The sequence below is a fragment of the Nocardia nepalensis genome (genome assembly GCF_048910785.1).
Lineage (GTDB): Bacteria > Actinomycetota > Actinomycetes > Mycobacteriales > Mycobacteriaceae > Nocardia > Nocardia nepalensis.
Map to the genome: position 1 here is coordinate 344,063 of NZ_JBKBET010000036.1, position 57,671 is coordinate 401,733.

The 57,671-nt window shown below is 65.6% G+C and carries 34 protein-coding genes (2 of these 34 running past the window's edge); 20 read left to right on the plus strand and 14 right to left on the minus strand.

Translation table 11 applies throughout. The annotated features are described in order from the left end of the window. The 9 genes from ACHQ4I_RS31350 to ACHQ4I_RS31390 form a co-directional block, all read left to right on the plus strand. Window positions 1-768 carry the 3' portion of a helix-turn-helix transcriptional regulator gene (locus tag ACHQ4I_RS31350; RefSeq protein WP_420775487.1) on the plus strand. Its footprint begins 99 nt before the window's first position, so only the last 768 of its 867 coding nucleotides appear in the window; its start codon lies beyond the left edge, outside the window; its stop codon occupies window positions 766-768. Between the two features lie 67 nt (window positions 769-835). Beyond that, entirely contained in the window at window positions 836-1,690 is an 855-nt protein-coding gene (locus ACHQ4I_RS31355; protein ID WP_420775547.1) for a tryptophan 2,3-dioxygenase, read from the plus strand. A gap of 76 nt (window positions 1,691-1,766) precedes the next feature. After that, entirely contained in the window at window positions 1,767-2,624 is an 858-nt protein-coding gene (locus tag ACHQ4I_RS31360) for a PaaX family transcriptional regulator (RefSeq protein ID WP_420775488.1), read from the plus strand. A 367-nt stretch (window positions 2,625-2,991) separates the two neighbouring features. Continuing rightward, complete coding sequence (locus tag ACHQ4I_RS31365) at window positions 2,992-4,704, plus strand: flavin monoamine oxidase family protein (RefSeq protein WP_420775489.1); 1,713 nt, start codon at window positions 2,992-2,994, stop codon at window positions 4,702-4,704. Between the two features lie 111 nt (window positions 4,705-4,815). Continuing rightward, complete coding sequence (locus tag ACHQ4I_RS31370; protein ID WP_420775490.1) at window positions 4,816-4,971, plus strand: hypothetical protein; 156 nt, start codon at window positions 4,816-4,818, stop codon at window positions 4,969-4,971. A 170-nt stretch (window positions 4,972-5,141) separates the two neighbouring features. After that, entirely contained in the window at window positions 5,142-6,587 is a 1,446-nt protein-coding gene (gene gndA / locus ACHQ4I_RS31375) for an NADP-dependent phosphogluconate dehydrogenase (protein ID WP_420775491.1), read from the plus strand. Window positions 6,588-6,688: 101 nt separating this feature from the next. Further along, complete coding sequence (locus ACHQ4I_RS31380; protein ID WP_420775492.1) at window positions 6,689-7,279, plus strand: hypothetical protein; 591 nt, start codon at window positions 6,689-6,691, stop codon at window positions 7,277-7,279. 109 nt (window positions 7,280-7,388) lie between these two features. Beyond that, a complete protein-coding gene (locus ACHQ4I_RS31385) occupies window positions 7,389-9,050 on the plus strand; it encodes a WXG100 family type VII secretion target (protein WP_420775493.1) in 1,662 nt (553 codons plus the stop codon). Then, the gene (locus ACHQ4I_RS31390; protein WP_420775494.1) at window positions 9,050-32,416 is read left to right on the plus strand and encodes a GntR family transcriptional regulator; all 23,367 of its coding nucleotides are present in this window, start codon (window positions 9,050-9,052) and stop codon (window positions 32,414-32,416) included. The genes ACHQ4I_RS31385 and ACHQ4I_RS31390 overlap by 1 nt, the downstream gene beginning before the upstream one ends. A gap of 153 nt (window positions 32,417-32,569) precedes the next feature. Here the strand turns inward: ACHQ4I_RS31390 and ACHQ4I_RS31395 are convergent, their stop codons facing one another. Continuing rightward, complete coding sequence (locus ACHQ4I_RS31395) at window positions 32,570-33,469, minus strand: class I SAM-dependent methyltransferase (RefSeq protein WP_420775495.1); 900 nt, start codon at window positions 33,467-33,469, stop codon at window positions 32,570-32,572. A gap of 339 nt (window positions 33,470-33,808) precedes the next feature. Here ACHQ4I_RS31395 and ACHQ4I_RS31400 point away from each other — a divergent pair, with 339 nt between their 5' ends. Next, window positions 33,809-35,194: a hypothetical protein gene (locus ACHQ4I_RS31400; protein ID WP_420775496.1), complete on the plus strand. Its 1,386-nt coding sequence runs from the start codon at window positions 33,809-33,811 to the stop codon at window positions 35,192-35,194. A 189-nt stretch (window positions 35,195-35,383) separates the two neighbouring features. Then, window positions 35,384-35,674 (plus strand): hypothetical protein, encoded by a 291-nt coding sequence (locus ACHQ4I_RS31405; RefSeq protein ID WP_420775497.1) that lies wholly within the window; start codon window positions 35,384-35,386, stop codon window positions 35,672-35,674. Window positions 35,675-35,978: 304 nt separating this feature from the next. Here ACHQ4I_RS31405 and ACHQ4I_RS31410 read toward each other — a convergent pair whose 3' ends face one another. Next, entirely contained in the window at window positions 35,979-36,557 is a 579-nt protein-coding gene (locus ACHQ4I_RS31410) for a hypothetical protein (protein WP_420775498.1), read from the minus strand. 223 nt (window positions 36,558-36,780) lie between these two features. Further along, entirely contained in the window at window positions 36,781-37,515 is a 735-nt protein-coding gene (locus ACHQ4I_RS31415) for a MerR family transcriptional regulator (RefSeq protein ID WP_420775499.1), read from the minus strand. Between the two features lie 170 nt (window positions 37,516-37,685). Here ACHQ4I_RS31415 and ACHQ4I_RS31420 point away from each other — a divergent pair, with 170 nt between their 5' ends. After that, on the plus strand, window positions 37,686-38,039 hold the full coding sequence (locus ACHQ4I_RS31420; RefSeq protein WP_420775500.1) for a DUF1707 SHOCT-like domain-containing protein: 354 nt from the start codon (window positions 37,686-37,688) through the stop codon (window positions 38,037-38,039). A gap of 40 nt (window positions 38,040-38,079) precedes the next feature. Here the strand turns inward: ACHQ4I_RS31420 and ACHQ4I_RS31425 are convergent, their stop codons facing one another. After that, entirely contained in the window at window positions 38,080-40,518 is a 2,439-nt protein-coding gene (locus tag ACHQ4I_RS31425) for a serine/threonine-protein kinase (protein ID WP_420775501.1), read from the minus strand. A 129-nt stretch (window positions 40,519-40,647) separates the two neighbouring features. Next, a complete protein-coding gene (locus tag ACHQ4I_RS31430) occupies window positions 40,648-42,177 on the minus strand; it encodes an amino acid permease (RefSeq protein WP_420775502.1) in 1,530 nt (509 codons plus the stop codon). 198 nt (window positions 42,178-42,375) lie between these two features. On the opposite strand from ACHQ4I_RS31430, the gene ACHQ4I_RS31435 reads away from it, so the two are divergent. Next, the gene (locus tag ACHQ4I_RS31435; protein ID WP_420775503.1) at window positions 42,376-43,419 is read left to right on the plus strand and encodes an SPFH domain-containing protein; all 1,044 of its coding nucleotides are present in this window, start codon (window positions 42,376-42,378) and stop codon (window positions 43,417-43,419) included. 138 nt (window positions 43,420-43,557) lie between these two features. Here the strand turns inward: ACHQ4I_RS31435 and ACHQ4I_RS31440 are convergent, their stop codons facing one another. Together ACHQ4I_RS31440 and ACHQ4I_RS31445 are read right to left on the minus strand one after the other, a co-directional pair. After that, window positions 43,558-43,875: a hypothetical protein gene (locus ACHQ4I_RS31440; protein WP_420775504.1), complete on the minus strand. Its 318-nt coding sequence runs from the start codon at window positions 43,873-43,875 to the stop codon at window positions 43,558-43,560. Next, the gene (locus ACHQ4I_RS31445; protein WP_420775505.1) at window positions 43,850-44,047 is read right to left on the minus strand and encodes a hypothetical protein; all 198 of its coding nucleotides are present in this window, start codon (window positions 44,045-44,047) and stop codon (window positions 43,850-43,852) included. The genes ACHQ4I_RS31440 and ACHQ4I_RS31445 overlap by 26 nt, the downstream gene beginning before the upstream one ends. Before the next feature lie 274 nt (window positions 44,048-44,321). Here ACHQ4I_RS31445 and ACHQ4I_RS31450 point away from each other — a divergent pair, with 274 nt between their 5' ends. Further along, on the plus strand, window positions 44,322-44,897 hold the full coding sequence (locus ACHQ4I_RS31450) for a DUF3558 domain-containing protein (RefSeq protein WP_420775506.1): 576 nt from the start codon (window positions 44,322-44,324) through the stop codon (window positions 44,895-44,897). Window positions 44,898-44,928: 31 nt separating this feature from the next. Continuing rightward, the gene (locus tag ACHQ4I_RS31455; protein WP_420775507.1) at window positions 44,929-45,402 is read left to right on the plus strand and encodes a hypothetical protein; all 474 of its coding nucleotides are present in this window, start codon (window positions 44,929-44,931) and stop codon (window positions 45,400-45,402) included. 180 nt (window positions 45,403-45,582) lie between these two features. Here the strand turns inward: ACHQ4I_RS31455 and ACHQ4I_RS31460 are convergent, their stop codons facing one another. Together ACHQ4I_RS31460 and ACHQ4I_RS31465 are read right to left on the minus strand one after the other, a co-directional pair. After that, on the minus strand, window positions 45,583-45,792 hold the full coding sequence (locus ACHQ4I_RS31460) for a DUF397 domain-containing protein (protein ID WP_420775508.1): 210 nt from the start codon (window positions 45,790-45,792) through the stop codon (window positions 45,583-45,585). Then, window positions 45,789-46,670 carry a helix-turn-helix domain-containing protein gene (locus ACHQ4I_RS31465; RefSeq protein WP_420775509.1) on the minus strand — a complete coding sequence of 294 codons (882 nt, stop codon included), beginning with the start codon at window positions 46,668-46,670 and terminating at the stop codon, window positions 45,789-45,791. The genes ACHQ4I_RS31460 and ACHQ4I_RS31465 overlap by 4 nt, the downstream gene beginning before the upstream one ends. Window positions 46,671-47,000: 330 nt before the next feature. Between ACHQ4I_RS31465 and ACHQ4I_RS31470 the strand changes: the two genes are divergently transcribed. From ACHQ4I_RS31470 to ACHQ4I_RS31485, 4 genes are all read left to right on the plus strand, one after another. After that, window positions 47,001-47,258 carry a hypothetical protein gene (locus ACHQ4I_RS31470; protein ID WP_420775510.1) on the plus strand — a complete coding sequence of 86 codons (258 nt, stop codon included), beginning with the start codon at window positions 47,001-47,003 and terminating at the stop codon, window positions 47,256-47,258. Further along, a complete protein-coding gene (locus ACHQ4I_RS31475) occupies window positions 47,255-47,593 on the plus strand; it encodes a hypothetical protein (RefSeq protein ID WP_420775511.1) in 339 nt (112 codons plus the stop codon). Before ACHQ4I_RS31470 ends, ACHQ4I_RS31475 begins: the two co-directional genes overlap by 4 nt. 6 nt (window positions 47,594-47,599) lie before the next feature. After that, complete coding sequence (locus tag ACHQ4I_RS31480; protein ID WP_420775512.1) at window positions 47,600-47,935, plus strand: hypothetical protein; 336 nt, start codon at window positions 47,600-47,602, stop codon at window positions 47,933-47,935. A 134-nt stretch (window positions 47,936-48,069) separates the two neighbouring features. Beyond that, window positions 48,070-48,825 carry an ESX secretion-associated protein EspG gene (locus ACHQ4I_RS31485; RefSeq protein WP_420775513.1) on the plus strand — a complete coding sequence of 252 codons (756 nt, stop codon included), beginning with the start codon at window positions 48,070-48,072 and terminating at the stop codon, window positions 48,823-48,825. 50 nt (window positions 48,826-48,875) lie between these two features. On the opposite strand, the gene ACHQ4I_RS31490 is transcribed toward ACHQ4I_RS31485, so the two are convergent. Then, window positions 48,876-49,502 carry a hypothetical protein gene (locus ACHQ4I_RS31490; RefSeq protein ID WP_420775514.1) on the minus strand — a complete coding sequence of 209 codons (627 nt, stop codon included), beginning with the start codon at window positions 49,500-49,502 and terminating at the stop codon, window positions 48,876-48,878. Window positions 49,503-49,534: 32 nt separating this feature from the next. Then, window positions 49,535-50,746, minus strand: a complete 1,212-nt coding sequence (locus tag ACHQ4I_RS31495) for a hypothetical protein (protein WP_420775515.1) — start codon at window positions 50,744-50,746, stop codon at window positions 49,535-49,537. 112 nt (window positions 50,747-50,858) lie between these two features. Between ACHQ4I_RS31495 and ACHQ4I_RS31500 the strand changes: the two genes are divergently transcribed. Beyond that, window positions 50,859-51,671: a YbaB/EbfC family nucleoid-associated protein gene (locus ACHQ4I_RS31500; RefSeq protein WP_420775516.1), complete on the plus strand. Its 813-nt coding sequence runs from the start codon at window positions 50,859-50,861 to the stop codon at window positions 51,669-51,671. 146 nt (window positions 51,672-51,817) lie between these two features. Here ACHQ4I_RS31500 and ACHQ4I_RS31505 read toward each other — a convergent pair whose 3' ends face one another. The 3 genes from ACHQ4I_RS31505 to ACHQ4I_RS31515 all read right to left on the minus strand — a co-directional run. Continuing rightward, window positions 51,818-56,713 carry an NAD-glutamate dehydrogenase gene (locus ACHQ4I_RS31505; RefSeq protein WP_420775517.1) on the minus strand — a complete coding sequence of 1,632 codons (4,896 nt, stop codon included), beginning with the start codon at window positions 56,711-56,713 and terminating at the stop codon, window positions 51,818-51,820. A 157-nt stretch (window positions 56,714-56,870) separates the two neighbouring features. Continuing rightward, window positions 56,871-57,566 carry a hypothetical protein gene (locus tag ACHQ4I_RS31510; RefSeq protein ID WP_420775518.1) on the minus strand — a complete coding sequence of 232 codons (696 nt, stop codon included), beginning with the start codon at window positions 57,564-57,566 and terminating at the stop codon, window positions 56,871-56,873. A 10-nt stretch (window positions 57,567-57,576) separates the two neighbouring features. Next, a protein-coding gene (locus ACHQ4I_RS31515; protein WP_420775519.1) for a discoidin domain-containing protein crosses the window boundary here: on the minus strand, window positions 57,577-57,671 show its final stretch. Its footprint extends 982 nt past the window's final position; only the last 95 of its 1,077 coding nucleotides appear in the window; the start codon falls outside the window, past its right edge; its stop codon occupies window positions 57,577-57,579.

A 57,671-nucleotide genomic window follows, 5' to 3' on the forward strand; every position in this document is an offset into this window, starting at 1 on the left:
CGCCGTGAGGAGGTCGCGCATCTGTCCGGGGTGAGCGTCGACTATTACGTGCGCTTGGAGCAGGGGCGGGCCCGGCAGCCGTCCGGGCAGGTGCTCGATGCGCTGGCCCGGGTCCTCGGCCTCGACGAGGTGGAGCGCGAACATCTGCACCGGTTGGCCCGGCGCGCGCAGCGCCCGGCGAAGTCGGCGCCGAACGTCCGCATCCGCCCCGAGTTGCGGCGGGTGCTCGATCTCATCCCCGACGCGCCCGCGTTCATCGTCGATCACCGCCTCGACGTGGTGGCGGGCAACCCGCTCGCGGAGCTGTTGTACGGGCGCAGCCCGATGAAGGGCCTGAATATCGCCCGGCAAATCTTCCTGGACGATGACGGCCGCTCGCTCTACGCCGAATGGGAGGTCTGCACCCGCGACACCGTCGGCCACCTGCGCCTGGCCGCGGGCAAGTATCCGGACGACCCGAAGCTGTCGGCCCTGATCGGCGAACTGGCCGTGCACAGCGACCGGTTCCGCAAGCTGTGGGCCCGCGCCGACGTTCGCTCCCGCACGCACGGCCGCAAGGCCTTCGCCCATCCCTTGGTCGGCACCCTGGACCTGCACCAGGAAAACTTCGCCCTCCCGGAGGAAACCGGCACCGAACTCATCGTCCTGTCCGCCGAGCCCGCCACCGAATCCCACGACAACTTGCGCCTACTGGCGAGTCTGGGTGCGACGGATGCCCAATGTCGGGCCACGCCCGACACCGACGGGGCCCGTCGCGTAGAACAGTAATATGACATAAATCTCGCGGGCGTCACGATGATGCAATACGGTGAATCGGACAGGAGAACGGGGCCCGTTGATGACCGAACGCGACGCACGCGCACTCGAACGCGACATCGTCACCGATTTCAGCTCGCGGATGAGCTACAGCGCCTACCTCGATCTCGACACATTGCTCAGCGCACAGCATCCGGTCAGCCGACCGGAGCAGCACGATGAACTGCTGTTCATCATTCAGCACCAGACCACCGAGTTGTGGCTGAAGCTGGTGCTGCACGAATTGCGCGCCGCACGTGCGGCTTTCGGTGCCGACGATGTCGGGGTCGCGCTCAAATGTATTGCGCGGGTGAAGCACATCCAGAAGACGCTCACCGAGCAGTGGTCCGTGCTGGCGACGCTGACGCCCACCGAGTACGCGCAGTTCCGCGACTTCCTCGGGAACTCCTCGGGTTTCCAGTCCCATCAGTACCGGGCCATCGAGTTCATCCTCGGCAATAAGAACGCCGCCGTGCTCCGGGTCTTCGAATCCGATGCCGCCGCATACGACGAGCTGAAAGCGCTTTTGCGCGAACCGACCCTCTACGACGCATTCTGGCGTCACCTCGCCCGCACGGGGCTCGACGTGCCCCGCTCGACGCTGGACCGCGACGTCACCGAGCCCCACCTGCTCGACCCCGAACTGCTCGCGTTGGTGCAGTCCATTTACGAAGCCCCGGAAGAACATTGGTCCGTCTACGAGACATTCGAGGAGCTCGTGGACCTCGAGGAGAACTTCCAGCTGTGGCGGTTCCGGCATCTGCGCACGGTGCTGCGCGTCATCGGCAGGAGAGGCGGGACAGGAGGATCCAGCGGCGCCGGATTCCTGCAACGCGCACTCGAGCACACCTACTTCCCCGAACTGTTCGCCGTACGCACTTGGACCGGAAGCTGATCTGGATGGCGGTTCTCGCCTATCGAGCCGAGTCGGTGGCTCGGCACCACCCACCGACCATTTGAATCGATACGCGATGACTACGGACAGACAGCCCGCGCTCGCGGGCGCTGTGCTCGACGACATCGACGCGCGGCCCGGCAGCGCGACATCCCTGGCCCGCACGGTCCTCGGCGCGTATGTGCGCGACCTCGGCGGGTGGATCGCGATCGCTGACCTCACCGAATTGCTTGCCCTGCTGGATGTTCCCGCGCAGAGCACCCGCACCGCGATCACGCGTCTGAAGGGCAGAGGTCTACTCACCTCCGAAAACCGTTACGGGCGAGCAGGTTATGCACTGACCGACGCCGCGCTGGCGATGTTCGAGCGCGGCGACTCGCGGATCTTCGGATTTCGCCAGATGGCCGCGGGTGACGCGTGGCGACTGCTGTCATTCGGCATCCCCGAGTCCGAACGCGCCGCGCGGCACCAGCTTCGGCGACGGCTGTCGTCGATCGGGTGCGGCACCGTGTCGGCGGGTCTGTGGATCTATCCGGAGTATCTGGCGGCGGAGGCCGCCGCGATCGTGGCGGCCTTGGAACTCGACGCATACGTGACGTCGTTTCGCGCCATCGACCCCATCGTGCCGGGCACCCTGCGGGAAGCAGCCGCACGCTGGTGGGATCTGGACGATCTCGCGGCCAGGCACCGATCCTTCTACGCGCGCCACCGCGACATTCTCGACGACCTCGACGACCGAAATGCCTTCGCGCGCTTCACCCCAATACTCGACGAGTGGCGGATCATCCCCTATATCGACCCCGGATTGCCCGAGGAGATGCTGCCCGCCGACTGGCCGGGACCGGCCAGCGTGCACCTATTCGCCGAAGCACGACAGCGCTATCTCGAACCGAGTCGGCGATGGGTGCGAGCGTTGGTCGACAAGATGCGGTGAGACCGAGAAGAATCACCCCGCGGCGCGAGTCGGATTCACAAGTCCCAGGGCGGAGTTGGGCCGATAGACCCCCCAGCACCTGGAACACCGCCATCAGCAGCGCACCCATGAAGGCACCACCGATACCCGCCTGGACATGTGCCGGCACAGGGTCCCCGGCCTGGGCAGCGGATCCGCGGGCCCGCGCGATCGTCGACGGCGAGGACCTGGCCGCGGTCGAGAAAACGATCCGGTGCACCGCGCCGTTTCGGCGTGTCTGCCTCGGAGGACTTACAGTTCGGATTCTTTGGCAACGGGGAACGGTGGTCGGGAAAGGAGTGCGGTGCCGGAGAGCAGAGTTTCTCGGCGTAGCGTGTTGACTTCCGCGATGGCTGCGGGTGCCTGTATCTCCGGGGCGGTCGGGGTGACGGCGTGTGGGGCCATCGCTGCCGATCGCGGCCGCGACGGCAGCGAAGCTCTCGCCCGGGAACTGCTGGGTGTCGACGACAAGGGTGAGGATCTGCAGCTGACCTATCTGCGGACCCTCATCGACACCGGACTGGGCCGGGCGGACACGCCCAAGCGGGTCATCGTCGTCGGAGCGGGAGCCGCGGGACTGTGTGCCGCGAAGCTGCTCGTCGAGGCCGGGCATCGGGTCACGGTGTTGGAGGCCAACGCGAGTCGCACCGGCGGCCGGATCAAGACGCTGCGCGGCGTGTTCTCCGATCCCGCACTGTACGCCGAGGCCGGAGCCATGCGTCTGTCCAGCGCGCACCCGATGGTGCTGGCGCTGGCCGACAAACTCGGCCTGCGGCGCCGACCGTTCTATGGATCGGATGTGCTGCCGGAAACCCCGCGGTCACCTATCGCCGCTCCGGTGACCTATCACTCGTTCACCGGCCAGCGATGGGGCGAACCGTCCGAGGGTCGGTACTCGCCCGCGCCGCCGGCGGGCCGCAGCTTGATCAGGGTGAACGGCCGCACCGTCACCCGTGCGGAGTACGCGGCGAACCCGGGTGCGGTGCACGACGGTTTCGGAGCCGGCCTGGCCGCGACCAGCCACGCGGCCCTCGATGCCGCGCTCGGCCGAGTCGCGGTGCCGACCGATCAGCCGATCGAGCGGCAGATCGACGGCTGGGCCGAGGTGCTGCACACCTACCGCGATCATTCGCTGCGCCGCTATCTCGAGGAGCAACGCTGGCCGCGGTCGTATCTCGACGCGGTCGGCACCCTGGAGAATCTGACGGCCCGGCTGCAGCACAGCGTCATTTTCCCGTTCGTGGACCACAACCTGGTCCCGCACGATGCGACCTCATGGGAGTTGGTGGGCGGCATGGCTGCACTGACCGACGCCCTGACCCGATCGCTCGGATCGGCCGTCCGGTTGGGGGCCCGGATGACCCGGCTGGAACAGACCGATCATGGCGTTCGGGTCTGGACAACCGCCGAGACCGGCGACGAACATTCCGACGGTCGTCCGGTCGATCCGATCGAATCCTTCGACGCCGACTACGCGATCGTGGCCATCCCGCTGAGCGCCGCCAGGTTCTGCACATTCGATCCGCTGTTGTCCTATGGCAAGCGTCGCGCTATCGCCGAATTCCATCAGGACGCCGCGACGAAGATCTTCGTGGAGTTCAGGTCTCGCTTCTGGGAACAAGGGCCGGGCGGGTTCCGTGGCGGTAGTTGCCTGACCGACTCGCCCAATCGGTCGGTCTATTTCCCGTCTCATGTCGAGGGCTCCGACGGCGGCGTGGTGCTGGCCTCCTACACCTGGTCCGACGACGCGATGCGCTGGGACTCGCTCACCGACGGCGAACGTATCGACTTCGCCCTCGCGGGCATGCGCGAGCTGTTCGGCAGCCGTGTCGACGCCGAGTTCACCGGCGTGGGGATCTCGCAGAGCTGGCTGCGCGGCCGCTACGCGATGGGCGAGGCGGCCTTTCCCACGCCTGGCCAACTGCACGACCATCACGCTGCCGTCCGGTCGGTCGAGGGCCGGGTGCATTTCGCGGGCGACCACACCAGCCTCAACACCGCATGGGTCGCAGGCGCCGTCGAGAGCGGCGTCCGCGCCGCACTCGAAGTACACCGGCGTTGACCCATTGGTACGAGCCCGAGGTCAGATCGTGACGACTGGTGCCTGCAGCTCGGCCACCGACTCGTCCGGATTCTCCGCAACATGACGCCTTCGAGTGTCGACCCTCACACGGTGGCAGGGTCAAGAGTGGCAGTGCTCGAACACAAGCTCGCGCAACCGCCCACCGATGCGCTGGCCGCGATCCGTTCCATGTTCACCCACCCTGACGACAACACTCCCGGCAAGCTCGCCTACGCGTTGGAATACCGGGCACGTCAACACCGCTGACCAGCCCAGCCCCGGTCCGGCACGGTGAACCAGCAACCGTGTCGGCGTTCCCCGCGTTCGACCGCGATGGTGGCACGGTCGAACCCGGGTGGCGGGCAGGGGGCGTGGTCGGGGGTGACTAAGCTTCGGGCGGTAGGTAACAACGCCTGTCGAACGGAGAGGGCTGATTCATGGCGTCCGCAACAGCATCCGCACAGATCGGAGTTACCGGCCTCGCGGTCATGGGTAGCAATATCGCCCGCAACTTCGCCAAGCACGGCTACACGGTGGCACTGCACAACCGCAGCATCGCCAAGACCGACGCGCTGCTGGCCGAACACGGCGGCGACGGCAACTTCGTGCGCACCGAGACGATCGAGGAGTTCGTCGCCGCTCTGGAGAAGCCGCGCCGGGTGCTGATCATGGTCAAGGCGGGCGATCCGACCGACGCCGTCATCGAGGAACTGGCCGCCGCGATGGAGCCGGGCGACATCATCATCGACGGCGGCAACGCCCTCTACACCGACACGATCCGCCGCGAGGCCGCCATGAAGGCACGCGGGCTGAACTTCGTCGGCGCTGGCATCTCCGGTGGTGAGGAGGGCGCACTCAACGGCCCGGCCATCATGCCCGGCGGCCCGAAGGAGTCCTACGAATCCCTCGGACCGCTGCTGGAATCGATCGCGGCCCAGGTCGACGGCACCCCGTGCTGCACCCACATCGGCCCCGATGGCTCCGGACACTTCGTCAAGATGGTGCACAACGGCATCGAATACGCCGACATGCAGCTCATCGGCGAGGCCTACCACCTGTTCCGCGACGCGCTCGGCTTCGACGCCAAACAGATCGCCGACGTATTCACCCAGTGGAACTCCGGGGAACTGGAGAGCTACCTGGTCGAGATCACCGCCGAGGTGCTCAACCAGGTCGACGCGAAGACCGGGCAGCCGCTCGTCGATGTCATCGTCGACGCGGCCGAGCAGAAGGGCACCGGTCGCTGGACCGTGAAGTCCGCACTCGATCTCGGCATCCCGGTCACCGGCATCGCCGAGGCGGTCTTCGCGCGCGCACTGTCGGGCTCGCGCGCCCAGCGCAAGGCCGCGGTCGGTCTGGCCGCTGGCAAGCTCGGCGAAAAGCCCACCGACGTAGCGCAATTCACCGAGGACATCCGCCAGGCGCTCTACGCGTCCAAGATCGTCGCCTACGCCCAGGGCTTCGACCAGATCGCCGCGGGCAGCGCCGAATACAACTGGGACCTGCACCCCGGCGACCTCGCCACCATCTGGCGCGGCGGCTGCATCATCCGCGCCCGCTTCCTCAACCGGATCAAAGAGGCCTACGACCAGAACCCGGCCCTGCCGAGCCTGATCCTCGCGCCGTATTTCCGCGAGGCGATCGAGACGGCCATCGACAGCTGGCGCCGCGTGGTGGCCACCGCCACCCTGCTCGGCATCCCGGTGCCCGCGTTCGCATCCTCGCTGTCCTACTACGACGCCCTGCGCGCCGAACGCCTCCCGGCCGCACTCACCCAGGGCCAGCGCGATTTCTTCGGCGCGCACACCTACGAGCGGATCGACGCGCCGGGCAAGTACCACACCCTGTGGAGCGGCGACCGCAGCGAGGTCGCCGCCGACTGAGTTCGATCGCGCCAGCGCGCATACCCGGTCCGAGGTGCGCGCTGGCATGGGATCGACTCGCTCGCGGTTCCCAATCGTGGCAACAACTTACCGTGGTATTCGTGTCGCGGGACGAACAGGATTTCTGGCCTCGGACGATGCTCGATGCCCGACATGATCGTCTCGCGGCCGCACGGAAGTTCGCCACGGGATGGTCGATCGTGCTGATCGCGGTATTCGCGATCTTCAGCGCGGCGGCCTTCGCCACGGGATTCACCGGGTTGGACAGGCTCGCGGATTCGACCAGGAACTTTGTCAGGGGCGTCGTGGTCGTGGCCATTATCGCCACGCTCGCGGCGGCGCTCTCGGCCGGATCCGCGGTCCTTTCCACACCTCGGCGCAGCGGCGATACCGCTCCGGAAACCCTTCGGTCCGAGTATCAGGCCTATGCGGACAACACCTTTCGACGGCTGCGCAGGTCGGTAATGCTGGTGGTGTTGTCCGCATTCGCCCTGGCGGGAGGCGCGATCACGGTAGCCCTCGCCGACTCGGCGCCGGCCACGGAACCGCCCCTGATGATGGCCGTGGTCGACGGCAAGATGCTGTGCGGTCCGGCCAGTCTCGATCGCGACGGCACGCTATGGCTGCGCGCCAAGCCCTTGAACGAGGCCAGCTTCGTCACCGTCGTCGCGGCGTGCCCGACGATGCGCTGACGGCGTCGCGCCGCTTCCCAACAGCGGGAAGGTTGCGCGAGGAAGCCCCCGCTTGTGGGGCACAATTATTTCCTCGCTTACGCGGTGCAAGTTCGAAAGGTTGACGGGTATGGCTCAGTCGTTGCGCGTCGACACGGACACGCTGCGCGCGCTGATTCCAGAACTCGACGCTATCACCGATACGGCACAGACAGAACTGACGAGTCTGAAAGCCGCGATCGACCGACAGGGCGAATGCTGGGGCGATGACGAGCCCGGCAAGGTCTTCGGCGAAAGCTACGCGCCCGCGGCGAAAAAAGGGGTGGCCGGATTCCAGAACCTGGTCGACAACCTGCGCGCAATGAGCAGAGGTATCGCCGATACCGCGAACACGTTCCACAACAATGACCACGAAATCGGCTCCCATATTCGCGACCTCGCGCCGAGCCCCGCGCTCGGTTCGTCGCCCGACCGGCCGATCTCCTCCCCCCCGACTACCCCCCGATACCCACAGTCGCCGATCGGTGCACAGCCGAATCCGAATCCCACCACGGCCGCCGACCCCAGCGCCGCGCATACCACCGCATCGCCAGTTCCCGGCACCAGCTCACCTGATGCTGCCGGCACCGGTCCCATCTCACCTGATGCTGCCGGCACCGGTCCCATCTCACCTACCCGGCCGGATTACCAGCCGAACGGCAATCCGGCCGTATCCGGCCGACCCGAGTCCGTGGACGGCAGTCCGAGCCCGAGTGCTGCGACGCCCGAAGCACAATCGACACCCGACTCGCCCGCACAGCCCCCCGTCGTTGCGCCGACGATGCCCTCCGCCACCGCGACTCCGGCCGCCACCGAACCTACTTCGGCCGCCCCGAAATCAACGGATACTCCGTGGTCCAAACCCACGGGCGATGCGGCCGCGCCACGAAATATGTCGGGCACGCCGTGGTCTCGCGGCTTGGGCACGCCCCCACCGGGACAGGTTTTTCGTCCTCGCCGCACCAGTCCACAACCGGGGGTGGCGAAGCCAGCGGCGCCGAGCCGAGAGGCCAAGTCCCGCAAGCCGAAGCGCGAACCCGCCAAAGCAGGACGCATTTCGGCCAGGACCGACCCGGGAGCACTGACGGCGGCGCAGGCACTCGCGGCCAGGCACGGGCTGCAGATCGCCGGATTCGATGCCCCGGGCATCGCGGCACATCAGGTGCACGAGATGGCGGCGGCGGTCGACGACATCCTCGGGAAGTATCCATTCCTCGAAGTCGGCGGCATCGAGATCACCGAACTCGGTGACGGAGAGGTGTCCCGATCGGCATGGGATCGGTCCGACAGCGCGGCCGACGACGCGCCGTGGATACTGTTCGACCGGACCGTCATGGCGAATCCGGTCCTACTGGACGAAAAGTTCCGTGCCGCAACACGATCCGGCGAAGCCATACCTGAATCCGGGAAACGGCCGATGTATTCGACCGTTGTCACCGAACTCGGTCGAATAATGGCAGCGGCGGCGGGTCCGCTGCCACGCCGACAGGCGCAGCGGGCGCTGATCACCGAGTACCGGCGCATCAGCGGGCCGTGGGACCGAACCAACACACTGGCTGGCGTAGTCGACGGCTACCGGGGGTGGCGCGGCGAACTGAGTGGGCGCTGCTTCTCGCACGGGCGTTTCGACCCGGGTGCGGCAGTGGTCGAGGCGTTCACCGAGGTCGAGTTGCGTGGACCGGATGCCTGCGGAGCGGCGAAGGTCCTGCATCGGCTGGTCGTCGAGAACGCCCGCGGGCAGTCGAGCGCCTAGTGGCGGTGCAGATTCCGGATTCGTTCCCCACATGGCTGACGGATCTGGTGATCGGGCATTTCCCGGTGGGGGATCCGGATGCGATGCGGCTGTTGGCCGACCGCTGGGCGAATACCGCGCGTGAACTCACCCGGCTACTGGAACGAGTCGAAGCGGTGGCGGCCAGGTTGGCGGTGGCGATCGAGGGGGAAGCCGGTAACGCGATACAGAAGCAGTTCGGCCAGATCACCGACGATATCCGCAATCAGATCGCGTTCTCCAACGGCATGGCCAAGCAGCTGTACGAAGGCGCCAACTCGCTCGAGCTGGAGCAGTACACCGTAATCGGTGTTGCGGCAGTGCTTTTGACGATGGTGATCATCGATTTGATGATCCCGGGGGCCGGTCCGGTGAAGGCCGCCGCCGATCGGGCCGAGGCCGAGACCGCGATGCAACTCGCGCGGGTCGAAGACGTGGTCCGCTTGGCCGGGATGGGTGGGAAGTTCGCGGCACGGCATCCGCGGTTGATGCTGGCCGCGAAGGGGATTGGTATGGGCGTCGTGGCTGGTGCCGTACCCCGTTTGGGCGCCTACGAAGCCCAGATCATGCAGGGACACCGCGATTCAGTCGATTGGAAGTCGGTGGGCGTGGCGGCGGCGGCCGGTGCGGTCGGCGGGTTGGTGGGTGTCGGGGTCGGTCATTTCGTCGCCCCCAAAGTCAGTCGGCTGCTGGCGAATCCAGCGTCGAAGGCCGCCCAGGTGCTCGGGGTGGTGGCAGCGAGCACCGCCGGTGGCGCGGCCGGTGGAATCGCTGGCGGATTGACGGCGTGGGGTCTGACCGGCGGGGAGTTGCGCGGCAAAGATCTCGGCACCATGGCGTTGACCGGGCTCGGCGCCGGACTCGTCGGCGCCGTCGGCTCATCGGTGCGGGCCGGGCGAGCCGCCGCCTACACGGGTGAACCGGCCACCGGGCGGGTGCATCCGGAGGTCGGCCCGAGCGGCGAAATCAGAGTGCCGCGGGTGACGCCGGAGCCAGAGGTGACCGCGGATACCGGCCCGGTGCGTGAGCCGGTTGCCGGGGGCGACGATGGTCAGGTAGCGAAGCCTTCCGATATCACCCCGGAGATGATGGCCGATGGCGCGGAGATCTCCCGCAGACTCGCGGGCGAACTGCGTCCCGAAGACTATCCGCCCGGGCCGCAACGCGACGCGGTTCGCGAGTTCCTGAACAGTCAGCACCACCCAGGCGGTGATGGCGGCAACGCCCAGCACCAGGGCAGTGGCACACCTTCGAGGGGTTCGGATCCGGGTTCGTCGTCCTCGGGACCGCACTCGTCGGCACCGCCCTCGGGGCGCGGGAACGGCGGGAGTGAGGGGCTGCCGATGCGCAGCGCCCCGGCATACGGACCCACCGAAGGCGGGCGCATCTCCACCGTCTCCCACGTCACCGACGGCGGCGCGGGTCCGAGCCGAGCGCCCGGCAGGGTCGCGGAGATATCGGCAACCTATCGGGACAGCCCACCGACGGAGCAGCCGGTCATGCGTGCCGAACAACGGGGCGCCACCGGTGATGTCGCTACGGATACCGCCGCACCGGAGCGCGGCGGCGCGGAGTCGGGGGCGGCGAGGCCGGACTCCGGAGTGGCCGACGACGGCGGTCACCGGTCCGGTGGCGACGTGGAATCACCCGGCTCCCACGGTGATTCGACCTTGCCCGGTGATCGGCATGGCAGCACAGGGCCATCGACTCCCGATGGGGACGGCGGTGGCGGTCAGTTCATCCCGGCGGACGGAATGGGCGCGGGTTTGCGGAACTGCGCCGAGGAGGTGGTCTCGTTCGTCAAGGAAATGACCGGCAACGAGGGCATCGACCCGTCGCTGCTCGGTGAGCAGATGACCCGCGCCGAGGGTGTGCCCGGTGATGTGTTCGCACGCGCGTTGGGCGCGGATTGGCGGCCCGGGGGGTTCGAATCGCTCGAAGCGGTGGTCGAGCATGTGCAACGCACCGGTGAGACGGTCGGCGTCGGCATGCAGTTCAAGGATGGCGCGGGCGCGCACGCCGCCGGGTTCGGCAAGAACAGTCTGGGCCAGGTCATGGTTCGCGAGCGGGTCGTCACCATCGAGGGCACCATGGTCCGCGAGATGGCGGGCAACACCGTCCGGGAGTGGCTGGTGGACGCACAGGGCCGCCGCATCGGCGCGGTCCATGAAACGTTCCAAGAAAATGCCGTCGCGCACTGGGTGGAGGGGTTGTCGCGGGAGGTGGAACTGGTCGGCGGTATCGAATTCGTCGGCGACCAGCCGAAGTTGCGACTCGAGCCCGGCCAGGAGCCGCAGGCACGAGCGGGAATCGATTACCCCCTGGAAAATTTGGGTCACCGGACCGACACCCTCGAGCGCGGCGCACCATCGCCCGCCGAGAGCGAACGGCCCTTGGTCGACCTGGATTTCGAATCCGGATTCGCCGATATGGAGCGGGGTTTCTCGGACTTCGAGGCCGGATTCGCCCGCGACCTGGCGCGTTTGGGGGTCGACGGTCCCGAACCAGTGACCGACCCGTCGAGTTCGGTTCCGGATTCCGCCGCATCGGAACCGCCGCGTCCCGCCCTCGATGCGAACAGCACGGATGCGCAGGCCGGCTCGCCGAAGTCGACGCCGGATGAAGCGCCTTACGCGCCTGAGGCGAATAGCACCGCCACACAGACAAGTGCGTCGAAGGCGGTGCCCGAGGCAACCGCCACGGAGTCGAACGCGGGAACGAATAGCCGTGCCGAGCATTCGAGTACACACGCCACACCATCGGAAGCGTCACACACCAGCTCTGATGCGAATAGCACCGCTACGCATGCAAACTCACCGACAGCCGAAGCGACATCGCCGCACACGGTTCCTGATGCGAACACCTCTGCCACCCACACACCGGAGCCGAGACCGACCGCTGAAGCGACCCCACCGGCAACTCCGGACACCGACGCGAACACCCACGCCGCACATGCGAGCGAATCGAAACCACTGCCCCCCACCTCCGATGCGGACACCCCTGCCGCACATGCGAGCACATCGAAATCAGCGGCCGACGCGCTGCCGCCGGTGTCGCCGCACTCCGCACTCGACGCGAACTTTGTCGGCTATGCCGCGTCCGCGGCACTGCCGCATCCCGCCCAGGATTCGAATGACACCGTCGCACAATCGAATCCCACGCACGAAGCGGTAGCCCTGGCAGGGCCATCGGATGGCAACCGAACACCGATCGGGGCGGCCGGACCGCTCGGCGATATGAGCGGCCGCCCCGCTGGCGGCGACGAACTCCCCAGCGAGCCAGAGGAATTCCCCGATCGGATCGGGACCGTCGTAACACCCCCGATGCCCAGTTACGTCCCCGCCCAACCACAGGTGGACGAGTTTCCCGACAACGCGCCCGACGAATACACCAAACCGCCGGGCACCACCTACAAGATCCCCGGCCAACCGGACATACCAGACGGCCCACCCCCCAACGCGATTCCGATCGTCCCGCACCCGACCACCCCGGCCGTGCCGGATACCGGACCCGCCATACCCCTGACCGACCGACCACAGGTCCCGATCCCGGACCATGCTGTCCCCGGCGCGCCCGCCGAAGACGACCGGAACGGGCAAAAACCCCGCGTACACGACTCCGAACCACCCCTGCCCCGCCACTCGAATAACCCCGCACCGCACCTACCCGCCCAGCCCGCCGACCGTCCCAGCGAACTCACTCCACCCGCCCGCTACGCCACCGCCCCCAACCCGGAAACGCCCGGCGCCCCAGTCGATCCCACCGCGGCCCCGCAACTCAACCGCGACAGCACCCAATACATCCCCGACCCCACCGTCCAGCCCACCCGCGGCGGCGTCCCCGCCACCACTCTCGCCGGGCCATTGCCGGAACCGGTGGTAGCGGCACGCCCTGTCCCAATGGCCCAGGCCTCGGCCGGCGGCCCCAAGAAGCGCAAACGCAAACCGCCACCATCCGAGCCACCACAGCCGGCGCCGGAACCCCCCGCACCGGTGCCGAAACCGACCCCGCAACCAAAGCCCCGAAAGCGTCCCAGCAAAGGACAACCACCGCCGCCACCGGTGCCGGAGCCCACCGATCCGCCTATAGTGAGCCCGGAGCCCGCCGAATCCAAGCGCCCGAAGCCGGGGCAATCCGGCGGACACTCGCTGAGCGAAACCGACCGTGCGCGTGCGGATCTCGCCAGAACGCTCGGGGTGGACCCAAAGGTGCTCGAGAAGCGCGGATCGGTCGTGCAAATACTCGACCAGGCCCAAGTCGAATTGCGATTCGCAGAGGAGGAGGGACAGCGTCGGGCTCTCGAGGAGAACCGGCTCCTCTCATGGATCGCGCGGTCGATCACCCGCGAATACGACGCACAACGCGCGAACAGCAACCAGGAGACGACGACCGCCGCGGAGCGTGCGGCACTCGCCAGCAGGGCACAGGATTTGTCGACGGAGTTGCTCACGCTGCTCGATACGGCGGACTCGACCAGCGAGTGGCGGGATAGGGCCAGCGATGATCCGCTGCACGAGTTGCGGGAACTGGCCACGCGCGCTGATGCGCCACCGGAGATCAGGCAGTTCGTCGAAGCCGCCGCACGATTCCTGGGCGCCGCCCCGTTCGTCGCTCCGACCGCTGAGCCCACTCCAGGGGTAGCGGATCAGGTCTTCGACCGCGCATTGGACGCGGTAGCGAAGGCGGTCGATCGCGGCGTTGTCCAGCTCGATCCGGACGACCAGCGACAGCTGGCACACGATATCACCGAGCAGACGCTGGCCATCGTCACCGATTCCGGCGCCACGCCCGCAATGGATATGGGGCAAGTGCTCGCGATCGCTGACGCCGCTGCCGAGTTTCTGATCGCCTCGGCTCGGCCCGGTCAGCGGCCACAGAGCCCCGACACCCGCGAAGAGCGCGCGCCGGACCGGGCAGAATCGCTGCTAGAGGTATTCCCGGCGGAGTCGTCGGCAGCGGAGCTGAGACAGGTCGCGCAGAGCATCGGCTGGCGCGACACCGTGAAAATGGCTTTGCGCCAGGCGATCCGGTCAGGCCGGATAGCAGAGGGCACACGGCTGTCCTCCGCCGAAGAAGTCGCCACCCAACTTGGTTTGTCGTCGTCGACGGTGGAACTGGTGTACCAGGGGCTTTCAGCCGAAGGCTTTCTGCGAAGCAGCCGTGCGGCCGGCACAACGGTAGCCGACCACCGCCAATGGCCGAGCGAACCGGTACCGGATGCCGATTTACCACTGACCGCTCCGCAACTGCTGGACAAGCTCGCCGCAGAATCACCGACAGAGGAGCTGGCCCGAACCGCGCAGCGCATCGGCTGGCGCGAAACTCTGAAAACGAGGATGCGCCAGGCGATCCGGTCAGGCGCGATACCAGAAGGCACACGGCTGCCCCCAGCCAAAGCAGTCGCCGACCCTCTCGGAAAGTCGCCAGCGACTGTGGGACTGGTATATAAGGGGCTGGCCGACGAAGGCTACGTCGTGAGCACCAACCATGGCACCAAAGTGGCCGATCACAACCAATGGCCGAACGCACCCGTCGGCGTGCCTGAGCCCACCGATGCGCCCGTCGAACTGACAGACGAGTTAGCGGCCGGTGTTGGCGTAGCGGAACAGACAGCTCGTAATGCCGCGCTGAAAAATCTTCTGGGAGTATTCAACTCCCAGATTTCCCAGCTCGGCGACCAGGCCGCGGCACAGCAATCGGCTACGAGCGCGCCGAACCGGCCGCTGCCCGATTCGCTGCAGGCGACTCTGACTCGAATCGACGACGCAGGTGCCGATCCGGTCGCTACCGAGGAAGCCAAACAGCTTGTCCTCGAGCGCTATCGGGAAAGTCAGCGCGTCGTGGAGGCCAACGTTTATCGCGTTTCCCTCCTGAAGAAGACAGTCGGCCTCAGGAATAGAGGCGTTCCGGAAGCGGATGTAGAGCGGGATGCCCGCGCGGCGACCGATGCGTACATACAGACTCCGGCGGCGCACAGGAATATCGACCGCCAGGCCGCACAAAATGTGAACCAATGGGTGGACAAGGTAGAGGTCGGCGCCGAGCGCGCGGATTCCAATTTCGTCGACCAACTGGCATCGATGTACCAGGACGAACACCGAATGCCGTCCGAGGAATTATTGGATGCTCTCCATAGCAGCCTCGCCGAAGTGGAGGCAGAGCTGGCCGCGCTGCTGGAGCGGATGCCACACCTGGCGGATGAGGGCGCAGCTCATTGGCAGGCGGTCTACGCTACGCATCGCGCTGCGGTGGCCGAACCGTCCGTCGAGAGTGCGACCGACGATGCAGAGCCCATCCCGGGCGGCTTGAATCAGACCCGCGCGGAAGGGCACGCCCAAGTGATCCGGGGTCTGCTCGCCGAAATCCGGTTGGCCGCGCAATTCGATCAGGTCGACGCTGTGTGCCGGCTGGTCGAGGTCGAGACGCCATCGGGCGAGCGGCTGGATGGCGAGATCGATGTCGTCACCGACGGGGGCAGAGTCTGGCGCGAAGCAAAGACCACCCAACCAGATGCACAAACCAGCCTGACGGTAGCGGAATTCGAGCGCCAGGTAGGCAGACAGCTCAACATTTCGCATCTGAATCGCGAGTACTGGGTAGATGGCGCCCGGCCGCAGATCATGTGGCACTTCATGAACGGTGTCAGTGCAGAACTCAAGGCCAGGCTGGAGTCCATCCGCATAGAAGACGAGTCGGGGCAAATCATTCCCGATCTTTTTGTCGTGGTAATCGACGGCACCGAACAATCACCGCAGGCGGCGCCACCTGCGGCACGCCCTGAACAGGTTTCGCGGCGAAAGGTGCTGCCTGCGGCAGAAGTCGATGTCGACGAGGCGCTCGATCGCCACGTCCGCAAACAACGCCGACCGTCTTTCGGCGGCCCGGGATATGCCGGGCTCCCCGATGGCGCCGTGGTGTTCAACCGCCCACCGGGCGGTGGGACGTGGGGCGACGACGAAGAGCCACACACACCGAATTCCGCGGCCGAGGGAAATCCAGCAGCCGATCCGCCGGAGGGCGTATCGCACCAACCGGAAGCGAGTGCCGAACCGGAAGTACCCACCCCGGAACCCTGGTTGAACCATCCGCCGGATCCGGCCGCAGGCCCCATCGAGGAGTTGTTGGGGCGCACCGAGACCGGGCGCGAGGCACTGGCCGGGCTGCGTGCTGTCGGCGCTTCGATCCGGTATGGGAACTACGACAATTCGTTGAACGCAGGCACGACCGTCATCACCATCGACACAGTAGGCGGCGCGCTGGCGGCGGCGAGTGCGGTCGTCGAGGCGGCGGCGCTGGTCACGGAGGCGGAGGCGGGCCGACTCGAGTCGCAGACGTCCTGGGTTCGGGACGGCGACCGCACCGAATACGTCGAATCGCTGCGCCGGGCCGCAGCCGCGGCAAGAGGTAGACAAGCCGAGTTTCACCGCGAATTGGCCGCGCAGGGTTACGATCTGCCGCCTACATCGCTGGACAACATGGTCGTGCGCGAGCACGAGTCGGCGTATTTGGCCGCCTACGACGCCGCGGTGACACAAGCGCGACAACAGGATTCGGATCTCGACGGCCGGCAGTTGCGGCACATCGGGCGGGCCGCTGGTGTAGCGGAGCTCTTGTCGAGCGAACTGTTCGACGGCGATCGTGACAGTAGCGGTCGGTATTGGGACAGCCTGCAACGAACACAACCCCCAAATGGGTTGCGCGACTATGTTCCGGCGTCGCCCGAGTCGGCGCGGCAGGTGGACCGACTGGTGCGTGCGCACGCGGCGGCGCAGCGGATACTGCACCGGATCGAGGGTGATTGGGACCGGGCGCTGGAGCGCTTACAACACCAGTACCGGATGCAAGGCCGCACGGTGCCCGAGCTGAATCCGGACTATTCCCGGCAGACGAAACTAAAGCAGCTACAGAAGGATGAACTCGAGCGGCAACAAGAACCACCGTTCGAATTGACGGTGCTGGCCGATCTGACGGCACAGCATTCGCGGGCCCACCAAGAGTTCTACGGGGTCGCCCGGGAGATCTCCAGAATCGTCGGTCACGACATGATGGACGCCGAAGTGGTTGCCACCGGCGGCCATTGGGTCACCGACTACCTCGCCGTCCTCGGCGACGCCATCGTAGTGCTGGAAACGCACGCCGACCTCAATACGCAGATGCGCGCGGCCCGCAATGCCGAGCCGGAGCTGCCGAACGTCCGGACCGACCGGGTACGGGTCTATATCACCGAGTCGGGTGACCTGTTCACCTCCTATCAGCCCGCGAGTCGGACGGAGGAGTGGCCCGCGGATCAGCGGCGACCGGATAAGGCAGCGCTGCTCTCAGATGCACCGTGGACATCGACAACTCTCGCCGAGGCAGCGGCGTTCGCGCTCGACTGGGTGATGCAGACATTGTCCACCAACGATATCGGCCTCGAAACACTGAACATATTGCAGCGGCACGGTGTGCGCATCCAGTTCAGCACCGAGCGGGCAGCCCACTTGACGTGGGCACCAGGTAGAACGATCGAGTTGGGAACGGCCGCTGGCTATGACGCCGCATCGAACACCGTTGTCCTCCATTACGGCTTGCCGCGGCGGATCCAGGCGATGGAGTTGGTCCGCGCTGCCCACCTGATCGCGAGGCGCCCGGCGGCGGGAAGTCCGCTCGATCGGTTCGCCATGCCGAGCGACGAGTACATCCAGATGATGCGGGAGCGGCATGCCGAGGCCTACGTGCGGGCCTTCGAGTTCGAGCGTCTGCGCCAGTCCAACGCCGAACCCAACCCGAATGAAGCGAACCCGTTCTGGCAGCTCTACTTCGACGCGTTCGGGCGGGCGCTGGAAGTCGCGCGACAGACCTACAAGAACAATCCTCAGGTCACCGCCGCGATGCACAACGCCGCGGCATTCCAGGCGGCGCGCCGGGTGGTGTACGCACAGTTCACCGAGTTCGGGCCACGCATCGATGGGAACGACTTCGACACCTTCCACCAGGCCGAATGGCTTGCCGCACGTGGACTTTCGCTAAGCGAAGCCGAAGCGCCGCCAGCACCGCCACAGCGCGGGGACACTCCGGAGCTGCGGGAACAGGCCAGTTTCCGATATGTGCGGGAGATCGAGTCGTTCCGGATGCTGCGCGATGCGGGTCGCTTCGTACCGGTCAGCCCCATGGAGCGCGCTTTCGTCGATGCCTACGCGAAGGCCGAAAAGGCGGGCAAGGACGACGCTACTCGTCGGCAGGCCGGGATTGCCGCGGTCCGCAAGCACATCGACAGCGTCGGACTCGAGAAAGCCGAGATCGCCTGGGACGTAGCACAGTATGCCAACGACAACCTCCACGCGTATCGGCCGTGGCCGGAACCTGTCGCGGCCGATGCGGCGGACGGACACCCGGCCGTCGACAGCGCGTCGCCGCCGGAGCTGTCGGAGGAGGAAGCGACCGAACTGGTTCGCCATGCCATTGATGAGGAACTGCGCGCGGATCCCGGCGGCGTGCGCGTGCCGGACGTCGATGGGGTAGCCGAGTTCCCGCGGCCAGGAGCCCGGGGACGGCTAGTTGTCGCGGCGGCGCCCGGACAACACATGGATACCGTGAATGACCTGATGTTGAAGCATCCGAGATTCACCAACGTCCTGTGGGACGGCAGATACGATATCTACTACCAACAGGTGCTGCGTCTCGGCGGCCTACCTGCCTTCCAATGGATCTCACAGGCCGTCGCGGAGGGGGCGTCCCGTCACCCCACTGAGGGTGAGGCGGCGGCCGAAATGTTGCGTGAGTACATTCTGTACCGCACGCGTCCGGATCTGCTCGCGGAGCAAGGCCTGGAGGATCTCAACGGTCTCGGTTTCGGCGACTGGTTGCGTCAGCTTCCTCCGGAATGCTTCGCAGGCAATGGCAGGTTGGTACCCGAATTCGTCGAGCTCGCCGCGAGAACCTATGCGGCCGATCCGAATTCGTTCGAGGCGCCGCACCCGGCGGAGGTCGCCTATCGGCTGATGACCCGCCAGATGGTGCTACCGGTACCTACCGACACGGCAGCCGATCCGCTGCGGACCCCCGGTTCGGCACAGTTCGGTACCGCCTCCATCGAGACACCCGCATGGATCTTCAAGGTCACGTTCGAATCCGACGGCGACGGAGGCTGGCGAGTCCCGGCGCCGAACGGGGTCGGGGGCGCATCTGATGCGATCGCTCGAACCTTCCGCGGTATGACGGATTCCGACCTGGCGCGTCTCGGGAACCGGATCGCCCGCATGATCCTCGACGGGTCGGCGAACCTGAACGACCCCAATGCCCCCCAGAGCTGGGTCCAACGGATCAAGCGGCTACGCAAGTCTCGACCGCCGTCGGAGGGTGGATCGCCCCCCGGGGGCGGCCGTCCGGACCCGGGACTGCCTCCCGGGTCGGTGGAGTCCTACGTCGGCGGACTCGACCCAGCCGTATTCGACGGACACGTCCGAACGCCCCGCCGCCGGACCTCAGGCGTGCTCGGACCCGATGGGCTCAACCCTGCGGTGTTCTACTACGACACCCCGGAGGCGTCCGCCAACCACGATACTTTTCCCGAAAATGATTCGGCCACAAGCGGTTCCGCGATACGGGAGGCGGCCGCCACACCCGGCGACCAGCGGCCCGCCGCCACCGGCGCTCCGGCGTTCCGTCGGCCGAGTGATGCCGCGGTGCAGCTGTTCCAGCGAATTCTCGATGCCGAGCGGGCCGGTGATCCGCGGGCGCAGGAACTGCGGGCCGAGGCGGAGCGGCTCATCCCCGATGACGGGGACCGTGCTTATGCCGAGCGTTATATGGGTAATGCGCGCCGGGAGGCGGCGTTGGCGGCGGAACTGGGGATGGAGCCGGAACAGCTCAGGGTGGAGATGACCCATGAGCTGCAGCAGCTGTTCGCAGGCGACATCGTTACTCGCACCAATGGCCTTGCCCTGTATCAGATTCTCATCGGTGGCAGGTTCAAGACCGTGTTCGAAACTGCGGGGAAGCAGGCATTCAGACATACACATTTGGTCAGGCGAGCACAGCTGGAGCAGGAGCTGTTCGGATACGCACTCGACCTCGCGGTGGAATTGCGGCCCGTCTACGCACGCGTTCGCGTGGCTCGAGGGCACTGGACGAACGAGCCGGAAAGCGCTACCGAGCACGGCCATGTCGATGTCGTCTTCAAAGAGACTGTGCGGCAACGAACAACGGCGTGCGTCGGCGACCCGTGGGGCGTGAAGGGAATTCCCAGCAGCGTCGACGATCCGCAGCCCGAATCATTCAGCCCCACGCCGAGAGGCCACGGTGAACTCGCCTACTTCGGACTCGAGGGATTAGGCCGCGACTACGCCGGCCCCAGGTTCACCGATAACAGCTATATCGAGGCCCAGATCCACGGCGGCGTCACGGCTTCCGATATCGAATACGTCGTTTTCCATCGTGATCCGCCGCACGACGCACTGCGGACCGCACTGGAGCAGGCCGGCATCCCGTGGTTCATGGCCTTCCACAACCCGGATCGGCGTGCCGCATCGCGACGCGCTGAGCGCTTATCCGCCCAGGCTGAAACAACCGATCTGATCGAAACACCGACGGCAGCACCCGACCCTGCTCCGAACGTTCGGCGCGGCAGCATCCCCCCTGCGGCGCAGCCAGCATCGACGCCGCAGACACCCGCGCGAACCGCAACGAACACCGCGACCGCGTCTAACAGCACCCCTCCGGAATCACGCCCGCTGCCAGGGCGCGGCCTCCCGTTCGCGATCGGGGGCGGCGAACAACGTTGGGACGGCGAAGAGGAGTGGATGAAGCCGGCCCGCCAACGAGTGCCCGAGCTCGGCGTGCTCCACAACAACGGCGGCGGCGCGACCCGGGGCGGTAGACAGCAACCCGACCAGGCCGACACGCCCACAGACGAAGCACCGCGGGAGTTCGAGAGAAGGTACGACGGCAGCGACGAAGCCGGAATCAAGGGCCAGGTGTATGGAGACGGCCTACTGGCTTTCGAGGTGCGGAGGGGGCCGAGTACCCCTGGGCACGTCATGTTCGCGGACATGATGGATTCGATCGGCGGTCAGGTACGAGCGATTGCGGGCTCATGGGATGTCACCGACCCGATCGGCACGTCGAATATCGACAGTTTCAACGAGGGCATAGCGCGCGGTTTGTCCCCGGAGGACGCGGCGCGCAATACCTTCACCGGCAAGATGGCCGTGCGATCCGGCTTCCCGGGGGTGTCGATCATCGACGCGGAGGGGCCACCCGGGCAGCACACGAGCGCTACGGTCCTGTTCACAAAGCCGGGCGACCTCACCGACCCGATGCAGTATCTACGGAGTGCATTCGAGCAGACCAGCGGCCAGCACGCCGACACAACTCCCGACGAGCGCCAGACCACCGCCCGTACCGATCCCGCAGTGGCGGCGGGTCCCAACCCGCCCACTACCGAAGCCGCCGAACCGCCGCGGGATCTGAGCGCGCTGTCCAAGGAAGCACGCGCGGCACTCGACAAAGCGGGCGCCGAGTTGCGCGACCTCGGTTCGGCCGACCAGATCGCCGAGCAGCTGATGCGGGCTGGACTGCCCGGACAGACCGCGGTGGTGTTGGAACGCATCGATGGTGTGGACCGCGCCAGAACGCTCGTCTACGACGGCCGCAGGGTCGTCGAGGTGCGCGATCCGGATACCGACGACGGCATGATTCACGAATACGTACCGGGGTCGGGTGCTACGCAGCAGACGCGGGCACTGGTGTATTCGCCAGTGGAGGAGGCGGATCGGGCCGAGGCGGAACAGGCTTTGGGCAGACTGCTCGGCCGACACGACTCCGACCGATTCCCCGAGCACTTTCCCGACGGTATTCCCGACCGGCCCACCCGCGCGGCGACGGCACTGGACTTCGATCCGCCCCGCACCATCGACGGGCCGCTAGCGGAAAACGAATGGTCGACCTTGGCGAAGCTGTATCCCAAGGAGGTGTCGAACTCGCGGGGAGCGCCGGAAGCGGCCCGCGCCGAGGCACGTGAGGTGTGGGGCGACCGTTACTTCCCCGGGGAACCCGTTCCCGCGGCCGAAACACCCGCCGAATACCTGGCTCGCCAAGCTCATCTCGCAGTCGCCACATACTCGAACACTTACCGCGCCGGTGCGAACGACGGCATCCACGGATGGGTGGATCAAGAGGGTGTCCTCCTATTCCAGATCTTTGCGGCGCAGGGCACACCCTCGGGCCAACAGATGTTCCGAGACTTGATGGCCGAGATCGGATCCCACGTGCGCGCGATCCGTGCTCCATGGTCGGTGGACGACAGCTTCTCCGACAATATCGACACCTTCAACGCGTACAGACAGGATCTGGGGCTTTCCCCCGAGGATGCGGCACGCCGGACGTTCACCGGCAAGATGGCCGGTGACATGGGATTCACCGAGGTGACCGTCAACCACTTGACCGGCCCCGTCGGCGAACACCTCATCGTCGATGTGACGTTTTCCAAGCCCAACCACTCGCCCACACCGCCCGCGCTTCGGGTACCCAACAACTTCGGCCCGGTCGATCCGGGCTTTTCGACGCCGAACCCGGCAGACGGCGAATCGGCTTCGGGCACAATGCCCGAGGCCGCGGCGAGTGGACAACAGAGTCACCCCGCATATAGATCCAACGCTGCTCAGAGCACAGAACACACTGACAGCCCATCGCCCTATGCCGTCCCGAACAGCGTCAACCGTTTGCAGGCGCTGCGTGATGCGGTCGCAGCGGAGCATGCCGATGCGGTGTTCGATTCGAATAATGGGGCGCCGCAAGCGGATACGAGGCTCGCAAGACTCGAGCTGACACTCGCCCTACTGGACGAGCGGCTGGCTGTCGAGCGCGGCCCGAACCCGCCGATCCCCACCGCCCGGGTGAGGTTGCTGGACCATTTCGCCGACGCGGTGGGCGACTGGCTGCATGCGGCAGCGAGGGTCCTTGCGGCGGAGGCCGAGACCCGACAGGTGGAGCCCACTGCGGCCCAGCGGGTTTCGATGGGAACGAAGGCGGAGGACCGCTTCCACGAAGCTATGCGTGACCTCATGGAGATCAAGGCGAAGTTGGCCGCCCTATCGGCCGACCCGCCTGTGCGGGCCGATGGTACGGGTCTGCTGGACGGCATCGACTTCGATGTGCTGCTGATGATCTCGGAGCGGATCGCCGAGGAGCTGGTGCCCGCCGCGGAAGCCGCGGATGCCGCGGATCCGAACAGCTCTGCGATGGACAGAGCCCTGAGCCGTTATGAGTGGCTACAAGATAATTTCGCAGCGCTCGAGGCCCTGATCGCCGTCATGGAGCAACCGGCAGCGTTGATCGGCCCGGAAAGGCTCGCACTGCTGGTCGCTAACTTCCGCGCGACGGCATCGTGGTTCGCGGAGTGGCACAACATGCTTCACGCTGATGGGAGCGGGCGCACCCAGACCCCAGCCGTGCTGGACCTGCAACTGGCGGTTGCGCTCCAAGACTACGCGGCCGCAGATCGCAAAGCCCTCGATCTGGCCGCGGCTTTGGCCGCGTTCGGCCCGACGCGCCCTGCGGTGTCCGCGCCGCCGAATCCCATTCCCCAGCAACAGACTTGGCCCGAGCCGCAATCCGAACCCGATCAGATTCCCCAAATTCAAACCTGGCCCGAACCGCAACCCACAACATCATCCTCCGCACCTGCTGCCAGCGCACCGTCGGATCCACCGCACCATCAGTTCGCCGCCCCCGCGCCGCAGTTCCGCGGACGACCGAGTGATGAAGCGGTGGAACTATTTCGGCGGATTCTCGATGCCGAGCAGACCGGGGATCCTGATGCACAACGACTCCGGGCCGAGGCGCAGCGGCTTATCGAAGACGACGCGGACCGGGCCTACGCCGAGCGTTATGTCGGGAATGCGCGTCGTGCCGCGGCGTTGGCGGCGGAGCACGGGATCACGCCGGAACAGCTCGCGTTGGTGATGACCGAACTGCTGAGGCAAGCATTCAGCGGCGAGATCGTCGTTCGCGTCAAAGCCCAGACTCTCCAGAAGATTCTCGTGAGCGGCAGATTCAAAACGCTGGCCGAGGTTGCCGGGAAACGCGGAATGGCACAAATACCGGTGGAGGCCAGAGCGCGGCTCGAGCAGGAGTTGTTCGGGTCGGCGCTCGATAAGCCGGCGGAATTGCGGCCGGTCCATGCGCGCATTCGCACGACTCGCGGCGATTGGAGTGTCGACGCGTTTCTCACTGTCCTCAGCGAATACGGCGACGTCGACGTCGTATTCGAATCATCGGTGGCCGAAAGTACGACGGCGTGTGTCGGCAGCCCATTGCTTACACAGGTCATACCGAGCCCGATCACCGACCCGCAGCCCGAATCCTTCGGCGCCACACCGAGCCACCACAGCGAGTTCGGCTATTTCGGTCTCGAAGGCATCCACCGCGATTATGCCGGTGAATCATTCCTCCGGAACGCCATCATTCATGCCCAGATTCACAATGGTGCTGCCACGGTTCCCAGAATCGCCTACATCGTGTTCCATCGCATGCCGCCCGATGATCAGCTGTTTCGCGACCTGGAAGCGGCAGGCATCCCATGGATGACCTCGTACGACGATTCGGGTCAGCCGTCGAGGATCGCACTGGCGGTGAGCCGCGGCGAGTACGCGGGCACCCCACGGAACGACGCAGCCGCTGAGCTGGAATCCATGCCGCCCGGAGTAGCAGCCGTCCATGACGAGCCCTCCCCGCCCGCGCTCTCCCCCGGCGGGCCAGCGGTACCCCAGTCCCCAGCGAACACACCGGTCGAGTCGAAAGTCGGGCGCGCCGCACGTCCCGCACCGAGCCGAACCCAACTGGCACCGCCGCAACCACCAGGGCGCGGGAAAGCGCCTGATCCCGCCGGCGCTCTACCCACAACGGCAGGCCACCCACCCGATCCGGCCGAGGCGTTCGACCTGCACCCGAAGCGCGCGCGGGACGCGGCAGGTGCGCCGATCCCGATGCAGCGCGGCGGTGTCGGCGACCCGTGGCTCGGCTTCGCCAACGCGCCGGGCGTCGGTGACGAAGCGCACGCGAACCACCAAGGCGCGCAATCGCTCCCGCGCACACCGTGGAGCCGCGAGTCCACTGGTCCAACGCCATGGTCCGATAAACGCGCACCGGCACCCGTGTCGACGGCGACCGAACCGTCCCCGGTTGCCGAGCCGCCAGCGGCGACCGGACTGCCCGAGGCAACCGAACCGCCCCCGGCGGCTGCCCCCGGTGAACGGCTCCGAGCGCCATTCAGCCAACCAGAATCGGGTGATCCCACTCCGACCGATCCAGGGGTCGAGGCCGATCCCGAACCACGGCAGAATGCCGCGCCCGCTGGCCCATTCGTTTTCGCGGACGGCGATGAGCCATTGGATGGTCCGAAGAAGCCGCAGCGGGTGCGCAAGCAGGCTCCGAAGCTCGGTGAACTCAACGCATTCGGCAATTACGGTTGGACCCGGGGCGGCGATCAGGAGCCCGAGGACGACGACGATCCCGATACCGATGCGGCGCAGCAGAATTCGGCAGTCTGGAGTTCGGATGCGCCGAGCGGGTTCAACTACTCGGATCTGTCCTTCGACCCCTGGCCGGATGAGGCGGCCGTGGCGGCGGTGCACGAGCTGCCCGCGAAACCTGGGGACCTGGACCCGGACCTGACCCTCGACTTCTTTCCGTACGACTCCGATCAACTGCATTCGGAAGAGGACGTGGAGGTGGTCGCGGCGGCCGTCGGCGACATGATGCGCGAGCGTGGCTGGCGTGATCCGCGTCAGATCGAGGCGGCTGCCGAATTGGTGCGCGCGGCTGGGCTCAGTGCGATCGATTACATCGTCGGCTATAGCACCTCGTCACGTTGGGGCAACCTTCCGAGGAATATCAAAGACCTGGCCATGCACGAGATGATGGCAAGACTCACGCTGCGGATGGAGACGGAGGCGGATCACCGATCGCTGCACGTGTCCTTCGAAGTACACCAGTACCGCCCCAAGCGAGATCCCCAGAAAAGGCCCCTCACCTGGCACGTGCCGCTACACAATCATGACCAGATCGGACCACAGGTACGGGCGCCACTCGCCGTGGCGACAGACTCGAATGTCGAACAGTGGGGCGAGGTTTGGGCCCGATTCGACGAGCCGCGATCCCTGAACACCGACAACACGCCCACCGAACCACCGCCAGCGGGAGAACTCGAGGCCAAGGCACGCATCGTCCGCGGACTGTACAAAGATCACCACATCCGCGTCCACGGGTGGAAAGCAATCCCGGTAGCAGCCCTCGAATCCGCCGAACGCGCGTTGCGCGACGGGGTCGCGGAATATGGCGGCCGCCACGGCCTGCGTGACGTTTGGTTCGATGACACCGGCTTCGATGGCATCGCCGGCGCATTCGGTCGGACCGACTGCTACGGAACCGCGACCGACGGTCACATCGATCACTACTCGTCGATCTTTGTCAACCGAGAGCTGTTCACCGACCCGGAGGCACCGCAGCGCTGGGCACGGCTGCAAGCCGAACATTTTTACGCGCAGTCGACCGAGGACATGGTCTACCAGATCGTCCACCATGAATTCCTGCATGTGGTGGCGGGCAATTCCCACTGGGTATTGCACGATATGGCACCGGCCATGCTGCGTGCGGCCTTCGACCTGTATGTCAGCGAAGATCTGATCCCGGCCGATATGGGATTCGCCGAATGGCTGGCGCTGCTGCCCGCGTACGCATTCAAGCACGTCGTTCCCGCTACCGGAGCTCTTGGCCCGATCGAGGGGCTGCCCGAAGGGGCACGGGCCGGTGCGGTCGAAGTATCGTTGCCGCTGACTTATCCGGGGCGAGTGCTGCATTGGTTGACGGTGACCCGCGACGGTTCATCGCCCGCACCGATTTTGGCGCGATGGGCGAAGATGCTGGCCGCCGCTGGGCCGGACGCCCGAAATGTATTGCTGCTCTTGCAGGACTTCCGTGACGTAACCGGCCGCGACGACGTCACGGTGCCCGCCCAGCTACGCCCCGAGGACACCGTCGCCGACGTGCTCGAGGCCGAAACCGGCGGCCGCCTACAGCATTTCACCGATATCGGTGCAGTCGATGCCGAGTTGCGGGCACTGGGGCGGAGTTTGGACAGCCAGGGAGACCGGCTCGGCGACGGCATATCGGCACTAGTTGTCGAGCCATCGGATACCGGCGACGACCGCGCCCATTTGCTCGTGCGACGCGTTACCGAGGACGGCGGCGAACGGATCGAGCTGCGCAATCCGGGCGAGGGCGTGCTGCGGGCCAACCACGTGCTCGCTACCGGGGTGTCGCAGTTGCCCGGTGTGCGGGCAATGTTCTTCGGCCCGGCGGGCGAATCGCAGACGCGACCCGGGGCCGCCGACAGTCCTGCCCCGCAGTCCGGACAAGCCGACACTCCCCGCGCCGCGGACGGTGGCTGGGTACGCGGAGGAGACGGGCAGTCCGCTCCGCGATCCGAGCCGGAGCCTGCTTCGACCGAGCCGCGGTACCAACTGGCGGATCTGGATGATGACCTGCCGTACCTTCCGGAACTGGCCGAGAATGTCGAATGGGATGATGTCGACTTCGATGCGGACGGCGTTGTTCGCGATGAGGACGACGTGGCGTATAACACCGGCCCGGATGGTGCCGTCTTCTTCTTCACGCCGGAGGGGAAGCGCACGATCCGCTACCCGGCGACACACGTCATGGTGCACAGCTCCTTCCCCGAAGCCGGCCATCTTCCATACGCTTTCGGGCACTGGTACCTCACCGATGGCAAGAGAATCCGAATCACCCCCGGCAGCGCGAAGCTGCCGAAATCCACGAGGCACCCGAAATTCATCACCCAATGCAAATTCGAGATCGCCAAGCACGTGAATATCCGAACGGTCGAATTCGACGACGACCTCCAAGGTGAGCTCTGGCGCGCGGTCCGGCCTCCCGGGGTGCCGACCTTCGACCAGTTGCTCGATCGACGTGGCGTGGCCGCCCTGGTAGGTGAAGCGGGCGCCGGCTCGATGCTCCGAGGTGGCGACGTCGAATTCTGGGTCGATGTCGAGCACTGGGAAGCTACGACCAACGGACTCGCGATCGCGTTGTCGGTGGGTTCCGTTTTCGGCTGGTCGGGCGAACTCACGCTGGTTCTCAGCCGCGAAAATGGCACCAAGACAGCGCATTACACCGATCTGGTCCCCGGCACAGACCCGGCGCAATTCGCCGCCACGATCGAGAAGTTCCATACCGAGCGGGTCGCTTCGTGGCTGGCCGAATCGGGCGTGGTGTTCGACGGATTCGGTCCGGAGCGGGAATCCGCGACGGCCACCTCCGCGGACATCTCCTCCGCACCCGCGCACGAGGTCGCAGCACCAAGCCGATCCGGGTACCAACCGATAGCCGTGTCCACCCCACCGACCGGCGCGGATACCGATGTCGACCTCGTGTGGCCCACCGTCGATTCTCGTGGATGGTTCCTCGGGCCCGATAACCAGCCCTATTACACCGAGAGCACACGTGGCACCACATTCCTGCTGATGGCGAACGGTCGTTTCGTCACTTCCGCGCTCGCCTGGGACGAAGATCTGCTTGCCACATACATCGCGCAAGGTGGCTCCATCGCGGATGTGAGTGGCGTCGGCACATGGGCGCTGAATGGTCCACTCACCGCGTTGGAGCCGGATCTGATCATCGTCGGTGAGACGAATACCGATCCGATGAACCCGGTGCAGATCCTGGACGCGCTGCTCGAAGCGGGGGCGGATCTCACCCGACTGCGAATCGATGACATGGGCGGTGAGCACCAGGGTTTGCTGTGGCGCGGCCGAGCAAGTTATATGCCGGTCGAGGAGTTGGTGCGCGACCGCGGCCGCGATGCCCACCTCTTGGTCGCTGGCTTCGGTATCGCCCAACAGACCGGCACGCGCGGGGTTGTCTTCGGCGTCGAACTAGCCGGTCTCGAAATGACAGACGACACCATATCGATGCGGTTGCTCATTACTCCGGCACGTTGTGAGCCCGTCCTGGTCACCATCGAACTGCCCAGGCACGGTGACACATTCACCGCCCGGTACGGCGCGGTAAGTCTGGGACGAGATCAGGAACGTGGCGTCGCGGCGCTGGCGGTCGTCCACGAGAAACTGACGGCCTGGTTTGCCGCGTCGGGGGTCACGTGGACCGAAGACAGCAGCGCGCCACCCACCGAGAACCTGCGGGCGGAACAGGCCCACGGTCTGCGGGAAGCCGCCGCAACGACACAAGGCCCGGAACACGTTGTGCGCGCGAGTACATATGACCGGTGGAGCCAGGAGACCCTGACCGAGGCTGCGGACTGGCTCGCCCGACAGCTTCTCGGCTTGCCTTCGCACCTGGTCGATGCCGCCTGTTCCACGTTGAAAGATGCGGTGACCGAGGCGCTGCAGCGGCGTATCGGCAAACTCCATATCACCGTCGAAACAACACATGAACTCGTGCGTATCACTCTGCGCGAAGCGACCACCGATCACCTGGCCGGCGCACCCGAACCTGTTGCGACCGAAGGTAATTCGCCCCACATACGGTCCGGCGTGGAATACTTCAGATATCCCGTCGACGGCTGGAGCCAAGCATCATGGTTCGAGCTTCGAATTCCGAACGACACAGCGTCCCGTACGGAAACAGACGACGAGTTGTACCGAGCCGCCGCAGCACCTCCTGGAGGCGGCATCGCGCTCGCGGTGACCACAGTGCCGCAAGGCAGCGATGCCGACCGAGTCACACAGGTGGCGGCCGAAGCACAAACATCGGAGGTTGCTCGCGGCCGGGATCTGCTCGATCAACTCGATTATCGCGAGGCCGCTTCCGAACAGGTCGATACACCCGTCGACATAGATGATCCCATTGAAGATCCGGCCATGGCCTACATCGCGCGAGCTCAAGGATTCGATACCCGACCAACTCTTGCCGGACCCGAAGAAATCGATGCTGTCGTAGCCGCCGGCTGGCAGGAGTTGTTCCGCGGTGTGCGCGATTCACGCTATGCCGATGAATTCCGGACCGGCCGATACCTCCCCGCGATACCTACCAGTTCTTCCTTTGGTATCGGGATTTACGCCAGCAGTGACATCGACGTCGCACTCGGCGATGCCGACGACCGATCCGAAGGTGTCATCCGGATGGCGCTACGGCCGGATGCACGAACTATCGACTTCGCTGATCTGTGCGCCGAAATGGCTGGGGAGAAAGCCACTCTCGACTACGAAGAGCGCATGCTGACCGCGCAGGAACAGACCACGGGCGTACGCACCCGCCGCAGAGATCTTTCCCTCAGGCGGGAAATCCTCTCCGATGAAGGCCGCTACGCGGCCGCCCGAGGGTACGACGCCTACTACGTGCGGGAGCCCGGCACCGCCGACGTCTGGATCATCCTGAATCGGTCGGCAGTTGTCGTCGAGTATCCGACACCTGAGGACCCCACGCCCGAAACACCGACATCACCTCGACCCACCCACCCGACCGGCGCGGCTACAGGCGACCAACCCCCCGCCGAAACAACCGAACCCGAAACACCCCCCGTGCCTACCGATGCGATCAACGACGCCGCGACCGCACACACCGAGAGTCGGGAAAGTGGCGCGGCAAGCCCCGGCCGAGGAGCAATGCCCGCCGACCGCTCGCTGCTCGAAGGATCCGTGGACGCGGGCCGTGGCGATGTGGATGTCGATGCAGCCGTCGCGCCCGTTCGAGGAGTCCTTCCGCCGTGGGCGGTAGAGAATCGCTTCGGCAGCAACGGCATTGGGGCGTCGGATAACGGCAGCACGCCTTGGTCGGCACTGAAACAGACTGTCAGCAACAAACTTCGGACCCCCCGAACTTCCGAAGCTGCTCCTGCCGAGGATCTCGGTGTGGACGGCACGAACGAACAAGAGGTCCAGACCTATCTGCCGCCCGATCCGGAACCCACATCCGAGGAGCGACGCCTCGCCCAGAGCGCGCTGGCAAAGCTGCGTGACTTCCTCGGGCGTACCGCGTCGGTGGCGTCACTGACAGAGCCGGTGCATCCTGACCGCCTGGTCGAGGAAAAGCGAACTCGCACAATCCGAATCGCACGATGGTGGCATGCGCTGACCGACGACGAGCAGGACGCGTTGGTCGCGGTGCATCCGCATGTGATCGGCAATACCGACGGCGTTCCATACTCGGTGCGCGATGCGGCGAACCGCCGATCGATCGCCCGCGACCTCAACACCTTCCTGAAACGCAGGCCCGACGGGGATCACAGCAGTCTCCTCGCTGTGGTGAACGGGTTGCTACACAACGGTTTCCGCGGCCGCACGCTATCCCCCGCGGAAACCCTGCACCTGACCAACCTGGTCAGGACCACCCAGAACCTCGCCGCCATCGAGCAGGAAGTGCGTGATATCGGCTCTCCCCCAGTGCAATTGACCGCCTTCGACGCGACGGCGTATGACGGTGACGGCCGCAGCATCGTCTCGGTGGGCGACGCCGACAAAGCATTGCACGCGACCCGCCATCTCGGTGGCGTCGGGACCACGCTGCAGAAATTGCCGATCCGGGCGAAATCCGGTGTCCCACTGTATGAGGTAGCGACGCGCTTCGAGCCCGATATACCCAGGGCCGTCTTCATCGACATCGGTTACCACCACCCGAACACAGTCGATGAAGCGAGGTCATCGACGCTCGCCGAGCAGGGAGCCGACATCGTTGCGGCGGAAATCGTCGGTTACGATGCGACCCGCGAGGCATGGGCAGAGTTGCCCGGAGGTGCCGCGGCGCCACAGTTGCGCACCATCGTCGCACACAGCTACGGCTCGACCACACTCTGCTACGCGGGGCGAGAGGGCCGCCTCGCCGACCACTTCGATCAGATTGTCCTCACCGGTTCCCCGGGCGCGGGGCCGATGGAGCACGCCGACGAATTCGGCATCGGCGCCGAGAACGTCTACGTGCTGGCCGACGACAGCGATCCGGTGACAAAGGCGGGAGGAGATACCCCAGAGGTCGCGGATCGGTACTTCGGCTTCAGCCACGGCGCCGACCCGGCTGGGCCGTGGGGCGCGGACCGCCTCAGGGCCATGACGCCGCCGACCGTCCTCAACCTCAAGCAAGTCCACGGCGGCTACTGCTTCTACAGCGATCCGGAGAACCGGGTGCCATCCATGTCGCTGTCCAATATCGCTGCGGTCTCCGCGGGCCACAGCGCTCTCGCCACGCGCGCCCCACACCGTCGCGCTGCGACTGGATCCGGTCGACTGCGAGACCTGATCTGGTGGACGTCGAACCAGACACAAGCCCAGGACATCGCGACATTCGGCGCGGTGATGGGGGCCGATGACATCGACGGCATCGATGCTCCGAGCCAGTGACCTCCGTGCACGGCTTCGACCTGGATGCCTATACCGCCGAGGCCGGGTGGGTGACGAGATTCTCGAAAACCCTGGAAGGCGGCGAAATAGAGTCGCCACAATGGCCTCCGAACAGCTGAGCCGAGACGACGCGCTGCACCATGATCGGTTCGTTCACCGGCGCTTTTCGGCGGATATGTAGCGCGCCTGCTGCATGCGGTCGAGCAGCTCGGCGGGCAAGTCGGCGGGCAGATCGGTGATCGGGCGGCCGTAGGTGGCGGCCAGGTCGAAGGGGGTGGCGCGGTGGACCGACCAGCCGTGCTCGGCCAGCCAGTCTCCGGGATCGGCGCGGTCGTCGTCGTACCACAGGTCGACCACGTTCAGGTTGCCGAACGGGTTGCTGCCGAAGAACCTTTCCTCCATATCGAAGTGGTGCTGGTTCAAGCCGCGGCCGAAGTCGTCGGTGGCCACGCTGCTGCCGGGCGCGGACAGGGCGTCGATGCGTTCGAACAGTGCGTCATGTGCCAAACCCGGCAGGAACGGCAACAGTCCCTCGGCCGACCACGCCGTCGGCCGCCCCGGATCGAGGCCCGCGGCAGTGAGCGCGGCGGGCCAGTCGTCGCGCAGATCGACCGACAGCGCGCGCCGATCGGCCGTGGCCACGGCACCGTGATCGGCGAGCACCCGGTCCTTGAACTCCAGCACCCGGGGCTGATCGATCTCGAAGACGACCGTGCCCGCGGGCCAGTCCAGCCGATACGCCCGCGCGTCCAGACCGGCTGCCAGGATCACTGCCTGCCGCACACCCTGCTGCCACGCCGCGGCGAAGAACTCGTCGAAGAACCTTGTCCGAACCCCCATGAACCGGCCGAACAAAGCCATGCCCGCCGATGCCGGGTCCTCCAGCATCCGCAGAAAGTGCGGTTCACCGGCCGCCTCGACGAACCACGCCGCATAGTCGTCGTGGATCATCGGCTCGGGATCGATCGTCTCCAGTGCGCGAAACGTGGCGACGCCCAAGGCAGTCAGACCCACGCTCGTCACGATGTCCCAGCTGTCTCCATCCGTTCGCATATGTATCACCCCATGGTGTCAGCGATCATCAGAGCTCTGCTGAACCGGAGCAAACGCCCCGCATCCACCCCATCGATTTTCCTCTCATGCGCAACCGCCGGGCAACGCCCGAACCCGCCTCCGAGCACCACACCCGTCGGATCAAGATCAGGTGGCACTGGTGGCGGGGGCTTCTCGGGCGATGCCGCCATAGATTCCACCTGATCTTGATCCGGCGGGGGTGGTGGGCGGCTTTGGGTTCCCATCTCTGGGAAGGTGCGGTGGGGAGGCGTGGCAACGTGGTGTCGCCCGGTGTGTGTGCTGCCTCGGGTGTGGAGGCACTTGGACGAGGAGGATGGTGTGGCCGACGAGTCGAACGAGTTGACCGTCGAGCATCCCCTGGTTCGGGCCTTGGCGGAGCAGGGGCCTGTGGGGTGGACGCGGCTGGATGCGGCGTTCGCGGTCACCGTCATGGGGACCATTGCCCAGGTGGTGTTTTTCGATGGGGAGCAGGCGGTTTCGGTGGATCCGCCGGAGTCGGTTCTTGTCCTCGTGCCGGAACTGCGGGCGGCCGCGGCGCGGTCCGGGGCGCGGGTGTGGTGGCGAATGCTGTTGACGCTCAGCGATTCCGGTGAGCTGGCGGTCGACTACGACCATGGCGCGGAGCCGTTTCCGGCGGGGCAGCTGTTCGCGCCGGAGGCGTATCGCGCTGATCTCGAGGCCTATCCGCGGGCCAGCGTGCCGGTATGGCTGGCCGCGTATATCGGTCATGGGGATCGGCAGCTGCGCAGTCCGCAGCAGGCGGCGGCCCAGGCCAGGGCCGATCGGGCGGGGCAGGTGTGGGCGGTACTGGCCGAGAACGAGTTTCCGCCGTTTCCGCTGATGTGGGCGCGCTGGGCGACGATCGCCGCGGCCTTTGTCGCGGCCGGGTCGCAGCGTGGGCCGCGAATGTTGCCGTGGATCGGCATATTCGAAGGCTCGGCACGCGGCGGGTCGACATTGCATGCCCTGCCGGCGGGGCGGGCAGTGTTATCCGGTGGTGTGTGGAACGCACCCGCGCTGGAGGCGGTCTACAACGGGGGCGCGCCCATGCCGGAACTGTATGCGGGCGCACCGGATTGGGTCGCCGACCCGGTGCTGAATCCGCGGGCCGCGTCGGGGCTGCTGTCGTTCTGCTACTGGTGGGAGGCGGGGCGCTGGTATCGCGGTGAGTCGCCGTCGGCGGAGCAGTGCGCCGCGGGAGTGCCCGGCGTATGGACTGCGGAAACGGTGGCGGAGATCGTCACCGGCCTACTCGATACCGCGGTGCCGGACGCGGTCGCGTCGCTGATATCCGCCGCCGAGCGGGGCGTTGTCACCCGCGCGAGTCTGGTCGAGGTGTTCGGCGACGACGGGCGCTTCGATATCGACGGTGCGCTCTATCAGTACTCGCTCGCCGGACTGGTGTCGACGGCGCCGGAGCCGATGCCCGCCGAGGAGGCGATCAGCCGCGTCCGGGACTACATCATCGGACGCGGTCTGGACACCACGGGATATCCGTTGTCGCAGTTGGTTGCCCACCGGCTCGAGGTCGGGTGGATGGTGTACGTGCCGGTGCCCGACGGCGAGATCGCGATCGGTCGGGCCGTGTTCTACGTGGCCGATGACGGCGTACTCGAGCCCGCGACTTCGTCCATCGCCCCGGCGATCTACATCGTCGATTTCGAACGGCGCTTTGCCGAACGCCACGGCGCGCTACCCGCGTGAACCATCCGAATCACGGTGAGCGGAAGCCTCGATCTCACTGCCGCAGTTGGTGGTCTGCGAAATTCCTAATGGTTCACTATTGATTGTGCCGTCAAACAGCGGCACAATAGTCCTTAGACAACCTGCATCCCCGGCACACACCTACCGACGAAGTCCGGGACAGACAGGACTAAGGAGATTTCGGTAACCATGAACCTCAAGTCGAAGAAGGTCGTCATAGCCGGTGCGGTCGCCGGCGCGCTGGTCATCACACCGGCCGCCATGGCGATTCAGTCGACCATCGCGGCCCCCGGGAACCACAGCAACAGCAACGGCGGCGGCGCCCGCGGCGGCGGCTACAACAGCAACTCGAATGGCAGCCGCCGCGTCGCCGATCAGGATCACGAAGCCTCCGGCAACAACAACTCGAGCCGAGGCTCCTACGAAAACCGCAACGACGGCGGCCGCTGGGTCTGGGTCCCCTCCGACGGTGGGCGCTGACCTATTCGCCTGCGGCTCTTCATATTCCGAATGCGACCGCCGCCCCGAAAGGGCGGCGGTCGCATTTGTCTGTGCGCCGCCACCCGATGAAGCACCTCGGCGCTCCGAGCCGTCCCACAGCGCCACACCCGCATGAGTGGCGGTCAATTGCGCTCCGCTAGTTGACAATTGAATGCTGCGCCAGCGGATCGAGAATCGGCATCCTCGCGCACGACACAGCCCGATGCCCTCCCGGACGGCGTGCGCAGAATTTGCGCGGCCGGCCGAAAGGGCATCGGCGGTATGAAGTTTCGCGGTAGACGACTCAGGTCAGGTTGCCATCGACGCACAGGCTCGACGACCGCCACGACGGTCCCGGCCGGTTCGCGCTCATATCGAAGGTCCACTGCGAGATAGGTCCGGCCGCACGCCAGTACAGCCCGCCGCGGCCGTCCGGGAACGCCTCGTAGATATCCTCGCGTCCCTCGATCAGCTGACTGCCGACGCAGTAGTCCATGTAGTCGGTGCCCGGCTGCTGCGCGCCAGGGCTGAACTGCCCCACCGGATTTCCGTTGGTACCGGGATTGAAGACGGAGCTGCGCCCGGGGGCGAGCCCCTCGCGGGACCAGCGCGCGAATCCGAAGAAGTCCGACTGGCACCGGAACATCCAGCCGCCCGCGGCGATCGCCACACCCTGCGGATGGCCGACGCCCGCCCACAGGCAGCGCAGGCCGATATCGGCGTTGGCCGCGGGGGTCGCGGTGCCGAGACCGAATCCACTGGCCGCCGCCGCGATCGCCGTTAGCAGGGTGAGCGCTCGAATCTTGCTGCCGCCCTTGACATTACCCGAATCGTGACATTCCGGAACTCGCGGCGCACGGCGCCATCCGCTGACATTGATCATCGACGTCTCCTTCATCATCGTCTCGCCCGGCGGCCGACGTCGATCGGGGCCGACGGGAGGTGCTGATCCCGCTGCCTAATGTAACGCTATTCAACGGCACGTTATATCGAGTATCGCCACACATGGGAACGATGGAGGAGGGATGATCCCGGAAACAGAGGAAGTCCTGGTCGGGCCAGGAAGGGAAGAAGTGCACGCCCGGACAGCGGGCGCACCGGTCGCCTCAGGCGTCCGGTAATGCCTCGGCGAGTTCGCTGTCCTGCTCGAGATATTTGGCGACGAAGCGGTTCACCAGCTCGGCGGTCGCCTGCCCCGGTCGTGTCCGGGTCGCGGCCACCCGCTCGGCGAGGACGGCCTGGTCCGTGGGTGTGCGCTCGGAGCGCTGATACGGCTCCCACGCGGTCCGATGGAATAGATCGATGAATCGGCGGGCGATCCGGTCGCAGTCCGCGCGCAACCGCTCCAATTCGCCGAGCAGCGCGTCGATCGGGATTCCGGCACCCTCCAGCTGGTCGAAGATGCGGATCAGCTGCGGATCCGCGATGCGGTAGGTCGCGGCGTCGACGGGTTCGTACAGACCGGCCGAGACCACGCGGGCCAAGCCGTTGGGCACCTCGCGGTAGCGCTGTTCGAGCTCGGTCGCCGCGATCGTGTCACCAGGGGACGGCGCGGTGGACTCTGGCGCACTGGGCTCCGCGACGCCGAGAATGTCGCCGAGGTCGTCGCCGCGGTCCCAGGCCTCGAGCAGCTCCCGGATCCCGTTGAGCTTGATCCCCCGGTCCAGCAGCCGGCTGATGGTCTGCACCCGATTGAGGTGATCCGGTCCGTAAAAGCCGGTGCGGCCCTTGACCTGTGGCGGGGGCAGGATGCCGCGCTCGGCGTAAACCCGCAGGCTGCGCACGGTCGTACCAGCCTCGCGCGCCAGCTCATCGATCGTGTACTCCACATCCCCTGCCATACGTCTAGGAAACCACATCGAAACATTACCCACAGGTAAGCATACGTAACTGATATCAGGCACGTATGATCTGCGACACAGCTGTCAACCCCCAATGACACCCCAAACTATTCCCGCCGTTGGCAATTCATCTCCGCCGAACCGGCGTCGGCTGGGCTTATCCTTCGGATATGACCGAAGCGCAGGCTTCTCGAATTACCGTGACGGAGCGGGAACGGGCGCTGGAACAACTGTCGCACCATCTCGGCACGGGGCGACTCAGCCTGACCGAGTTCGACGAGCGCAGCGCCATCGCGGCGGCGGCGACCACCAAAGCACAATTGGCGGAATTGTTCGCCGACCTGCCGGGCGCGACACCGCAGGCGCCGTCGGCGCCCACCGGCAATGCGCTGCAAAGGCTCTCGACGATCGCCGCGCTGATCTCCATCGTCGCGGTCGTGCTCGCGGTCGCCACCGGCAACTGGTTGTGGCTGCTGGCGGGCACCGGAACGATCGTCGCCTTCGTGATCCAGCGAATGCGCTGAGCCTGTCTCCCCCGGCACCGCTCGTTCCCGGGCGCGTGCCCTACCAGCGTGTGCGCGGCCGAACGGAATTCGCCAAATCGACCAGCCGGTAGCGGTGCCAGCGATCGGGGGCGGTCCTGGCCAGCGCGCGCAGGCTCGTTTCGAGTCCCTGTCGCAGTCCAGCCGCGGTGACCGGGAACCCGAGGATGGTCCGGTTCGGATTCCGCGGTCGCCCGCCGACCCGCAGCCACTCCAATGCCGCGCCGACCACGATGACCTGCAATTGCAGTGTCCGAGCATCGTCCGGCAGCGCCTCCAGCCGGGCCGCGGCGGCGCAGATATCCGCCTCGGTGATATCGGCGATCGGCCGCGAGACCAGCAGCAGACATCCGGTCGTATGCGCGACGCTGTGGTGTCGCGACGCCGCGGGCACCTGGTCCAGCACGCCGACGGCCTCGAGGAGTTCGCCGTCGGCGGCCAGCCGACGAGCCAGTCCGAACGCCGCGCTCACCACGCCGTGGTTGGTGCGCCACACCGCCCGGTAGTGCTCGGCCGCGGCGCGATGCCAGCGATCCGAATCGGCGGGCGCATCCAGATGTTGCAGGATGAGTTCCGCGGTGGCGGCCAGGGCCAGTTCCGGTCCGATCTCGCCCGGCAGCATCGAGTGCACGGTCTCGAAATGCTCCCAGGCCCGCTCGTAATGGCCATCGAGCAGCGCGGCGACGCCCACGTACCACTCGATGCGCCAGTCCGCGCCGTAATCGGGTCGCAGATCGGCGAGCAGCTGACAGGCCGGAACCGTTTCCCCGAGATCGAGATAGGCGCGAACCGCGGTGAGCGGTCCCTCCAGGTCGAAGGATTCCGGCGCGACGATCGTGCCGGCACGGATGCGTTCGTGCGCCCGGCGCAGCGCGTCGAGCGCATGCCGCGGTTCGCCGTGCAGCAGCGACGACAGCAACTCGGCACTGGGATCCTCGCTATCGATCAACGGCGTAGGCAGTGCCGCGACGACATCGCGCGCCTCGAGTACCGGCATTCGATCCATGCCGTCGACGATCCCGTCGGTCTGGCCGATGAGCGTATCGATGCCGAAATCGTCTCGCATGGAGCTGAATTCGACCGACGGCTGCGGATGTTCCAGGCCGGTATCGATCGCGAGAACCATGCGCAGCGCGCCCGCGAGCTGACAGTACATCGAATACGCGGACGGGAATCTGCGCTCGGGCTCCGGGTCGGTGGCGCGCAGCAGCAATCGATACAGGCACGGGTAGCGCGCCAGCAGCGGATCCTCATCGGGCTCGGGAATGCCGCCGAGAAAATGACCGTCGCGATCGCGCGGCAGATCCAGCGCCAGCGCGGCCAGCGTCCGGCCGACGGTATAGATATCCGAAACCACCGTCGGTCCGGTCTCGGTGATCTCGGGCGCCTGATAGCCGGGTGTGCCGTAGATGCTGCCGTAGGAATCCATGGCCGCGACCGCACCGAGATCGATGAGTTTGACCTCGTGCTCGCTGACCATGATGTTGTCGGGTTTCAGATCGTTGTATGCCAATCCGAAGGAATGCAGATAGTCCAGCGCGGGCAGGATTTCCATGATGTAGGCGATGGCCTCGACAACTGGAATGCGCTCCTTACCGCGCAGATCGAGCATCTTCTTCAGCGACTGCCCGCCCACGTATTCCATGACGATGTAGCCGTCGGCGATATCGCGACCGGACCGATGCTTGACGAAGTTGTAAATCTTGACGACGCCGGGATGCGCCACCTCGGAAAGGAATTGGCGTTCGGCCAGCGCGACCACATGCGCTTCGAAGTCGAGCGGGTTCTGCAATCCCTTCAATACCACCCACCTATCGCTGACATTGCGGTCGACGGCCAGATAGATCCAGCCGAGCCCGCCGTGCGCAAGCGATCCCTGCACCTCGTATTGATCGGCGACCAACTCGCCACGCTGCAGGGTGGGACGAAAGTTGAACGGCGATCCACACCGACCGCATTCGCCGACCACGACGCCGGGTCCGCTGGCGCTGCGGCGGCCGACCGGCTCCTGACATTTCCAGCAGAACCGTTTGAGTTCCGGCACTTCGGGATCGGCGAGGATGGCGGTGCGGGGATCGACCGGCGCCACCCGAGGCATCGGCACGAGACCGGCGCCGAGCCGCCGCACGCTCGGACGGGAACGGCCGCTGCGGCCGGAGACGGGCTCGTCGAGTTCGAGGGCCGTTTCGGCGCCGGTGTCCGGATCGGTCACCGGCATGGTCGCGCGGCTGTCGTCGGGCCGCAACTGCCGATCGGGCGGCGAGAACCGTTGCGACGGAATGCGTTCCACAGTGCTCGGCCCGGACCATGGATGCTGGCGGCGTTGCGACGGTTCGAGCTTCGGCATGCCACGGGTGGCCCAAGGGTGCGGCGTCCGCCGCGGTACCTCGGTCCCGCGCATCCGCCGATTCGCCCATGGGTGCGGCAGCGGATTCTCGGAGGCGCTGGGTTGTTCCGGCATGGGAACCTTTCGAGCCTGGTGAATAGGGGACCCATTCTCTTCCGCCGTCCGCCGCCGTGCGCATGCCTTATTCCCGGGCGTGGGAATAGCTCCGCCCCGGACATGTTGTCCGGGGCGGAGATCGGATTACTAGTCCTCTTCGGGCTTGTCCAGAACGACGACCGGCTCACCCTCGCGGCGCGGTCGCTCGGCCAGCACCGGGAACTGACCGGTGATGCCCTCGCGTTCCTGGGCGACCTCCAGCACCCGCTTGCGGGCCAGGAACCAGCCGCCGACGAATGCCGGAACCACGACCACCGCCATGGCGATCACCGCACCGCGCTGCTCGATTTCGTGGCTGCATGCCATCAGCACGATCACCGCGACCAGGAACGCCAGCGTGGCGTAGCTGGTGTAGGGGGCACCGATCAGTCGGAACGACGGGCGTTCGACCAGACCCTTCTTCGACCAACGGAACAGTTGCAGCTGGCAGACCACGATCGCGCCCCAGGCTGCGATGGTGCCGAGGGCCGACATGTTCAGCACGATCTCGAATGCCTTGTCCGGCACCATCGCATTGAGCCCGACGCCGATCAGCGCGATCGCACCGGTGGCGAGGATGCCGACGTAGGGCACACCGCCGCTGGACATCCGCGAGGCGATCCTCGGCGCGCTGCCGTTCATCGACATCGACCGCAGGATCCGGCCGGTCGAGTAGAGGCCGGCGTTCAGGCTGGAGAAGGCCGCGGTCAGCACCACCAGGTTCATGACCGAGCCCGCGCCGCCGACACCGAGCTTGGAGAAGAACGTAACGAACGGGCTCTCACCGGACTTGAAGGCGACGTAGGGCAGCAGCAGGCCGAGCAGCACCAGCGATCCGACGTAGAACAGCGCGATGCGCGCGATGACCGAATTGATGGCGCGCGGCATGATCTTTTCCGGATTCTCCGCCTCACCGGCCGCCGTGCCGATCAATTCCACTGCGGCATAGGCGAATACGACACCGGTGGTGACGGTGACCAGCGGCAGCAGCCCGGTCGGGAACAGGCCGCCGTTGTCGGATACCACGCTGAAACCGGTGGTCTGCCCATCAAGTTCGAACCGACCCCCCAGGAAGATGGTGCCGACGATCAGGAAGGCGACCAGCGCGACGACCTTGATCAGCGCGGCCCAGAACTCCAGTTCACCGAACCATTTCACCGAAATCAGGTTGATGCTGACCACGATGGCCAGCGCCACCAGCGCGATCAACCACTGCGGTATCGCCTCGGTGGCTCCCCAGAAATGGACATAGGTGGCGATCGCGGTGATGTCTACGATGCCGGTCATGCACCAGTGGAAGAAGTACATCCACCCGACCGCGAAAGCCAGCTTCTCGCCGTAGAACTCACGCGCATAGGAAACGAACGATCCGGAGGACGGACGATGCAACACCAGCTCGCCCAGCGCCCGCAGGATGAAGAACACGAAGATACCGCAGACCGCGTACACCAGGAACAGTCCGGGACCGGCCGTGTGCAACCGACCACCCGCGCCGAGGAACAGGCCGGTGCCGATCGCGCCGCCGATCGCGATCATCTGCAGCTGACGCGGCCGCAACGCCTTGTGGTAGCCCGCATCCTCGGCGTGCAGCGCGTCCGCCGGCGCCGACACCTCCGCGGGAGGTTGAACGGTTGTCATGGTGAAGCCTTTCACGTGACGGCGATCATATCGTCGCTTAATGTAACGCTATTCAACGGCACGTTCAATAGGGAACGGCGAGTCGTAACACCGCAGAAACGAGACGCAACGCCTCCACCTGCCCTGACCTCGCAGTTAGTTGATTGTGCCGCTGAATATCGGTACGCTAGTTAAGTTTTCGGCTGATGGAGCGCGCACATGGCATGGTTCGAACGGGAGTTCATCGCGGTCCCCGAAGACCGGAAGAACCAACTGGTGTACAAGTGGCCGGACGTCAATATCCGCCGCTACAGCCGCGCCATCGTCAATGCCGACGAGATCGCCCTGTTCGTCAAGTCCGGGCAGGTGCTGGCCGCGATGGGGCCCGGGCGGCATCGGATCGACGCCGATGAGCTGCCGGTGCTCGGCGCACTGGTGGATACGCTCACCGGCAACAACTTCTACCGGGCCGAACTGTATTTCGTCTCCACCCGCGAGTTCGCGGGGATCAAGTTCGGCGGTCGGCTGGCCGATATCGCCGACCCGGTCAGCGAACAGGTCGTGACCCTGCGGGTCTTCGGCGAATTCGCGCTGTCGGTGCGGGATCCGGCCGAACTGGTCACCACCCTGGCGGGCACCGCCGACCTGAGCGTCCCGGCGACGGTGGAGTCCTGGTGCTCCGAGCTGCTGCTGAAGTCCATGAAGGTCGCTGTCACACAGGGCATTTCACGCGGTGACTGGCCGGTGCTCGGCCTGTCCGGACAGTTGGAACCGATCGAGGCCGCCGTGGTGCGCCAGACCAATCTGACACTCTACGAGTACGGTCTGCGCATACCGCGCTTGGGCAACTTCGATATCACCCTGGCACCGGAGGACGCGGAGCGGATCAAGCGACTCGCCAAGGACGTCACCTACATTCGACTCGCCGGAGACTTCCAGCGTTACGCCGCAGGCGAATTGGCGCTCGGCGCGGGCCAAGGCTTCGCCCACGGCAATGGCGGCGGTGACGGATTCCTCGGCGCCGCACTGGGTTTGAACGCCATCCAACAACAGGCACCGACCAACCCGTGGCAGCAGCGCTCCCCCACGACGACACAGCCGGTGTGCACCGGCTGCCGCACCGCCAATCCGGCAGGCGCGCGGTTCTGCACGAACTGCGGCGAACCCCTCGCCGTACGTCCGCGCCACTGCGGCGGCTGTGGAGCCGAACTAACCGCGGGCGCGAAGTTCTGCGGCGACTGCGGCACCCGAGCCGACAGCTGACCAGCTGGTTCGAACCCTCTCTCGTATCGCTGGTGGGTTTACCGCGTGCCCAGCTTCGACGCAGCGACGATCAGCGCGAAACAGCACCGCAATGAGCTGCACTGAGCAGCTGGATTACGGTCATGACGACGGCGATGATCACCTGCGCGAGCGCGACCGCCTAGGTGACGGAATCCTTACCGCCTCGAGGCACTCCCCCGGGTGCTGCCATGCGGAGGCCTGCGTCGCCGCCTTGCCGACATCGCCCGCGCTGAGGTTGGTGAGTTCCTTCCGGATGTCGGGACCGCCGACCCACGAGATCAGTTCGCAGATCTTGTCATAGCGGAGGCCGAGCGAAACCTCGGGCAGGTGCCGGTTGTCGCTCGCGGGCGCAACCAGACCGGCCGCCCCGGTCGCGAGGTCATTGAAATCATCGACCGCGATGCCGTCGTCATTGATGCTGAATAGATTCGTCAAGGGCGGCAAGGAACTTCGCGAAATCTTGGTCGCGGTAGTGATACTCGTTGGCCGCATCGCAGCGTTCGAGAGCTCGATAGCGATCGACGTAGCCGTCGGCGAACTCCGCCGCCAAGCGACCGGTCCGGCTGCCGTTGGCCACCGAATCCACGTCCGTGTCCGTGGAATCCAATGGCGTGCAAAGTGTTCCGGCCAATTCGTAGGCCTAACTTGTTGCCGTCGTGAACCTGCTCCGGCACCACCGTGAACGTCCGACCGGAAGCTGGCGTCCCCCCATCGCTCACGCTGGCGGATGCTACCGACCTCGAACTTCGGCGTCGAACCCGAGCGAGCCGCAGCTTGTAGGTGGATCAACCGGCCGGTACGGTCGAACCAACTGAATAGGGGGTGGGCCCGGGCCAGCCCTGATCGATGTCGTCGATAAAGCCGGTGACCAGGAGGAACGCATGATCAGCAGGGGGAACACACTGCTCGGCACTATGTTGGCGGTTGGTGCTGTTGTCCTGCTGTCGGGGTGTGGGTCGTCGACTGATGGGGCCGCGAAACCGGTCTCCACTTCCACGAGCGCGGAATCGTCGCTGGCAGACGATGTTCCACACACCTATGACCCTTGTAAGGACGTTCCGCAAGCCGTGCTGGATTCGGAGAAGCTGCATGGTAAGGATCCGGCCAATGGCGATGCGGGCGGTGGGGTCAAGTGGCGCGGTTGCGCCTGGGTGCGATCCAACGGCTATGCGGTAAGCATCCGCACCACGAATCTCACCATCGATGTCATCCGCAGCCGCAACTTTCCCGAAACCACCGAGTTCACGATCAACGGCAGGCGTGCGATCTCGACTCGCCAGTTCGACGGCCCCTACATCAAAGAAGCATGCACCGTCGATGTGGAGATGAAGGGCGGCAGTCTCGAGTTCAATCTGAACAATCCGCCGTCGAACCGCGACACCGGCAGCATCGACTCGTGTGTGCTCGCTCGCGGATTGGCGGAAAAGGTTGTGCCCAGCCTGCCCGCGACCGCCTGACTGATATGTGGAACGACCTGGGAGGGAACATATGGCAGACAACGACAAGACGCCAGCGACTCCATTGGCGAACCTGATCACCGAGGCCCGCGAAGGTCGGCTGACAGTGCGAATGGATCTCGAGAAGTTCGTCTATATCGACCGTGACTGCGAATACTTCAAAGACCAGATCCGGAAGATTCAGCGCTCGATGACCGAGGTCTCGCAGCAAGATAAGTGGGGCCTGGGTGACACCTTCACCCCGCAGGGCGACCGCGACCTGATCTCCGCCAAGACGATGGTCAAGCGCTGGCGAGAAAAATCCCGAGGATCGCAGAACAGCGTCTACGAAGTAATGGAGTCGCACTACAAAGTCATCGAAGACTTCCAAACCCTTTTCCGCACCGTCCGCGAACGCATCACCGGCGTCGACACCGCGCAGGCGACGAAATACCAAGACCTGGAAGCGAATCTGCCGCAGCAGGCACCCGCTCAAGCCAAGATCTTCTCTTGGCCAGGGCTATAGATTCACCATCTCGCGCACACCTTCGACGCGGGCACACATCGACTCTCCGCGCAACACGCCGCTCCGGAAACCCGAAGTTCTGCGCGAGCATGGATTTGGCCGTTGTCGAGACAACAGCGGCCCCATCGCGTCTTGGGGCTCGTGAGGATGGGGCCGCTGTGGTGCTCAGTACAGTCGAGCTCAGACGTGGCGGTCGAACTCTCCGTCCGTGATGGCCGCAGTGAAGGCGTCCCACGCCCCAGGCGTGAAGACTAACGCCGGGCCGGTTGGGTTTTTGGAATCACGAACTCCGACCATGCCTCCATCGAGGTGCGCAGCCTCCACGCAATCCCCGCCGGTGCCGCTGCGGCTACTCTTGAACCACTTCGCCGCGGATAGATCGGTGCTCACGCTTCGTACTCCTCTGCAAATGCCACTAACAGCGTCCTGGATTCGCCCTCATCGAGCACTGCGGTCTCGATACTCGACACCGCGATGCGATACCGATCGATCTCGTCGGGTTTGTCCAGGTACAAGGCACCAGTGTAGCCCTCGACGTGGACGACGGGCGGTTCGATGAGTGCCGGGTTGGGGTGCTCCGGGAACTCGAGCAACACGAATGAACGTGCCTCCAAACCGAGGTGGTCACCGCTGGTCAGGGGAACGATTCTGATGGACACGTTCGGAAGGTTGCTCAATTCAATGAGGTGACGCGACTGAGCTGCCATGACAGCGGCTCCGCCGATTTTATGGCGCAATGCCGCCTCGCTGAGCATTACATCAAGAATGAAGTGCTCAGGCGATTCCTGCAGGCGCTCTTGACGTTTGACAAGAAGTTCTATGTGCCGGGCAATCTCGTCAACCGTCAAGGCTGGGATGTAGTTCTGCGCCACGGCGCGCCGGTAGTCGGCCGTTTGCACCAGGCCAGGCAGCAACGTCAGCTGAAACGACGTAATACGGCAGGCTGCCTGTTCGAGCACGACGAAGAGGTCTTTGTCCCCGAACATCGCGTCACTGTAGGACTGCCACCAACCAGTCTTGCGGGCCTCTTCCGCCAGCCAAAGCAAGGCATGCCGGTCGTCGTCACTCGCGCTGTAGACATCGCACAGTGCTCGGATCACCATCTTCTTGACCAGGGCTACCTGACCATTCTCTAACCGCCACAACGTTTGTGAACTCATCTCAGAAAGCTTGGCCGCCTTGTCCCTGGTGAGCTCGGCCTTCTCGCGCAGCTGGAGCAAACGTCGAGCCAGCAGTCTGCGAGGAAGAGTCGTTGTATGAGCTGCCATGTGGCCCCCACCTCTTTGTTAGCCGAACTTTGCAATCATTCCAGTTGATCTGGAAGGAATCTATCTGGGCGCGAATCATACTGTTATGACTCCATTTTCAAGTCACGCAGTGCTGTACTCGTTTGGGCCAAGGCCGCTGGGACAACCGATCGGCCCGCCGCTGCGGCACGCCACACGATCACACCGAAGATGCTGGGGGTACCGATGAACGCGCGAGTTACGGATGATCTGCCGAACCTTCGGCCGGCCGACAACCCGAACAAGCCGAAAGCCATTGGGTTCGTTCGAAATGACGTGTCCGGTCTGCATGCCCCACGCCACGCCCTAGACGTGCAGCGGCACGCTCTAACGCTCGGCTATCAGTACGTCTACACCGTGCGGCCACCGGCTGACGTCGATGATCCGATCGGGTACGCGCTCGGGATCGCGGCCGGGCTCGAGGTCGAGGTGATCATCGTCTTCGACCTCGGTCACGTCGACTGTCGGCCCGCATTGATCTGTGACGCCGGATTCGACCTGGAAACCGTTTGCCCGCAGGGCACTTGGGTGCGTTCCGCACAGCGTGCGCCCGGCACGGGGGCGGCGTGATGTACGAAGATGCGCTGCTCAATCCGCCGAGTATCTGCGGTTGCGCCGAGGTCGAGTTGGCGCACGCGCAGATGCGCCGACACCGTGCGTGCCGGATCTCGCGGTGCGCGTGGAAGCGGGTCGCGTACTACACGCTCGTGCGGCACGGCCGGATCGTGCCACCGAAGCTGAGCCCGCGCGAACGCGCCAAGCTGCGCGGAATCGACTTCCCTGTCGACACCGACCGCACCCTCGCCGAAGGCACACCCGAACTCCCGACATTGCACCAAGTGCTCGACGGGCTCGCCCAACTGGCACTACCGCCGACCTCCCCCGGCAACGGCGGCGAGAGGTGAAAGGCCATGGCCCCGTGGCAGATAGTGCACAGCGTCCTCGCGGTCGTCGGGGGCGGTGCGTTCGCTATGGTCGGCGTGGCGTGTGTGTGGCCGATCAACCAACCACGCCGCGACCGGCCCGCCGCACGCCGCTGCCGCCTACGCCCGGTCGAATGGCCGAAGGCGTGGACATGCGGCCCACCCGAGCAGCCGTTCACCCTCGCCGACGCCCACGTCGCGATGCAACTGCATCGCGAGCACGACTGCGACCGCAAGCACGCCGCATTCGACGCGCTGGTCGCCGCCGGCCGCATCCACCCCGATTCCACACGCCGACACCGACTCTGGGGCAAACCCTGGTGAACCAGCACTAAAGGCGCGGAGGAATGTGGTCGAGCCGAGTCAAAAGGTAGCTCCGGCGCCCCCAGGAATGACCATTCGACTCGGCTCGCCGACCGCGCTCACACCCAATACCCGAACTGATCGATTGGAATGTCTTGATAACCGAATGGACTTGGGAGCCCGACGATTTCGCTGCACTGTGGTTGAGCCCTTCGAACGATCGCTTCCCCGATCCGCTCCGCTTCACCAGCCGCTTCGCCTACCGGGACGACTTCGACGCGCACAAGGCCACCGTGCGCGAGCGCTACTCCCCCGAAGAACTGGAAGAAATCCAACTGGCCCTACACACCCTGACCACTTCAACGCTCCGCATCCAAATCCTCGGCGGCACAACCCAACACGAGAACCCCAACGGTGGCGTCCACGTCTACCGCATCGTCGGCGCACGCACCGACGAGTACGCGATGTCTTTAGCCCAAGCCACCTTCGGCGACACCAACGGCCCGATCCGCTGCCGCCTGTTCCCCTCCGCCCACCTCCCCGCACAACTCGTAAGCTGCCTCCCCCCTTGCAAACCCGGCACCCAGCCGCCAGCCGCCTACCCCTCCCACCCCAACAGCACCACCCCGCACGAACGCTACCAGCGCCTCTTACACCGCCCCGCCGACGGCGGCGGCTCCGCCCTCCTCTACACCGCCCCCATCAAAACCCCGACCAAACCCCACACCACCATCCAATGGCACGACATCACCAACGACGGCCGCTACACCGCCCACCCCCCAACCATCCACCCCACCACCCCCACCAACCTCACCACCCTCTTCAACACTTGGACGTCTGATCACGTGGAAACCATGGCGGCATCGCCCGAGAAGCCCCCGCCACCAGTGCCACCTGATCTTGATCGCTGAGGCGTCGCTGCCTTCGCCTGGGACCACGAGGGCGGCAGCGTGTGACGGGCTTACTGGGCGATTTTGTACCTCAGTGCCTTACTCGGCAGCACGTCGCGGCACAGGAAATCGACTGCACAGGACAGGGTCAATAGTCGGTTCACGCGTGGGTCGTGGATATCGACATGACAGTAGTGGAACGACCCGCGGTGTCGAATTTCGAATCCGGCGGACGCCGCGCTGCGGTACTGCAATCGGTCGGCGAACAGTTGAAATGGCGACCACCACAGAGCCCCTAGGCTGCCCTCCTCCGCGACTCCCCGAAGGATTCTCCTGTTGTGCAGGCGCGCAGCACCGGGGCGCTTTCCCAGCAATTCACCCGAGCCGAACTGATCGAAGACGCGATTCCTTCGCATCCCCGCGCGCTCATCTCTGATTTCCCCGATGCGAATCCCGTCACGGCCCTGCGCAAAGCCACGCGAGATGACACCCACGGGAATGCGCGGATCCTTACCGACCGTCACTTCGAAAACAGTGTGACCATCGGCGTCACCGATGGCGCGCAACAAGGCGATCTGTTCGGGGCGCTTCCGCCGGACCACGCTACCGAGGCCGAAGGGTTCATACACACCGAATATCGTCGCTTTGCCGCGCTCCAGATGAGCCCATAGCGTGAAACTTGACACCTCGTCGAGCATGCGCCTCTCCTGCACAATCCCTGAGCCGATCCCTATACGGAGGGCAACAACGCGATCCGCGCCGAACCCGCCTCGGCGTTCCATGCCTTATTCTTCTCGAATTCGAAACCGCGCTGTTCCACCTGGTCGACGAGACTTCCGATATCCATTGGCGAGTTCGCCGAAGTGATAGCCTGCTGTACGGTCTGCTGAATCTTCTCGACCTCGTCATCGATATTCTTGAAGATGTCGATGATGTCGTTGACCCCTTGCACGATCTCTCTGACGATCTTGTATATCTCGTAGCCCTTGTACGCGGTCCAGGCGGCGGCCGCGGCATCGGCGAGCGGATCCTCCGGCCCCAGTCCCACGATTTCGATCGCGGCATCGCCGGCCAACATTTCACCGACCTTTTTGATCAGCTTATTGATCGCCAAATTGAACAGCGCATTGATACCGGCAATCGCCGCCTTCGCCAGTTCCACGATTGCGTGATAGCCATCCTCGTACGCCTTGGAAACAACCTTGGCGGCGTCACCTATCCCGCCGATACCCATCGTCCACTTGAACATGTACGAATCGAACGCGGTGGCCGTAGCGCCCTGCCACTCACTGCCCAGCTTCCACGACCCTTTGCGCAACGTACCCGCCACGACGTAACACCCATCCCCCAATGTGTCGTACGCGCCGTGCAGATAGAACAGCCGATCCCAGTCTCCCAACAGCGGCTTCAGCAGCTGATCCCGCAGATCGTTGCCAGTGATCGCTTTGTAGACGGATTCGGCCGCGGCGGCGTAGTTGAATTTTCCGGTGATAGTCGCCAGGTTACTGATGATGCCGCTGTCCGGCGGATCCGGCGGTTGCACCAGCTTGAAATCCTCATTTTCCACGCTGAAGTCGCCGCCGAGACTTCCGCCCGGCAAAGAGGAGATATCCGGAAACCCGGGCAGCGCGTCGGGATAGACCTTCTGCAGATCCGCCGCATTCTGCTCATCTTGGGTCCGCAGTTGCGTGTTCACCGTGGAGACCTTCTCGGTGATCACACCCATGCCTCGTTGGCACTGTGCGAGCTTGCCGCTGAAGTACTGGGCGACCTCCGGTACATGGGGTTGCAACTTCGACAGCAGGGCGGTCAGCCCGTCGGTCTCCGAGCACTCCTTGCCGGTCCAGGTGACCATTGCGGCGAAATGATCGGTTTGGGCGGTTACCAGCTTGTTGAAGGCCTCGAAGTCGACACTGGGCGGTACAACCAGCACGTCGGCCACGGATTCCCCCTTCGAGTCGAAATACGATTCGGCACAGGGTATCCGACAACACTGTGGGCCGCGCGCGGGCCTGCATTACGATCGGTCGGACGGGCGAGCGCTGGGAGATTTCGTGGAACAGTTCGATATGGACGCCGTACTTGCCACCATTGACCGGAAAGAGGCGGAACTCGCCGCCGCGAGTCGCGAGATGTCGTCGATTTCCGCGACAGGAAGATCCGACGACGGCCTGGTCGAGGTCACCGTCGGCGGCACCGGGACCGTGAAAGCTGTTGAGCTGGCTCCGGAAACATTCCGTCGCAGCAGTCCGCACTACCTCGGCGGATCCGTTGTCGAGGCGATCCGACGGGCGGCCGAGCAAGCAAATCGGGCCAGGCGGCAGGCGATTGCGCCGATCACCGCCGCGCACCGGGAACTGACCGAAGGATTGGCTCCGGCGCGGGAATCGCGGCCATCTGTTGCCGCCCAACCCATGGATTCATCCGTCGACGCGGCATCAACGGATCGACTCGTTCGAATCAGCGTAAACCCAATGGGATTCGTCACCGCCGTAGATATCTCGCCGAACGCGTTCCGCTCCAGCACCCCTGCCCGCTTGGCCGCCGCAATCACCGAGGCGGCCCAGCGAGCCGCCCGCCAACTATTCGAAACACGCTCTGCCGCAATCGAACCCTATATCGAACAGAGTGCGGACGCTCCGCAAGCACCGGATCTGACAGCGTTCTATCCGATCCCCGCCGCGGTTGAAGCCCAACCGCCGGTGGCAGCCGAACCGCCCACGCCGCCACAGCCGACACCATCGAACTCTGGACACGTCATCCCGGGAACCCGCAAGCCCAATCGCGACCAGGTGTTCATCCCGGACGAACCGGATGACGACGACGTGTACTTCCAACAGCACCGGCAGAACGGATGGCTACGGTAAACGCGGGCACACCATCGTCCCCGCGAATGCCGGGATCCGCTGCGGAGTTGGATCCCGGCATTCGCGGGGACGACAGGGAACGCTCGGTGAGACGATGCCGAACTGTGCCGGGATCCAGCACTGCGCTGGATCCCAGCAGCTGAGGATCAGCTCGAAACAGCCGCCGTGGCAGCGGATTCCCCGCTGCTGACCATGCTGCGCACCTGTCGCGCGGCCACCGACAAGGTGGCCAGGTCGTGGGTGCCCGCGGCGAAGATCTCGCCGAGCGAGGCACCGGCGCGGGCCAGGCGGGAGCGGTTGACCGACTCCCAGTCGGCGATCTTCGCCGCGGCGTTCTCATGCGGTTCGGATCCGGTCAGCACATCGAGGGTCAGCGAGCGCAGCGAATCGTAGAGATCGTCGCGGACCGCGAGCCGGGCCAACGTGCGCCACCTGTCATCGCGCGCCAGGTTGCTCACCGCGGTCAGCAGCCGCTCGATCTGGAAGTGTTCGTCGAGCGCGTAGTAGAGCACCGCGACCTCCTCCGCATCGCGCTCGGCGATATCGGCCGCGTCGATGATGTCCAACAGCGGGAACAGGTGGATGAGGCGGAACACCTCCTCGGCCAATTCCGCTGGCGCACCCTGCTCGACGGCGGCGCGCGCATGCGTCGCCAGATCCTCGGCATGAGCCGCGGGGAGCCTGGCGGGCAGCATCTGCCCCGCGAGCTTGCGGACACCGTCGCGGTAGCGGGCGATATCGGCGCCGATGGCGATCGGCTGTGGGCGCTTGGTCAGCAGCCAGCGAGATACTCGATCGAGCGTGCGCCTGGTCTCGCGCTCGAGTTCATCGCGCGCCGCCGTCGGCATCGGCGTGGTCCGGATGCGCTGCCAGAGCGTGTGCAGATCGAACACCTCGGTCGCGACGGTGAAGGCGCGCACCGCGTCCTCGGTGCTCGCGCCCGCCTCCTCGGCCAGGCGGAACGCGTAGGTGATGCCGCCGTGGTCCACCACGTCGTTGACCACCATGGTGGACACGATCTGGCGGCGCAGTGGATGCCTGCCGATCGCGTCGGCGAATCGTGCCCGCAGCGGCTTCGGGAAGTACGACCGGAGCACCGACTCGAAGGCCGCGTTATCCGGCAGATCCCCGGCCAGCAGATCGTCCTTGAGCGAAAGCTTCACGTGCGCGAGCAGATTCGCCAGTTCCGGGGAGGTGAGTCCGCGCCCTTCCACCGTCCGCTTCTTCAGCTCGGCGTCCGAGGGCAGTGCCTCGAGCCGCCGGTCCACACCGCGGCGGAACTCGAGGTCGGCGATCAATCGGCGATGCACACCCGACATCGGCACCGATTGGGCGCGCGAGAGGCCCATCCGGAAGTTCTGCGAAATATTGTCCCGCAGTACGAGTTCGGCGACCTCATCGGTCATCGCGGCCAGCAGTTCGGTGCGATCGGTCGCGGCGAGCTCACCGCCGGAGATGACCGCATCGAGCAGCACCTTGATATTGACCTCGTGGTCGGAGCAGTCGACGCCCGCCGAGTTGTCCAGGGCGTCGGTATTCATCCGGCCGCCGTTCGCGCAGTATTCGATGCGGCCGAGGGCCGTCGCCCCGAGGTTGCCGCCCTCGCCGATCACCTTGGCGCGCAACTGATTCGCATCGACACGCACGGCATCGTTGGACTTGTCACCGGCATCGGCATTCGTCTCGGTGGACGCCTTGATGTAGGTGCCGATGCCGCCGTTCCAGAACAGATCCACCGGGGCGAGCAGGATCGCGCGGATCATCTCCGGCGGAGACAGCGTGGTCACGCTCGGATCCAGATCCAGGGCCGCGCGCACTTGCGGACTGACCGGAACCGCCTTCGCGGACCGGTCGAAGACACCGCCGCCCTTGCTGATCAGCGCCGCGTCGTAGTCCGCCCACGACGAACGCGGCAGTGCGAACATCCGCTGCCGCTCCCGGAACGATGTCGCCGCATCGGGGTTCGGATCCAGGAAGATGTGCCGGTGGTCGAAGGCGGCCACCAGTCGGATGTGCTCGGAGAGCAGCATGCCGTTGCCGAAGACGTCACCGCTCATATCACCGACGCCGGCGACGGTGAAATCCGTTGTCTGCGTGTCGATGTCCATCTCGGCGAAATGCCGCTTGACGCTCTCCCACGCGCCCTTGGCGGTGATGCCCATCGCCTTGTGGTCGTAACCCACCGAACCGCCCGAGGCGAATGCGTCGCCGAGCCAGAAACCATACTGGCGGGCAACATCATTGGCGATATCGGAAAACGTGGCGGTGCCCTTGTCCGCCGCGACGACCAGATAGGTGTCGTCGCTGTCGCGGCGCACGACTCGCTCGGGCGGCACGACATCGCCGGAGCCGTGATCGACGTTATCGGTCAGGTCGAGCAGGCCGGAGATGAAGGTGCGATAGCAGGCGATGCCCTCGGTCAGCAGTGCCTGCCGATCGGCGGTCGGCTCGCCGGTGGCCGCTGGGGGACGCTTGACCACGAAACCGCCCTTGGCGCCGACCGGAACGATGACCGCGTTCTTCACCGCCTGCGCCTTCACCAGACCCAGGATCTCGGTGCGGAAATCCTCCAAACGGTCGGACCAGCGCAACCCACCGCGCGCCACCGGACCGAAGCGCAGATGCACGCCCTCCACCCGCGGCGAGTACACGAAGATCTCGAATTGAGGCCGCGGCCTGGGCAATTCGGTGATGGCGTGCGGATCGAACTTGAACGACAGGTACTCCGGCGCGTTGCCGTCGCCGTCGCGGCGGAAATAGTTGGTGCGCAGCGTCGCGGTGATCAGGCCGAGTACCGCGCGCAGGATGCGGTCGGCGTCGAGGCTGACGACCGCATCGATCTCGGCCTGCAGCCGCTCGGCGATACCCGCCGCCCGGGCCGAGGCCACCGCCCCGACACCCTCGGGATCGAAGTAGGCGTCGAACAATTCGGTGAACAACCGTGCCATCGTGGGCTGCGCCAGCAGCACCCGGGCGATATTGCCCAGGGTGTAGGCGAATCCGGCCTGCTGCAGATACTTGGCGTAGGCGCGCAGCATCGCGATCTGCCGCCAGTGCAGTCCGGCACCCAATACCAGTTCGTTGAGCGAGTCGACCTCGGCGCTGCCGTTCCACATGGCCGCGAATGCCGCCGGAAAGTATTGCCGCACACTGCCATCGGTCAGCGGTTCGTCGGCGGGTCGAGTCAGATCGGCCTCGAGGTCGGCATCGATCGCGGTGCGCAGCAGCGCCGCCGGGACGCGAAGCCCGAAATCGTAGATCCACTTGTCGGTGTCGTCGGGCAGGCTGATGCGGTGCGGCCGTTCGTCGACCACCTCGACGCCGAGGCTCTGCAGCACCGGCAGCACGCGGCTGAGCGAGATTCCGGCACCGGCGACGTAGAGGGTGAATCGCCACTCCCCCGACGGCGATTGCGCATGCCGATACAGATTCGTGTCGATCTCGCCGTCGGCGAGCGGTTCGAGCCGCTGCAGATCGACCAGCGCCTGCTCCGGTTCGTATTCCTGCTGATACCCGACCGGGAACGCGCCCGCATAGGCATTGGCGACCTTGGACGACACCGCCGGCACCCCGGTCGCCGCCGCGACCACGCGGTCGGCCCAGCTCCGGGTGGTCGCGAAGAGCAGTTCCTGGATGCGCTCCCGGTTGGATTCGGAGATATCGGCCGGTTCCGCATCCGGACCGCGATGCACCGTGAAATAGACCACGGCCAACTCGGATTCGCTCGCCCTGGCCGAGTACGCGACCTGATCACCGTCGAATTCCGCGCGCAGGATCTCCTCCATGCGCAGCCGGACCTCGGTGGAGTAGCGATCGCGCGGCAGATAGACCAGGCAGTAGACCGCACCGCTGCGCCCGTCACGCCGGATGAACAGCCGAACTTGCCTGCGCAGCCCCAAATTCATGACCGCGGAAACGGTTTCGAACAGCCGCCTGGCATCGGTGGAGAACAACTCCACCCGGGGGAACGACTGCATCATCTCCAGCATCGCCTGCCCGGAGAACGAATTCAGCTCGAAGCCGGCCCATTCGATGACCTGGTGCACGCGGCGGGAGATGACCGGGATATCGAGAATGTTCTCGTGCAGGCCGGTCACCGTGAAGGTGCCGACGAATACATGCTCGCCCTGCACCGGGCCGACGCCGTTACCGCCGCCGCCGTAATCGGCGACGCTGACGAAGTAGAGCTCACCCGATCCGGGGATCAGCGAATCCACCGATCCGTTGGCCAGCCGCAACACCGGGCGCGTGGCGCCGAGTACGGGAACATCGAGATCGACATTCGATCCGTTCCAGAGCACACCGAGACCGGTACCCGGCACCTGCCGCGGATCGCTGCCATCGTCGGCGCGGCCGCGGTAGTAACCGTAGCCGAGGACGGTGAAATGCCCATCGGCCAACCAGCGCAACAACTTCGCGCATTCGGGCACCTCCGGATCATCGGAGCGGTGCGCGATATGGTCGAGCCGACCCGCCAGCGCGACCATGGCGTTGGCCATGCCCGGGGTGTCGTCGACAACCTTGCGCAGCACCCGCAGCAGGGCGGGCAGCTCGCGATCGATCCGGTCCAGCAGCGCCGCGCCGACGTTCGGGCTCAGCTGCACATGGATCCAGGACTCCGCGACATTGTGGTTGCCGTTCGCCGGAGCCGTGTCCGGCTCCTTGGGGGCGATCGCCCGCAGTCGCCCGCGGCGGTCGCGCGCGACATCGAAGACCGGATGCACGACCTCGGTGGCGGCGGCGCCGAGGCGGCGCAGCGCCGTGGTGACCGAGTCGACCAGCAGCGGCATATCGTCATTGACGATCTGGATGGCCGCGCCGAGTCCGCTGCCGTCATCTGGGCGGTACACCCGGGTGATGGCCACACCGGGCATGCGGATCGCCGCCAGTTCCAAGTGGTGACGGAAGATCTGTTCGGCCCGATCGGTGATCGTCGGCGCGGTGGCGCCCGGCTGGATCCAACGGAAGTAGGCCGCCTCTAGGTCGGTCGGATCATCGCGGAACCGTTTGAATGAAATCGTCTGCTGGGTGGTTGCCACCATCGACTCGTGCCTTCCCGAGATCTGAGCCCGTAACCGTACGGTTCCCATACCTTACATGGTTTGATGTGCCGTTGTATAGCGGTACGTTAAATGAGTAACGCATTCCTGAGAAAGATCAGTACTGGTCAAGCACATAGCTCGGCCGAAGTCCGGCCCGTCATGGCGTCAAACCGGCACGCGACATAAAGGTCTGTGCCGCCGCGCGTCCGATGAACGCGCCCGTCTCAACACGAAGTCCGACAAGGGTATTCGCGTAGCGGAGGGTTGCCGAGGGGCTGATCGCCACGAAGACGACACCGTCGGCCAGGACGGTTCCGCCCGCCCCCCGCCAGGCGCGCACGGTCTCGGCGCGGCGATCGGGCGGATCCAATGCCACCGAGAGGGTGAGCTCCCGGCCACCGGTGAGACCGCCGGCGAGCATCGGATTGTCCGCCCGGATGACGCAGTTCTCGGTCGTGCTGTCGACCCGCTGACAAGAGGCGGCCGCACGCAACTGGCCGGGCAGCGCCTGATCGATCTCCATATCGGGCATCGACGCCAGCGGCGGCGCACACGAACGCAGGACCGCGAAGCCGAGGCCGAGCACCGTGGTGACGATGGCGCCGAGCGCGGCCGCCCACTGCCATCGCGGATATTGTTCGGCGACAACCTTTTCCGCATCCGCCACGGCACGTTCGGTGGTGGCCGCGGCCCGCGCGACGCCCGCGACCACCTGCTCTGCCTGCATCGCGTGCTCGGCCACACCCGATAGTCGATGACCTGCGGACAGCGGCGCACCACAATGCCCGCACTGCGCCGGATTACCGATATTGCGGTGCGCGCAGTACTGGCAGACCAATTCGGCTACTGACATCTCAGTGGCCTCAATGTCCGGTGATCACGATGGAGGAGATCGCGGTCGTATTGATCGTCGGATCGCCCTTCGATTCCAGGATCGTCAGCACGATCTTCGATGCCT

What these genes read in the sequence shown, in the direction of transcription:
- ACHQ4I_RS31360 (WP_420775488.1), top strand. Translation starts at nt 1,767, where the DNA reads ATGACTACGGACAGACAGCCCGCGCTCGCGGGCGCTGTGCTCGACGAC.
- ACHQ4I_RS31365 (WP_420775489.1), top strand. Translation starts at nt 2,992, where the DNA reads ATGGCTGCGGGTGCCTGTATCTCCGGGGCGGTCGGGGTGACGGCGTGT.
- gndA (WP_420775491.1), top strand. Translation starts at nt 5,142, where the DNA reads ATGGCGTCCGCAACAGCATCCGCACAGATCGGAGTTACCGGCCTCGCG.
- ACHQ4I_RS31385 (WP_420775493.1), top strand. Translation starts at nt 7,389, where the DNA reads ATGGCTCAGTCGTTGCGCGTCGACACGGACACGCTGCGCGCGCTGATT.
- ACHQ4I_RS31395 (WP_420775495.1), bottom strand. Translation starts at nt 33,469, where the DNA reads ATGCGAACGGATGGAGACAGCTGGGACATCGTGACGAGCGTGGGTCTG.
- ACHQ4I_RS31405 (WP_420775497.1), top strand. Translation starts at nt 35,384, where the DNA reads ATGAACCTCAAGTCGAAGAAGGTCGTCATAGCCGGTGCGGTCGCCGGC.
- ACHQ4I_RS31410 (WP_420775498.1), bottom strand. Translation starts at nt 36,557, where the DNA reads ATGATCAATGTCAGCGGATGGCGCCGTGCGCCGCGAGTTCCGGAATGT.
- ACHQ4I_RS31415 (WP_420775499.1), bottom strand. Translation starts at nt 37,515, where the DNA reads ATGGCAGGGGATGTGGAGTACACGATCGATGAGCTGGCGCGCGAGGCT.
- ACHQ4I_RS31420 (WP_420775500.1), top strand. Translation starts at nt 37,686, where the DNA reads ATGACCGAAGCGCAGGCTTCTCGAATTACCGTGACGGAGCGGGAACGG.
- ACHQ4I_RS31425 (WP_420775501.1), bottom strand. Translation starts at nt 40,518, where the DNA reads ATGCCGGAACAACCCAGCGCCTCCGAGAATCCGCTGCCGCACCCATGG.
- ACHQ4I_RS31430 (WP_420775502.1), bottom strand. Translation starts at nt 42,177, where the DNA reads ATGACAACCGTTCAACCTCCCGCGGAGGTGTCGGCGCCGGCGGACGCG.
- ACHQ4I_RS31435 (WP_420775503.1), top strand. Translation starts at nt 42,376, where the DNA reads ATGGCATGGTTCGAACGGGAGTTCATCGCGGTCCCCGAAGACCGGAAG.
- ACHQ4I_RS31450 (WP_420775506.1), top strand. Translation starts at nt 44,322, where the DNA reads ATGATCAGCAGGGGGAACACACTGCTCGGCACTATGTTGGCGGTTGGT.
- ACHQ4I_RS31455 (WP_420775507.1), top strand. Translation starts at nt 44,929, where the DNA reads ATGGCAGACAACGACAAGACGCCAGCGACTCCATTGGCGAACCTGATC.
- ACHQ4I_RS31465 (WP_420775509.1), bottom strand. Translation starts at nt 46,670, where the DNA reads ATGGCAGCTCATACAACGACTCTTCCTCGCAGACTGCTGGCTCGACGT.
- ACHQ4I_RS31480 (WP_420775512.1), top strand. Translation starts at nt 47,600, where the DNA reads ATGGCCCCGTGGCAGATAGTGCACAGCGTCCTCGCGGTCGTCGGGGGC.
- ACHQ4I_RS31490 (WP_420775514.1), bottom strand. Translation starts at nt 49,502, where the DNA reads ATGCTCGACGAGGTGTCAAGTTTCACGCTATGGGCTCATCTGGAGCGC.
- ACHQ4I_RS31505 (WP_420775517.1), bottom strand. Translation starts at nt 56,713, where the DNA reads ATGGTGGCAACCACCCAGCAGACGATTTCATTCAAACGGTTCCGCGAT.
- ACHQ4I_RS31510 (WP_420775518.1), bottom strand. Translation starts at nt 57,566, where the DNA reads ATGTCAGTAGCCGAATTGGTCTGCCAGTACTGCGCGCACCGCAATATC.